24 protein-coding genes and 5 pseudogenes (1 of these 29 running past the window's edge) are annotated in these 57,671 nt (G+C 71.7%); 18 read left to right on the top strand and 11 right to left on the bottom strand.

Translation table 11 applies throughout. The features are described 5' to 3' along the window. Positions 1 to 1,582, top strand: the 3' portion of a protein-coding gene (locus tag AZE13_RS27325; protein ID WP_066937593.1) for an ATP-binding protein. It extends 443 nt beyond the left edge of the window; 1,582 of the gene's 2,025 nt are visible here — the last part of the coding sequence; the start codon falls outside the window, past its left edge; its stop codon occupies positions 1,580 to 1,582. Between the two features lie 193 nt (positions 1,583 to 1,775). After that, positions 1,776 to 5,732 (top strand): hypothetical protein, encoded by a 3,957-nt coding sequence (locus tag AZE13_RS39105; protein WP_066937590.1) that lies wholly within the window; start codon positions 1,776 to 1,778, stop codon positions 5,730 to 5,732. Between the two features lie 9 nt (positions 5,733 to 5,741). Here AZE13_RS39105 and AZE13_RS27315 read toward each other — a convergent pair whose 3' ends face one another. After that, positions 5,742 to 7,973 (bottom strand): NACHT domain-containing protein, encoded by a 2,232-nt coding sequence (locus AZE13_RS27315; RefSeq protein WP_066937588.1) that lies wholly within the window; start codon positions 7,971 to 7,973, stop codon positions 5,742 to 5,744. Positions 7,974 to 8,390: 417 nt separating this feature from the next. Here AZE13_RS27315 and AZE13_RS27310 point away from each other — a divergent pair, with 417 nt between their 5' ends. The 4 genes from AZE13_RS27310 to AZE13_RS27295 all read left to right on the top strand — a co-directional run bounded on the left by AZE13_RS27310 (position 8,391) and on the right by AZE13_RS27295 (position 12,399). Then, positions 8,391 to 9,509, top strand: a complete 1,119-nt coding sequence (locus AZE13_RS27310; protein WP_258528018.1) for a serine hydrolase domain-containing protein — start codon at positions 8,391 to 8,393, stop codon at positions 9,507 to 9,509. A gap of 343 nt (positions 9,510 to 9,852) precedes the next feature. Further along, entirely contained in the window at positions 9,853 to 11,568 is a 1,716-nt protein-coding gene (gene ctaD, locus AZE13_RS27305; protein WP_066937585.1) for a cytochrome c oxidase subunit I, read from the top strand. A 6-nt stretch (positions 11,569 to 11,574) separates the two neighbouring features. After that, positions 11,575 to 11,925 (top strand): hypothetical protein, encoded by a 351-nt coding sequence (locus AZE13_RS27300; RefSeq protein WP_066937582.1) that lies wholly within the window; start codon positions 11,575 to 11,577, stop codon positions 11,923 to 11,925. Positions 11,926 to 11,955: 30 nt separating this feature from the next. Continuing rightward, positions 11,956 to 12,399 carry a hypothetical protein gene (locus AZE13_RS27295; protein ID WP_181690459.1) on the top strand — a complete coding sequence of 148 codons (444 nt, stop codon included), beginning with the start codon at positions 11,956 to 11,958 and terminating at the stop codon, positions 12,397 to 12,399. A 15-nt stretch (positions 12,400 to 12,414) separates the two neighbouring features. Here AZE13_RS27295 and AZE13_RS34485 read toward each other — a convergent pair whose 3' ends face one another. The 4 genes and pseudogenes from AZE13_RS34485 to AZE13_RS27285 form a co-directional block, all read right to left on the bottom strand. Continuing rightward, on the bottom strand, positions 12,415 to 14,052 hold the full coding sequence (locus AZE13_RS34485; protein WP_181690458.1) for an SDR family NAD(P)-dependent oxidoreductase: 1,638 nt from the start codon (positions 14,050 to 14,052) through the stop codon (positions 12,415 to 12,417). 1,259 nt (positions 14,053 to 15,311) lie between these two features. After that, positions 15,312 to 19,196 (bottom strand): annotated as a pseudogene (locus AZE13_RS38425) (acyltransferase domain-containing protein); the annotation flags it as partial. A gap of 24 nt (positions 19,197 to 19,220) precedes the next feature. After that, positions 19,221 to 20,121: pseudogene (locus AZE13_RS38420) on the bottom strand (beta-ketoacyl synthase N-terminal-like domain-containing protein). A gap of 165 nt (positions 20,122 to 20,286) precedes the next feature. After that, on the bottom strand, positions 20,287 to 21,816 hold the full coding sequence (locus AZE13_RS27285; RefSeq protein ID WP_066937579.1) for an MFS transporter: 1,530 nt from the start codon (positions 21,814 to 21,816) through the stop codon (positions 20,287 to 20,289). A gap of 127 nt (positions 21,817 to 21,943) precedes the next feature. On the opposite strand from AZE13_RS27285, the gene AZE13_RS27280 reads away from it, so the two are divergent. From AZE13_RS27280 to AZE13_RS27275, 3 genes are all read left to right on the top strand, one after another. Continuing rightward, positions 21,944 to 22,897 carry an Lrp/AsnC family transcriptional regulator gene (locus AZE13_RS27280; protein WP_066937576.1) on the top strand — a complete coding sequence of 318 codons (954 nt, stop codon included), beginning with the start codon at positions 21,944 to 21,946 and terminating at the stop codon, positions 22,895 to 22,897. A 269-nt stretch (positions 22,898 to 23,166) separates the two neighbouring features. Next, positions 23,167 to 23,502 carry a transposase family protein gene (locus tag AZE13_RS39325; protein WP_220127606.1) on the top strand — a complete coding sequence of 112 codons (336 nt, stop codon included), beginning with the start codon at positions 23,167 to 23,169 and terminating at the stop codon, positions 23,500 to 23,502. A 622-nt stretch (positions 23,503 to 24,124) separates the two neighbouring features. After that, positions 24,125 to 25,333, top strand: coding sequence for an FAD-dependent oxidoreductase (locus AZE13_RS27275; protein ID WP_309302231.1), 1,209 nt, complete (start codon positions 24,125 to 24,127; stop codon positions 25,331 to 25,333). Between the two features lie 554 nt (positions 25,334 to 25,887). Here the strand turns inward: AZE13_RS27275 and AZE13_RS27270 are convergent. Further along, a pseudogene (locus tag AZE13_RS27270) lies at positions 25,888 to 26,576 on the bottom strand (SDR family NAD(P)-dependent oxidoreductase). On the opposite strand from AZE13_RS27270, the gene AZE13_RS34465 reads away from it, so the two are divergent. The 8 genes and pseudogenes from AZE13_RS34465 to AZE13_RS27235 all read left to right on the top strand — a co-directional run bounded on the left by AZE13_RS34465 (position 26,575) and on the right by AZE13_RS27235 (position 51,046). Then, positions 26,575 to 26,862, top strand: a complete 288-nt coding sequence (locus AZE13_RS34465) for a winged helix-turn-helix transcriptional regulator (protein ID WP_079124414.1) — start codon at positions 26,575 to 26,577, stop codon at positions 26,860 to 26,862. The pseudogene AZE13_RS27270 and the gene AZE13_RS34465 overlap by 2 nt on opposite strands. A gap of 117 nt (positions 26,863 to 26,979) precedes the next feature. Next, on the top strand, positions 26,980 to 27,528 hold the full coding sequence (locus tag AZE13_RS27265; RefSeq protein ID WP_066937573.1) for a DinB family protein: 549 nt from the start codon (positions 26,980 to 26,982) through the stop codon (positions 27,526 to 27,528). A 442-nt stretch (positions 27,529 to 27,970) separates the two neighbouring features. Further along, positions 27,971 to 29,173: a cytochrome P450 gene (locus AZE13_RS27260; RefSeq protein ID WP_066937571.1), complete on the top strand. Its 1,203-nt coding sequence runs from the start codon at positions 27,971 to 27,973 to the stop codon at positions 29,171 to 29,173. 384 nt (positions 29,174 to 29,557) lie between these two features. Next, positions 29,558 to 39,094, top strand: a pseudogene (locus AZE13_RS27255) (SDR family NAD(P)-dependent oxidoreductase); the annotation flags it as partial. Positions 39,095 to 39,097: 3 nt separating this feature from the next. After that, positions 39,098 to 40,360: a cytochrome P450 gene (locus AZE13_RS27250; RefSeq protein ID WP_066937564.1), complete on the top strand. Its 1,263-nt coding sequence runs from the start codon at positions 39,098 to 39,100 to the stop codon at positions 40,358 to 40,360. Between the two features lie 27 nt (positions 40,361 to 40,387). Continuing rightward, the gene (locus AZE13_RS27245; RefSeq protein WP_066937561.1) at positions 40,388 to 45,997 is read left to right on the top strand and encodes a type I polyketide synthase; all 5,610 of its coding nucleotides are present in this window, start codon (positions 40,388 to 40,390) and stop codon (positions 45,995 to 45,997) included. Positions 45,998 to 46,085: 88 nt separating this feature from the next. Then, positions 46,086 to 49,832, top strand: a pseudogene (locus tag AZE13_RS27240) (type I polyketide synthase); the annotation flags it as partial. After that, complete coding sequence (locus AZE13_RS27235) at positions 49,829 to 51,046, top strand: cytochrome P450 (protein ID WP_066937556.1); 1,218 nt, start codon at positions 49,829 to 49,831, stop codon at positions 51,044 to 51,046. The pseudogene AZE13_RS27240 and the gene AZE13_RS27235, both read left to right, overlap by 4 nt. A gap of 132 nt (positions 51,047 to 51,178) precedes the next feature. Here AZE13_RS27235 and AZE13_RS27230 read toward each other — a convergent pair whose 3' ends face one another. Next, the gene (locus AZE13_RS27230; protein WP_066937553.1) at positions 51,179 to 51,439 is read right to left on the bottom strand and encodes a hypothetical protein; all 261 of its coding nucleotides are present in this window, start codon (positions 51,437 to 51,439) and stop codon (positions 51,179 to 51,181) included. 502 nt (positions 51,440 to 51,941) lie between these two features. Here AZE13_RS27230 and AZE13_RS27225 point away from each other — a divergent pair. Beyond that, positions 51,942 to 52,898: an esterase/lipase family protein gene (locus tag AZE13_RS27225; protein WP_066937550.1), complete on the top strand. Its 957-nt coding sequence runs from the start codon at positions 51,942 to 51,944 to the stop codon at positions 52,896 to 52,898. On the opposite strand, the gene AZE13_RS27220 is transcribed toward AZE13_RS27225, so the two are convergent. The 4 genes from AZE13_RS27220 to AZE13_RS27210 all read right to left on the bottom strand — a co-directional run bounded on the left by AZE13_RS27220 (position 52,834) and on the right by AZE13_RS27210 (position 56,938). After that, positions 52,834 to 53,676 (bottom strand): YoaK family protein, encoded by an 843-nt coding sequence (locus tag AZE13_RS27220; protein ID WP_066937547.1) that lies wholly within the window; start codon positions 53,674 to 53,676, stop codon positions 52,834 to 52,836. The two genes, AZE13_RS27225 and AZE13_RS27220, sit on opposite strands and share 65 nt — an antisense overlap. A gap of 427 nt (positions 53,677 to 54,103) precedes the next feature. After that, the gene (locus tag AZE13_RS37130) at positions 54,104 to 54,241 is read right to left on the bottom strand and encodes a hypothetical protein (RefSeq protein WP_181690457.1); all 138 of its coding nucleotides are present in this window, start codon (positions 54,239 to 54,241) and stop codon (positions 54,104 to 54,106) included. Then, positions 54,238 to 56,235 carry a hypothetical protein gene (locus AZE13_RS27215; protein ID WP_066937544.1) on the bottom strand — a complete coding sequence of 666 codons (1,998 nt, stop codon included), beginning with the start codon at positions 56,233 to 56,235 and terminating at the stop codon, positions 54,238 to 54,240. Before AZE13_RS27215 ends, AZE13_RS37130 begins: the two co-directional genes overlap by 4 nt. Before the next feature lie 34 nt (positions 56,236 to 56,269). Beyond that, positions 56,270 to 56,938: a hypothetical protein gene (locus AZE13_RS27210; RefSeq protein WP_066937541.1), complete on the bottom strand. Its 669-nt coding sequence runs from the start codon at positions 56,936 to 56,938 to the stop codon at positions 56,270 to 56,272. Between the last annotated feature and the right edge of the window lie 733 nt (positions 56,939 to 57,671).

Below are 57,671 nucleotides of genomic sequence, written 5' to 3'. Positions count from 1 at the left end.
CCAGGGCGTCACCCGGGGACTGCTGCGTACCGGCGGTCCGCTGCTCGGTTCCGGCCTGGTGCGGTACGAGAATCCGGAGGCGCCGTACCCCGACCGGCTGCTGCGGGTACCCGACCGCCTGCTGGACTTCCTCGTCGGCGCCCCGCAGCCCGCCTCCGCCACCGGCGGCGGTCCGCTGCGGGTGCTGCCCGACGGCCCCGGCCTCGCCGCCGATGAGGACGTACAGCACCTCGCCGGACTGCTGAGCCGGAGCGGAACCGGAAGCCTGTACGTGCGCGACGATATCGACGGCAGGGCCCTGCCCGCCGCCTGCGCCGCACTGCGCGAACTCGGCCGGGTGCCGCTCCTGGTGGCCCCCGAGGACATCGAGGACGGCCCCGCGGACCTGCCCGCCGTGCTCGCCGAAGCCGTCCTGCAAGCACGGCTGCTGGGCGGCGGCGTGATCGTCCCGGTGTTCACCCCGCCGGACGGGCCCGCCGGGAGCGTACTGCGCGTGGTGCTGCGTACCCTCGAGCGTGCGCGGCTGCCGCTGCTGGTGTACGGCGATGAGGAGTGGGACGCCGAGGCATGGGGGACGGCACCGACGGTGTCGGGGGACGTGTCGGCGGCTTCCCGGGGGGAGTCGGCGGTTTCCCGGGGGGAGGGGAAGGCCGGGGCGCCCGGACGCGAGCCGCTGAACGCGGCCGCGGCCCCGCTCGTCGACCGGGCCAGGCGCACGGCCGCACTGCACGGCGGCACCTTCGGCCCCGACGAGGCCAGATCCCTCGCCCGGCACTGTGCCGCCCGGCACCTGGGCCGGCTGGCGCGGCGCATCCGGCCCCAGGTCGCCTGGGGCGACCTGGTGGTGCCCGAGGCGGTGCGCGAGCGCCTGGACATGCTGGCCTTTCGGATCCGGCACCGCGAACAGGTCCTGGGGGAGTGGCGGTTGCGGCGCGGCGGCGGACGGGGCTGGGGTGCCACGGCGCTGTTCGCGGGTGAGTCGGGCACGGGCAAGACCATGGCGGCCGAGGCTCTGGCCGGGGAATTGGGCGTGGACCTGTTCACCGTCAGCCTGCCGTCGGTCGTCTCGAAGTACATCGGCGAGACGGAGAAGAACCTGGAACGGATCTTCCGTGCGGCCGAGTCGCTGGGCGGCGTCATCCTCTTCGACGAGGCCGACGCGATGTTCGCCAAGCGCGGTGCGGTGCGCGACGCCAACGACCGGTACGCCAACCTGCAGAGCGGCTACCTGCTCCAGCGCCTGGAGGCCTTCGGCGGGCTGGCCGTCCTCACCACCAATCTCCGTTCCCACATGGACGGCGCCTTCACCCGCCGGTTCGACGAGGTCATCGAATTCGACAGCCCCGGACCGGACGTACGCGCCCGGCTGTGGCGGAAGTTCTTGGGGGACACCCTCGCCGACCGCTGTGACATCGACCGGATCGCGACGGAGTTCCCGATCGCCGGAGGCAGCATCCGGGCGAGCGTGGAGACCGCGGCCTTCGCGGCCGCGGCGGCCGGCCGGACGGTGTCGACGGAGGATCTGCTGCATGCCGTTGAGGTCGAGTACCGCAAACAGGGCCGGCTGTTCGACCGGCCCTGAGCCCGGCCGGAGCGGCGGCCGAGCACCGTCGCCGTGCCGCTCCGCACCCCGGGACCGCGGAAGCCGCCTGAAGGCCTGACCTCCCTGAACTCCCTGAACTCCCTGGCCTCCCTGGCCTTCCCGAACTCCCTGGCCTCCCTGACCTCCCCGACCTCCCTGATATCGCCGAGCATTTGTGAACTGAGGAATGCCCATGCTGTCCACCAGGACGTTGGTCAACCGCACCGCCGCCGACTTCATCCACAGACGCGGGGCGCGCATCTTTGCCGGTGCGCAGATGCCACAGCCGGCCGCCCCGATTCCCGCGCGGCCTGTCCCCGGCACCCCGGCAGCCTCGCGTCCGACGGCCTCGCCGGCCGCCGGTACGGATCTGACCGGAGCCCCGCGGATCTCCCTCAGCTCCGCGCTCACCACCGCCGGCCTGTTGCCCGCCCTGGCCGAGGCTCCCGCGGCGGTACCGTCGGCGGCGGGCCCGGACCCGCAGGCCGAGGCCGTCCGGGACCGCGCGCAGATCGCCATCGTGCGGCTGACCGCCCAGCTGGAGGCCCTCGCACAGCAGCGCGGAAACCTTCTGGAGCGGGACCTGGAGCTGGGCTACCGCCTCATGGAATCCACCCCGGACACCGAGACCGAACGGCTCCTGCGGTCCAAGGTCGACGGCATCAAGGGTGCCCTCGCCGAGAACGACACGCTGACCGGTGAGTACGAGTCCCGGCTCGACGACGCCCGGCGCATGTACCGCCTGGCCCTGGCCCGCGCTTGCGGAACGGGACAGGGCCGGGCCCAGGGCCCGGACGCGGCCCTGGCCGTGGTCGGCACGCTGCAGGCCGAGGCTGATATGTCCAGACTCCGCGACCGCAAAGGCGAGTTGACGCGGGAGCGGGCCGTACTCGAAGAGCACATCACGGGCGTGGCTCGGCGACTGGCCGCGGCTACCGGGGACGAAGCGGAAGCCCTGGCCCTGTCCCTGGAAACCGCCCAGTCCGCCCTGCGGGACAACGCGGCCGAATCCGACGTCATCGAATCCACCCTGGAGACCGCCACCCACCGGTACGAGGGCGCACTGCGCGGCACGCCCGGACTCATCGGTGACCCGGCCGCCCGGATCGACCTCGCGGGCCACACCTTCACCGCTCTCTCCTCACCTCTCGAAACCCATCTCACCCAGCTCACCGACCGGCCGGACCTCCGGCTCGCTCCGTCGGCCCGCACCCTCCAGGACGTACGGGAGCCGGAGGAGTTCGCCCCCCGGGCCCAGGCGTGGCTGACCCGGCAGGAGCTGAAGTCCGGCCGGCAGGCGGCCGATCTGCTCGGACCCGCCGCCCTGCGGGCGCTCGGTGACTACGGCGACCCCGTCCTGGAGCCCGTCGGTCTCGCTGCCGCCGCGCCCTCCCGCGAGCTCGTCCAGCAGCGCCTGGCCCGCACCCGTGCCCTGGACGGCGCCGCGGCAGGCGCGGCCCCGGACGCCCCGGCCCCGACGGCGGACACCGCCGGCCCGACGGCCGAGGCCACCGCCCTGCTGGAGGCCGGCGAGGCGTCCGGTCACCACCTCGTCGCCGGGGTCTCGCGGTTGCGCCCGCTGGCAGGACCGGTCTGGACGGTCACCACCGCACCCGGCAGCGTCGGACAGCCCGATCTGGCCCCCGCGGCCAAGGAACAGCGCGCGGACGGCGAGGAGTTCGTGCCGTGGTCCGCCACGGTGGCGTACGACTCCGCGTTCACGCGCTTCTACGCCGAATCCGAGCGGCACGCCGCACTGGCCGACTTCCACCGCATCATCGCCGGGCTGAATTTCGGCGCAGCGGGCACCGTGGTGGGCGGCGAACTCACCAAGGGCACACTCTCCGCGCTCTTCGGCCTGCTGACCGGGGGGATCGAGCGCTTCACCAGTTCGGCCATGAGCAGGCTGTGGAGCCTCTCGCTCGATCTCACGAGCATCACCCTGGCCGGTGGGGGACTGAAGAGCCGTACCGCCGGCGCGATCCTGGACGAGATCCGGGAAGCCCCGTTCGCCTCCTTGTACAAGGGAGTGCAGGAACTGGGCAACAACGTCTGCGCGGTTGCCGCCAAGGCGCAGGACAAGCTGGTGCACCTGCTGGAGAACGCCCCGGAGATCCAGCAGCAGGTCGCGGCGGCGACGGGAAAGCTCGGCCAGGGCTGGGACCGGATCTGCGCCCTCGCGACGAAGGCGCTCGGCATGATGAAGGGAGCACTGAGCGCCCTGAGCGGAAAGCTGACCGCCCTGTGGAACTCACTCCCCGCCCTCCAGGAGAAGCTCTCCGCCGCCTGGACCAGGCTGTCCGAACTGATAGCGAAATCCCCGCACTTCGAGCGGGTCGGGAAGTGGCTGAAGAAGGCCTTCGCCATCTTCCAGGAGAACATCGTCGATCTCCTGAGGAAGCTGCAGAATCTGCCGGATCTCATGCAGGCGCTGTCCGGTCTGGTGAACAGCATCGGCAAGGCGCTGCTGGAGGCCGTTCCGGCCCGGGCACTGAAGGAGGCCATCAAGCTGGCCGGCGAATGGACCGCCAAATGGGGTGGGCAGTTCGCCATGAAACTCACCGGTGGAAAGGAGGGATTCGACCGTACGCTGACGTCCTTCTCGCAGCACCTGGCCGACCTCAAGTCGAGCACGGTCGACTACGCGATGAGCCGCTCCCGCCACGAAGAGCACCGACCCGTCGTCGGACAGCGCCTGGAAACCCGGCGGCCGGTCCTCGCCTTCCGCGACCAGCAAGCCGCGTTCGACTACGCCGTCGACCGGGCCGCCACCGAGCCCGGAGACCGGCATATGGTGGTCACCCAGGTCCATCTCAACGACCGTTCCGGCCGGGACGTCGGTCCCCTGCTGTCCTACTCCCCGCACCACCGTGGCCAGGACGTCCTCCTGCTCCCCGGAGCACGGCTGGAAATCACCGGGACCAGCGTGCTCGACGTAGGCAAGGGCGCCGGCCGGATCGAACTCCTCGCCGCCAAGGAGACCGTCGGCCAAGGCGAGATCGTCGGTACGGACCGCAGGACCACGGGCCTGGAGAACCTCATGTGGCTCACCGCGGCACCCGCGCCGTCGCACGGCGGAGCGGTGCGCAACGCGCTGGAGATCGGCACCCGTGCCCATGCCTTCCATCAGATCGCCCGGTTCGTCATGCGTTACTACGGCGGGCGCGTGGAGAAGTGGGTGGCCGAGGTTCTAGGCGACATCGCCTCGCGGACCTGGCTCGCGGTACGCGACCGCTACGACAGCGAGGAACCCCCGCAGGGCCTGAACATCCTGCGCGGCCAGGCGGCGGCCTGGGCATTCCGCAAGGTCGGCCTCAGTGACGAACTCGCCGTCCTCGTGGAGAACCTGGCGTCCGGTGCCGGCCTCAAGGAATCCCTGGCCAAGGTCCGTGCGCACATGGAGGAACACGGCGCCGGTGACGCCACCCGCACCCAGGCCATCACCAAGGCCATCGCGCTGGCCGAGAAGGCCCTGGACGAATACGAGTACCGCAAGGACAAGGTCCAGCGGAAGAAGAAGGCGGAACGCGCCGCCCTCGTCATCGGGGCCGTGATGGGCGTGATCGAGACCATCCTCAAGCACGGCCCGCAGGCGATGGTGGACACGATGATGGCCGTCAAGGGCCCGGGAGGTGCCGCCCTGCGCGGATTCTTCGCCCACCGTTTCACCGATCAGGGATACGACTTCGTGAGCCGGACCGACGGATACACCGCGGCCGCATTCGGCAGCGCCGCGGCCCAGGGCGTGCGGTGGACACACCGGGCCGCCCGCGGCGTCCGGCAGCTCTACGCCAACCCGTACGTCGGTGGCGCCATGGCCCTGGCGCCCTACGTGGGCGGAGCCCTGACACTCACTCCCTGGTTGGCCCCTTACGCGGCCGACCTGCTCGGCCTGTCGCTCTCGGGCGCTCCGGTCTCGTCCCGCCTGGCCACCACAGCCGGTATCGCCGTCGCCGCCGCCAAGGGAATGCAGAAGCTGGGCAACACCCAGCCCATGCAGAGATTCGCCGGACTGGGAGACGACGCGGTGAAGGACCTGGCCGGCCTGGCTGGTGGCGCGGGCGCCGGAATCGGTGCCGGAGCGGTCGGCGTCCTGGAATGGCTCTCCGCATGGAACCACCCGCCGGCGACGGCGACAACGACGAACTGACGGCGCTCATCACCCCCGCGTGTGCCGGCGGGCCTGCCGCGGCCCGGTGGACCGGGCCAAGTGGTCCCGCAGGCGGGCGTGGCGGAACTGGTACACCCCACCGGCCTGGCGGAGCACACCGCGTCGGTGGGCATCGGCGAGGAACCTCATCAGCCGCCACGGCTGATGACCGTGCAGGGCCAGCCACATCCGGCTGAACACCAACGAGCCCCAGGCCCGGGACATCATGCTCTGCAGCCCCACCGAGAGTCCGAACAGGAGCCCCAGCACGACACCGAACCCGAGCCGGTGCATGGGCGGGAGCAGCACGCCGCCCGAGACGGTGCCCCCGACGAGGTAGGCCGGCACACCCACGCGCCCATAGGCGATCCCGCCCGCCACCGCGCCGGCGGCCGCGCCCGCGATGCCGTACGTGGGGGAGAAGGAGAGACCGAGGGCCAGTGGCACGGCGAACCCGGCCGCGAGGTCGTCGGCGAAGAAGGAGGCCCCGTACGCGAACCCCAGGGAGATCGCGTACGACAGCCCGAACGCGAGTGTCGCGGTACGGTCCTGCCGCAGTGCGACGGACGGGCTGGACACCCGGGCGGCGTCGGCCGGCGTGTTCAGCCATACGTGCAGTCCGAACGCGAGCCCGAAGGCGAGCTGACCCACGATCATCGCGCCGCCCTGGAAATCGAAGCCGAGGCCGAGTACCAGTCCGGTCGCGAGGCCGACGGTGAACCGGCGCAGGAAGGGCATCGCGGTCCCGCGGAACCGCAGCTCGACATGCGCCGGCCCGCGCTGCCGTCCCAGGCCGTAGGCGATGGCGACGGTGGTTCCGTACGCGATGCCATAGGCGAGCCCGGCGGCGGGACCGGCCGCGAGGTGCCCCACGAGCCCGCAGACGAGCCCGGCCAGGCATCCGGCCCACAGTCCCCGCGTCAGCCGGGGAACGCCCCGCGGCATCTGCCACCAGGCCAGGTCATGGGTGTCGAGCCGGACCAGGTGGCGGGCGAGCCACCCCAGCCAGGCCTGGGCTTGTTCCGGCGTACAGCGGAGCTGGGCCGGGCCCGGCGAGGAGTCGGAAGCAGCCCGTTGGTACGAGTACGAGTCCGAGTAGGGGGAGGAGAAGGTGGCGGGGACGAACGCGTCGAGCAGGTGCTCTTCCAGGGCGGCCGGGTCGGCGAACCTGCCGTCGAAGAGGTCGAGGGGATCGGCACGGGTGTCGCTGTAGGCGGCGCGGGCCAATGAGGTCATCAGCGGGGTGGAGAGCACCGTCATCACCGTGCGCGCGGCGGGTCGGTCCGGGTGCTCCCGCAGGTACTCAAGTGCCGGTTGCCACTTGGTCGTTGGTGCGCCTGTGCCCTGTCGGGGCATCCGGCGGGCGGTGCGCGGCAGGTAGTCCTCCAGATCGTCCAGACTCAGCCCCTGCAGCTCGACCACCGCCGCGGCGGTGAACACACCGGCCGCCCGCACGGTGTCCCGGTACTCGTCCGTGCGGCAGGTCAGCACCACGGGGGTGTCGCGGTCGAGGGCGGCGTTGAGGCGTCGCATCGCGTCGGCACGCAGCGGTTCGGCAATCTCGTCGAGTCCGTCGAGCACGGGCAGCAGGCGTCCCGCGCGCACCAGTTCCCAGGCCCAGGTGGAGCCGGACGGGGCGGGGGCGCCGAGGGCGGGGTAGTCGGTGGCGAGTCGTTCGGACATCCACGTGTGCAGGCTCTGCTGCCCCGGATGCCACGAGAGCAACGGAAAGATCGCCGGAACCGGGTCCTGCGGCTGACGGCTTCTGAGCAGGTCCAGCGTGAGGCGCAACGTCAGCACCGTCTTGCCCGCGCCGGGCTTGCCGAGCACCACCAGCCGCCCCGACGGAATCCGCCTGAAGACGTCGGCCACCTGCTCCAGCCGGCCATCGGGGTTCACCGTGGCCGCGGTGGCGGACCGCCCGCTCAGGCCGGCCCAGTGGTCGGCGACCGCCTCCTCCGCGGCGGTCCAGCGAACGGCGAGCGGGAACGGATCGTGCAGTCGGCGCAGCCTCTCCTCCTCACGCCACTGGCCTCGTACGGACAGCGCCAGATCCTCCGCCGCCTGGTCCAACTGCGGTGTGAGGCCCGGGGCGGGCCGTTGGGCACGGGGCGTGAGGCTGAGGAGCAGACTGATGAGAGCGACGAAGAAGCCCAGGACACTGGTCCACTTGACGACCTCGTCGAGATTCTTCATCAGCACGAAGAGCAGGGCCGTGCCCACCAGGACGGCACTCCACACGGCCTTCGTCCATCCTGGGGTCCACCGCAGCACAGACACCCCGCTTCACGTCGTCGTCAAGGCCACTGCCAAGGCCACCGGCTGCCTGTCGTGTGCCTGTCGTGGAAGATCGTGGCCGCCACGAAGGCCGTAGGTGAGCTTGTTGCAGCAGGACGCGGGGTGAGAGGCGTTCGCTGAACTGTCATGCTTTCCAGTGAAGTTGAGCATGTCGGCGCAGAGCGCGGGGCGGCACAGCAGTGCGGGGCGGCACAGCAGCGCGGGTGAGTGGTGGCCGGCGCTCAGGGCCCTGTCCCACAAGCGTCCGCCCAACAGGATTTCACCGGCGCTTCAACCCCCACGGCCACAGTTGGTGCGTCAGCCTCCATCCGACTGACTTCGTCCGTGCGGTCCATGCCGCGCAAACAGTGAGGAGAACCGGTGAAATCGACCCTCGACGGCCGGCGACTGACGGCCTTATGCGGCACGGCGATGGCGACTGTGGTGGCGCTCGCGGGCACGGCCCCGGCCCAGGCCGCATCGGCCGGCGATCACGCCGCCACCCAGAAGGCGCTCAACTCCTTCCAGGCGCAGACCGGTCCGGGAGCGGCGGTCTACGCCGGTGACCGCACCGGCTCATGGCACCTCGGCGCCGGCACCGGCACCGTCAACACCCACCAGCCCATCCAGCCCACCCAGCACTTCCGCGCCGGCAGCCAGACCAAGACGTTCACCGCGGCCGTGGTCCTGCAACTGGCCGAAGAGCAGAAGGTCTCCCTCGACGCGCCGATCGGGCGGTACCTGCCGGGGGTGGTCGACGGCAACGGCTACGACGGCAACAAGATCACCGTCCGGCAGCTCCTCCAGCACACCAGCGGCATCCCCACCAACCGCCGGCCACAGGCGAAGCCCGGCCCAGACGGCTCCTACACCCTGGCCGAGGTGGTACGCGACGGACTGCGCCTCGCCCCGGCCTCGGCACCCGGGGCCGCCTGGCACTACTCCAACACCAACTTCGAAATCCTCGGGATGCTCATCGAGCGGATCACCGGTATGCCGGTCGGTGAGGCGCTCACCCGCCGGATCATCGAGCCGCTCGGCCTGAAACAGACCACCTTCCCCAAGCCGGGCGACCGGTCGCTCCCCGCCCCGTACGTCCACGGCTACAAGGGCGGCCGCCTCGGCCCGGTCTTCCTCTGGGTCGACGCGAGTTCGGATCTGGAACCCTCCGTGTTCAGCAGCGCGGGGGCGATGATCTCGACACTCCAGGACCTCACCGCCTTCGACCAGGCGCTCCTCAGCGGCAAGATCGTCTCCCCGGAGAGTCTGGCCCTGATGCGGACCACCGTGCCGGTCGGCGAGCGCGACGGCTACGGCCTCGGCCTGAGCAGCCACACCCTGCCCTGCGGCGGTACGGCGTGGGGACACAGCGGCTCGGTGCCCGGCTACGTCTCGATGACACTGGTCACCCCCGACGGCCGTCACGCGTCGGTGCTGACCAACACGCAGATGGAGTCCCCGAAGCTGGTCGACGTGCTCGATTCGGCGCTGTGTGAGTAACCGTGCCGTGTGAGAACCAGGGCGGGGGTGAGCTTCTTCCGGACGCCTGGCGGCGAGGCCGTACGGCTCCTCGTGGCTGTCGCCGAGCCGCGCGTCCGTCGGGGCGGCGCGGGCGGCGGGCTCGTACCGGCCGTCCGGGGGCTCGCCGGGCCGGGCCCGTGGGCCGGGTGGGTGAACGGCCCGGCTCCCGCGCGCGTCTCCTTGTTCCGCCGCCGGGACGGGGCAAGGCTCACCGCGCGCATGCGCTGCGAGCGGCCGGGGCGCCGCTCCGGCGCGTCGCCGGGCGGGTGCAGGCCATGCCCGGCGGACGCAGCCCTGCCTGACGACGTCGACTGGAGCCCGCGTGGCAGCCCACCCCCCTCCTCCGCAGAGTGACGCCGCCGCACCGGAGTCGTATGACGCCGAAGTGCCGGCACACAGCAACAGACCCGGCAGCGTGGCGGTCAAGTGGCTGACCACCACCGACCACAAGACCATCGGCACGCTCTATCTGCTCACCTCGTTCGGGCTCTTCTGCGTCGGTGGTCTGATGGCACTGGTCATGCGGGCCGAGCTGGCCCGCCCCGGCATGCAGATCATGTCGATGGAGCAGTTCAACCAGGCGTTCACGATGCACGGCACGATCATGCTGCTGATGTTCGCGACGCCGCTGTTCGCCGGTTTCGCGAACTGGATCATGCCGCTGCAGATCGGCGCGCCGGATGTCGCCTTTCCCCGGCTGAATATGTTCGCCTACTGGCTGTACCTCTTCGGCTCGCTGATCGCGCTGGCCGGCTTCCTCACCCCGCAGGGCGCGGCCGACTTCGGCTGGTTCGCCTACTCCCCGCTGTCGGGCGCGGTCCGCTCCCCGGGCGTCGGTGCCGACCTGTGGATCATGGGTCTGGCCTTCTCCGGCTTCGGCACGATCCTCGGTTCGGTCAACTTCATCACCACCATCCTCTGCATGCGCACGCCCGGCATGACGATGTTCCGGATGCCGATCTTCTGCTGGACGGTCCTGCTGACCGGTGTACTGGTCCTGCTGGCCTTCCCGGTGCTGGCGGCCGCGCTCCTCGGCCTGGAGGCGGACCGCAAGTTCGGCGCGCACATCTTCGACGCGGCCAACGGCGGCGCACTCCTGTGGCAGCACCTCTTCTGGTTCTTCGGACACCCGGAGGTGTACATCATCGCCCTGCCGTTCTTCGGCATCATCTCCGAGGTGGTCCCGGTCTTCTGCCGGAAGCCGATGTTCGGCTACATCGGCCTGATCGCGGCGACGATTTCGATCGCCGGACTCTCGATCACCGTCTGGGCCCACCATATGTTCGTGACCGGGGCCGTTCTGCTGCCGTTCTTCTCCTTCATGACGTTCCTGATCGCCGTCCCGACCGGTGTGAAGTTCTTCAACTGGATCGGCACGATGTGGAAGGGCTCACTGTCCTTCGAGACGCCGATGCTGTGGGCCATCGGCTTCCTCGTGACGTTCCTCTTCGGCGGCCTGACCGGCATCATCCTGGCGTCGCCGCCGATGGACTTCCACGTCTCGGACTCGTACTTCGTCGTGGCCCACTTCCACTACGTGGTGTTCGGCACCGTCGTCTTCGCGATGTTCGCCGGCTTCCACTTCTGGTGGCCGAAGTTCACCGGCAGGATGCTCGACGAGCGGCTCGGGAAGATCACCTTCTGGTCGCTGTTCATCGGCTTCCACGGCACGTTCCTCGTCCAGCACTGGCTCGGCGCCGAGGGCATGCCGCGCCGTTACGCCGACTACCTCGCGTCCGACGGCTTCACCACCCTCAACACCGTCTCCACCATCGCGTCATTCGTGCTGGGCCTGTCCTTCCTGCCGTTCCTCTACAACGCCTGGAAGACCGCGAAGTACGGCGAGAAGGTCACCGTCGACGACCCGTGGGGCTACGGGCGCTCGCTGGAGTGGGCGACGTCCTGCCCGCCGCCGCGGCACAACTTCCTCACCATGCCGCGCATTCGCTCCGAATCCCCGGCGTTCGACCTGCACCACCCCGACATCGCCGCACTCGCCCCCGGCCACGCGCCGGTGTCCACCGAAACCGGGAGGTGAACGGCGGTGGTGGCCCGGGAGACCGAGGAGGGCCTGCGCCGGCTGGACGGCTACCTGTGCTGGCAGGCCGAACTGAGCGACGCGCGCCGGGAAGCCCAGACCTTCTGCCGCCAGTTCCCCTGGCTCACCGCCGGCGAACGGGAAGAACTGGAGTCCCGGTACGCGGCCGCACGCACCGAGGTGAGCGAGCGGATGATCCGGCGGATCGCGCGGCGGTGCGAGGAGGTGCGCACGGAGTACGAGGAGCGGTACCGCCTGCTGCGCCTGCGCCTGCGCGTGCTCGCCACCGCCGCGGCCGTGGTGTCGGCGGCCTGTCTGCTGCTCACCTGCCTGGCGTTCGGACTGCCCCGGCCCTGAGACCCGCTACCCGACGGAGGACTGATCACCGTGCCAGACCGCCCCGACCGCCCCGACCGCCCCGACCGCCCCGACCGCCCCGACCGCCCCGACCGGCCAGACCAACCAGACCGACCGGTCCGACCCGATACCGGCCCCCAGGTCTTCGCCTTCACCTGCGGCGACTGCGGCGCGACCTGGGAGGAGACCCTCCAAATCGCGGTGCGCGCCCAGGCTGCCGGGCCGTCCGGGCAGCGCACATGGGAGTACGTCGACGAGGAGGGGCGAGCGCTCGGCGTGCGGCTGGCCGACACGGTCTGCCCCAGGTGCGGCAGCCGGCGCACCCACGCCCTGGCGCCCGAACTCGCCGACCACGCGCGCGCCGCCGAACACACCGGACCGGCACACCACCCGCACCACCCCCACCACCCGCACATGCCGCACCTGCGCCACTCCGCACCGCCGGACGAACAGGGCGACTCCCGCTCCGGCTGAGGCGTGCGCCGGCCGTCACCGCGGTGGCCGGGTCAGGCGGTGGAGGCAGCGGCGGGCGAGGTCGCTCAGCGACGTGCTGTTGACGATCTCCAGCATGGGGAGGTCGCAGTGGAGCCGCTGCTGGAGGGCGCTCATGAGTTCCGCGCCCATCAGGGAGTCGAGTCCGAGCTGTGTCAGCGGCCGGTCCGGCGGTAGTCGGTCGGTGGTTGTCTGCAGGATGTTCGCGAGGGTGTGGGTGAGGGCGTCGGTGAGCAGGGCGATGGCGGTTTCGGGTGGGGTGGTGGCCAGTTGCCGGAGCAGTGTGTCGTCGGTCCTGCCGTCCGTGGCGTCCGGTGGCAGGAGGGGGGAGAAGCGAGGAGCCGAGAGGGCTGGGCCGAGGTGGCGGACGCGGCTCCAGTCGACTTCCGCCAGGGTGGCCACGTCTGCGCCGCTGGGCAGGAGGGAGCCGAGGAGGTGCAGGAGTTCGGCCGCGGGCAAGGGGGGAAGCCCGAGCGTGTGCAGGTAGGCGGCCATGTCGTGGCGTGCCACGTGGCCGGTGTCGGCCACGGGTCCCCAGCCGACGGCCAGCGCCGGGAGCCCTGCCCGCCGGCGGGCCCGCGTCAGGGCTTCCAGGAATACGTTGGCGGCCACGTAGTTGCTTTGGTGGAGGTTGCCGATCAGTCCGGTGACGGAGGAGTGCAGGAGGAACAGCGTCAGGTCGCGGTGGCGGGTCAGCTCGTCCAGGACGGCTGCGCCCGTCGCTTTGGGGGCCAGCACGCGCCGGAGGCGTTCGTCGGTGAGCTCCGCCAGGGGCACGTCGTCGAAGACCGCGGCCGCGTGGACGACGCCGCGCAGGGGGTGTTCCCGGGTTTCGACGGTGTCCAGGACCGCGCGCATGGCGGCCATGTCGGAGACGTCCGCGGCGTGGAGGGTGAAGTGCACGCCTGCGCTGCGGAGTTCGTCGAGGAGTGCCGGCGCCTCGGGGGTGTCCGCGCCGCGCCGGCCGACCAGTGCCAGGTGATGCGCTCCCCGCCGGGTGAGCCAGCGCGCGGTGGCCGCGCCGAATCCGCACAGTCTGCCGGTGACGAGGTACGTGGCCTGTGGATCCATGGCCATGGGCGTGGGGTGGTGCTCCAGGTGTGGTGGCGGGTCGAGGGAGATGACGACTTTGCCGATGTGGCGTGAGTGCTGAAGGGCTTCGCAGGCGTCGGTGATCCGGTCGGCGGGGTAGACGTGGTGCAGGATGGGCCGGTAGGTGCCGTCGTGTACCCGTTTGGTGAACTCGGGCCGTTGCTCGCTCGCGATCTCTGGGTGGTGGGTGGGGAGTTCATTGATGTCGCCCACTGCCGACATGGTGAGGTTGTTGAGAAAGGCACGGAGCAGGAGCCGGCTGTTGCCGTACAGGTCGCGCTTGCCCAGTTCGATGAACCGGCCGCCGCTGCGCAGCGCCTCCAGGCCGCGGCTGATGGCCTCACCCGCCAGGGAGTTGAGGACGACATCGACCCCCTGGCCGCCCGTGAGGCCCCTTACCTGGTGGGCGAATTCCAGGGAGTGCGAGTCCAGGACGTGCCGGACGCCGAGCAGCCGCAGCAGATCCCGTTTGGCGGGGGTGCCCGCGGTGGCGACGACGTGGGCGCCCGCGTGCGCGGCGTAGTGGAGCGCGGCCAGGCCCACGCCGTCGGCCGCTCCGTGGACCAGGACCGTTTCGCCGGGCGCGAGGCGGGCGAGCCGGTGCAGGCTGTGGTGGACGGTGAGATAGACGGCGGGCAGGGGCGTGGCCTGACGGAAGTCCATGCCGTCGGGGATGTGGCCGACCAGGGTGGCCTGGATGGTGGCGTGGGAGCGCAGTGTGCCGGAGCCGAAGCCGAATACCCGGTCTCCCACGGTGAACCCGGTGACCCGGGAGCCGACTTCGGCGACCACACCGGCGCACTCCAGGCCGAGGGCCCGGAGTCACCGTCCCGGCCTGCCGTGTCCTCCTCGCCGGTCACGGTGAGGTTCGGGGCGGTGAGCGGGATGAGGCCGAGGGCCTGGAGGACGTCACGGTAGTTGAGCGCTGCCGCGTGTACGGAGATGAGTACCTCGTCCGGCTCCGGGCGGGGGATCCCGGCCGGCACCCACGCCAGTCGGTAGGTGCGTCCGGGGTCGCGCAGGCGCAGGGCGAAGGAGGTTCCTTCCGATGCCTGCTCGGTGGTGGTGAGGGTGGGGCGTGCGTGGATCCGGGGTACGAAGCGGCCGCAGCGGGTGAGGAGGAATTCATCCTCGGTGGTGGGGTCGGTCAGTTCCGCGGCCAGTCGGGCGGCGTCCGTCTCGGGCTGGTCGCCGCGTTCCCACGAGATGCGCCGGACGGTGAGGTGGGGGTGTTCGGTGCCAAGGCACCGTCCCATGCCCCAGACTGTCGCGGCTTCGGGAGCCAGCGGGCGTTCGGGGGCCGGCAGCGCGCCGGTCGGGGGCGTGATCAGCCACAGGGTGATGTCGTCCGGTCCTTCGGCGGCGGTGGCCAGGGCGCGCAGTGTCATGAGGCGGTGGACGGTGCGGTCCATGTCCAGGCGGGGCTGGGCGTCCGTCTCCTCACCGAGCAGGAGAACGACTCCGAGCGGCCCGGGCCGTCGGCCGAGCAGGGCCGGCCACTCGATGGGGTCGGTGCCGAGCGCGGTACGGCACACCCGCGCGGCGTCCTCAGCGTCGCCCAGCTGCCGGGCGAGCACGTCCGCGAGCGGAGCGTGTGCGGGCTCCGCGGCGATGATCCAGGCACCCGCCGCCTCGTTCTCCTCGTCGGACGGGGATGCTGCCGCCCCGACCCGGTGCGTGGGCGATCGCCTGCGGTGCGGCCGCCGCGCCAGGAGCACGGAGGCTGCTCCTTCGGACTCCTGGGAGGGGGAACCGTCGGCGCCGGATCCGGCCTGCTCCAGGGCGACGATGTCGTCGTAGCCGGCCTGTGTCAGGGCGCGTGTCCACGCGTCGGCGGACAGCAGCGGTCCGTCGGGTCGCAGGCCGGTGTCGTGCTGCCGCCAGAAATCAGGCAGGAGTCCGGAGAGCAGGGCTGTCGTGGAGGGGTCGTGGGTCTCGGTGGCAAGGAGGTGCCCGCTGTCCGCGAGGAGCCGGGCGAGGTGGCCGAGGGTGTGGTCGAGGTCATCGGCGGTGTGCAGCGCGTGGTCGGCGACCACGATGTCGAACCCCGCCTCGGGCAGCCCCTGCGCCACGGGGTCCTGGTCGAGGTCCAGGGTGCGGTAGTCGACGAAGTCATAGGTACCAAAGCGCCGTCGGGCTCGCGGGAGGCAGGCGTCGGAGAGGCCGGTGTACAGGTAGTGCGTGCGCTCGGGTGGCAGGACGGGCAGGAGGAGTGCGGTGGTCCCGCCGCTTCCTGCACCGACCTCCAGGACCCGCAAGGGCCGGTCGGCGGGCCAGGCACGGACGAGGGCCGCCAGGGCGGTACGGGCCGCTCGGGCGCCGAACCAGAACATGCCGCCTTCCGCGTAGAGCTCCTCCAGCAGGGACCGGTTGGTCTCGGCGAGCAGCACATCAGCCGGATCGCGGGTGCCGCGCAGCACTTCGGGCAGCTGCCTGCCGCAGGTGCCGAGGAGGGTGAGTTCCACGGCGAGACCCGGATGGCGTCGGGTGAGTTCCTGAAATCTTGCCTGTGGTGCCGGGGCCCGTAGCAGCCGCCATCGGCGAGCGTCCCCGCACCCCTCCACCGTGGCGAGCCCGTGGCCTCGCGCCGCCTCCAGCAGCACCCCGAGCAGTTTCGTGTACGAGGGCAGCACACCCGCGCCGATCAGGTCCGCCACGGTGAAGGGTGCCGCCGAGGCAGCGGGCGCCATGCCGGCCAGGGCGGCCGCGCCGAAGTGGGCTGTCAGTTCCCGTGCCGCACCCATGACCTGGCCGCGGTCTGCCAGGTGCGCGGCCGAACGCAGCTTGTGCAGGGCCGGTTCGCACTCGCGGGCGACAGCGGTGGGATGGGGCAGGGGGCTGGGGCCGAGGTCCTGGCCGGGGCGGGGAGCGGCGCGCAGGACGGTGAGGTGGTGGAGCGCACCCGTCGTCCGGGGCCTGCCGACCCGCCGCAGCCGCACCCCTTCGAGCAGGAGGCATACCCGGCCGTCGGGGTCCAGGACGGCCAGGTCCAGCAGCGACTCCCGTCCGGAGCGGGCCCGCAGACGCGCGTGGAAGTGTCCGGTGCCGGGCAGTGACTGCCAGGCGCGCACCCGGTCGATGGACGCGGGGAGGTGCGGCACGCCCTGAGCGGTCAGGTCCTCCAGCAGGACGAGACCCGTCTGGACGGCCCCGTCCAGCAGGGCCGGGTGAGCCTCGTAGTCGGCGAGCCCGGTCCTGGTGGTGTAGTGCGCCAGGCACTGAGCGCGGCCGACCAGAAGATCTTCGCTCAGCACCAGGAAGTCCGGCCCGTAGCGGACACCCACGCGCTCGATACCGCGGTGGAAGTCCTGCGCGGCCACCCGCCCATTCAGCCCGGCCGCTGCCCGGTCGACGTCGAGGTGCTCGGGCCGGGGCCCGAGCAGCCTCCTGACCCGCCCTCGGGCGTGCTCCTGCCATGCCTCGGTGCCCTCGCCGCGGCTGGCGATCCGGACCAGGCCGTCCTCCGCCGACAGCGTGGTCTGGAGGTGGACCTCCCGGTCGTCGTCGAAGGGCAGCACCAGTGCGTGCGGGATCGTCAGGTCAGTGATCTCCACCGTGCTGTTTCCCACCCTGCGACCGGCGGCCAGCGCCATCTCCACGAACCCCGTGGCGGGCATGAGCACGGCATCAGCAATCCGGTGGCCTGCCAGCCAGGGCACGCGGACCGGGTCGAACACGCCATGCCAGGTGGGTTCGGCCACCGCCGCGCGTTCGCCGAGCAGAGGGTGGTCGACGGTGCCGTCGCCGCAGCGGCGCACCCAGGACCCGGGGCCACCGTTCCAGTGGCGCTCGCGCTCCCAGGGATACGCGGGCAGCCCCATCACGCGGCCGGGCCGGGGGAAGAAGACGTCCATGTCTGCCTGGGCGTTCGCAGCCAGCAGATGGCCCATCGCGGCACGGATCGCGGTCGGCCCGGGAACGTCCCGGTTCAGGGTGGGCACGACGGTGACCGGAGCGGAGCGCCGCTCACCGGATGCCAGCCGCCGCAGATAGCCGCTGAGTACCGGATGCGGTCCGACCTCGACGAAGATGTCGCAGTCCCGTTCGCGGCGCCGGCCGACGGCGCCGGCGAACAGAACGGGGTGACGCAGGTTGCGCCACCAGTACACGGCGTCCATTTCCCGCCCGGTCAGCACCGTCCCGGTGGTGGCCGACGCGTACGGCGTATGGGCCCGCTGCGGCTTCAGCCCGGCCAGCTCCTCCAGCAGGTCCTCCTTCAGACCGTCCATGGCGTGGCTGTGGAAGGCGTACTCCAGGCCCAGGTCCTGGAAGTGGACGCCGTGCTGCCGCAGGCTTCGGCCCAGCGTGGCAAGGGCGGCCCGGTCTCCGCTGACGGTCACATCCCGGGCGGTGTTCACCCCGGCGATCTCCAGCCGCCCCGCATACGGCTCCAGCAGCGACCGGGCCCTTTCCTCGGCCACGCCGACCGCCGCCATACCCCAGTCACCTGCCGTGGTCGCCTGTGACCGGGAGCGTGCCACCACCACCCGGGCCGCCGCGTCCAGTTCGAGTACGCCGGCGGCCCAGGCGGCCGCCATCTCGCCGCAGCTGTGCCCGGCCACCGCGGCCGGCCGCACGCCGTGCGCCCCCAGCGTCGCGGCCACGCCCACCTGTACGGCGAACAGCAGCGGCTGGGCGACATCGGTGGTCTGCGGCCGCCGAGATCCGGCGTCAGCAGCCAGTTCGTCCCGTACCGACCAGCCCAGCAGCGGGCGCAGCGCGTCGTCCGCGTCGGCCACCGCCGCCCGGAAGACGGGATCCGCCGCCAGCAGGTCCGCCCCCATCCCGGGCCACTGCGACCCATTGCCGGAGAAGACCAGCGCGACCCTCCCCCGCTCGGCGGCGACTACCGGCCCACCCGCTGCCTGCTGCTCTCCATCGGCCAGCCGGTGCAGGAGGGGTGACGCCTCGGCCGGACTGTCGGCCAGCACGGCCGCCCGGTGCTCGTGGTGGCCGCGTCGGCGGCAGGCGGTGTACGCCACGTCGTAGTAGTCCCGTGCCCCGCAGCCGGCCAGCCGCTCGGCCATCCGGCGGGCCGCGGTGGCCACCGCCCCGGGGGTACGGGCCGAGACGACGACGGGCAGCGGTCCCGCAACGCTAGGAGAAGCGGTGGGCCGGGCCTGTTCGGGGCCCGGGGCCAGGACGACGTGGGCGTTCGCACCGCCGAAGCCGAAGGAGTTCACACCGGCCACCGAGCGTCCGGCGGGTGGCACTTCCAGCGGACGGGCCTCGGTAACCGGCATGAGTCCCAGCTCATCGAAGTCGATCTGTGGGTTGAGCGGCAGCGCGTGGAGGTTCGCGGGCACCTGCCCGTGCCGGAGTACCAGCATCGCCTTGAACATCCCCGCCATGCCGGAGGCCGGTTCCAGGTGGCCCAGTTGGCTCTTGACCGAGCCCACGGGGAGCAACCGGCCGGATGCCCGCCGGGTGCCGAGGGCCTGCCCGACCGCGCGGCACTCGGTGGGATCCCCGGTCGGCGTCCCTGTTCCGTGCATCTCCAGGTAGGCCACTTCGTCGGCCTCGACGCCCGCCTCTTCGTACACCGTGCGCAGGAGCGCCTCCTGGGCCTGCGGACTGGGCTGAGCCAGTCCCGGCGTGCGCCCGTCGGTGTTGACGGCGCTGCCGAGGATGACCGCGTGGACGCGGTCGCCGTCGGTCAGTGCACGGGACAGCGGCTTGAGGATCACCAGCCCCCCCGCCCTCGGCCCGTACTAGCCGTCGGCCGCCGCGGAGAACGTATGGCAATACCCGGTGGGGGACGGCATGGACGCCTTGGCGAACCCGAGGAACTCGAAGGGGCTCAGCAGCAGATGCACACCGCCTGCCAGCGCCACCGCGCAGCGCCCCGTGCGCACCGCCTCGCAGGCGTGGTGCACCAGGGCGGAGGAGCAGGCGGTGTCGACCGCGAGGCTCGGTCCGTGGAGGTCCAGGAAGTACGAGACCCGGTTGGCGACGTTCGACGTGGCGCCGCCCGTCATCGTGTAGGCGTCGGTCGTCCGCTCCTCCAGTCCCTGCATCACTCCGTAGGACGGGCTGGAGACGCCCGCGTACACCGCCGTGTCGGAGCCGGCGAGGGATGCCGCCGCGATGCCCGCGTCGTCCAGGGCTTCGACCGCCATCTCCAGGAAGAGCCGCTGCTGCGGGTCCATGCCCCCGGCCTCGCGCGGAGATACCGAAGTACCCGGCGTCGAAGCCGTGGACGTCGTCGAGGAAGCCTCCCTTGACGGTATAGGTCTTCCCCGAGCGCCAGGGGGCTTCGGCGTCGAGCCAGCGGGCCGGGTCGAACCGCTCCGCCGGCACCTCGCCCACCAGATCCCGCCCCTCGACGAGCGCGGACCACAGCCCGTCCAGCGTGGTGATCCCGCCCGGTAGCCGACAGGGGCTCCCGGCCCCGAACCGTCCGGAGAGCACGCGCTCAGCACGCGCGGACTCCGCAGCCGGACTGCCGTAGCCCCCGATGGACAGGCGGTCGACCACACCCCAACCGAGGACACCACAGCACACAAGAAGAACGGCCCTCGCCGCGATCACCGCGCGACGATGACGCTGAATCCATGCGCTGTACCACCTGCCGAGAACTCCGGGACCCGGTCCGCCGCCCCATCGCCGCATACCGTCACACCTCGCCGCACCTCGCCACCGAACGGGTTCCGCCCCCAGCCCCCAGCGCCGAGAGGCCGTCGGTACTCTCCAGACTTTCCAGATCCCCAAGCCATGTTGCCGACTGCCCGAGGGCGCATTGCGCAAGAGATGGGCGTGCGTCACCCCCTGGCCGGCTTATCCGGCGAGGGCTTCCTCGGGGGGAGCGGATGCCGTGTCCGGGCCGGGCGCGGTGCGCCGGGTGCGGGTCAGGTACCGGACGAGGGCCGCGCCGAGCAGGGCGAGGGCGCCTGCGGTGAGGGCGAGGGTGTTGTGGCCGGCGGCGAAGGCCGCGTGCAGGGTGTGTTCCAGGCCGGGGCGTTGGCCGGCCGGTGCGTGTGTCACGAGCGTGTCGGCGCCGCCGCCGGTCAGGGTCTGGGCCGTCCCGCTCGCGTCGGCCACCTTGCCGTGCAGGGAGCCGGTCGTGGCGGAGACGGCCAGGGTGCCGAACACGGCGACGCCGAGGGCGTAGCCGAGCTGTTCGCAGGTGCTGTACGTGCCGCTGGCCATGCCCGCGCGCTCGGCGGGGACCGAGCCGAGGGCGAGCGAGGCCGCGACCTGGAAGACCAGGCCCATGCCGATCCCGCTTAGGATCAGGCCGCCAATCAGGGCCGGCCAGCCGGAGGCGGGGGTGAGGAACCCTTCGGCACCGACGCCCAGCCCGGACAGGACGAGGCCGAGTGTGGCACCCAGGCGCGGGGAGGGCTTGGGCATCAGTCTGCCGCTGGCCACCGCCACCAGGCCCGCGGCCACGGCGTGGGGGATGAGGACCAGGCCGGAGCCGATCGGGCTCAGATGCTGGACGGACTGCAGCCATAGAGAGGTGTAGGGCAGGATCCCGTACACCGCGCCCTCGCCGATGGCGATGGTGAGCATGGCCGCGGTGAACGCCGGGCGGCGGAACAGCGTCAGGTCCAACAGCGGATGCCTACCGCGCCGCTGCACCGGCACGAACACCGCGAGCGCGAGCACCGCGACGCCCAGCGGCACCAGCGTATGGGGGGACGTCCAGCCCTGGGCGTGTGCCTCGGTCACGGCGTAGACGAAACCGCCCGCACCGAGGGCGAACAGCACCAGGCCCGGCACGTCCAGCCGCCGCGAGGCATCCCGCCTCGGCGTGGAGCGGGGGATATGACGGAAGGTCAGGGCCAGTGCGAGGACGGTGAGAGGCACGTTGACGTAGAAGATCCACCGCCAGTCGAGGGCCTGGATGAGCAGGCCGCCCAGGACCGGAGCGAGCGCGGAGGCGCTGGCGGCGACCGCCGCCCAGGCCCCGAAGGCCGGCGCCAGGCGGCGCCCCGAGTACAGGGTGCCGATCAGCGACAGGGTGGTGGTGAACATCGCCGCCGCGCCCAGTCCCTGCACGATGCGGGCGACGATCAGCCAGCCCATGCCGGGCGAGAGCGCGCAGGCAACCGAGGCCAGGGCGAAGACGACCAGCCCACCCGCGTACATCCGCCGCCGGCCGTGCAGGTCGGCGAGCATTCCGGCGCCCAGCAGCGCCGCGGCCACCGCGAGCGCGTAGCCGTCGGCCGCCCATTGCAGCTGCGACAGCGACGCCCCCAGCGACCGAGACATCGACGGCAGCGCGACCAGCACGATGGTCACGTCGATCAGCAGCATGAACGTGCCCAGACAGATGGCGACCAAGGGTCCCCAGATACGCATGACGAGAACAGCTTTCGTAAGAGGGCCATCAGGAAGAAGGACCCGACCACCTTCAGCGCCCCCAGCCCACGACCCCAAGCCATACCCTGGAAAGCGGGAAGAACCCGCACCAAGCCAGGGAGCACGAGTGGAATCCCACACTCTCGACCGCATCGATGAGCAATTTCTGCGGATCCTCCAGCGGGACCCCAGGGCCCCGTTCGCCCGCATCGGCGAGCAGCTCGGGGTGTCGGAGACCACCGCCACCCGCCGCTACCAGCGCCTGCGCACCCTCGGCCTGCGCATCAGCGGGCAGCCCGTCCCCTCCCGCATCGGCCTGACCCGCTGGCTGCTGCGCCTGCACACCCAGCCGCACGCCGCCGCCACCATCGCGCAGGCCCTGGCGCGCAAACCGGACGCGACCTGGGTGTGCATCGCCTCGGGCGGCACCGAGATCTACTGCGCCCTCAACACCCGCACCCGCCATGAGCGGGACATCCTGCTGCTGGAGAAGCTGCCCCGCACCACACAGGTGACCGCGGTGAGCGCCCACTGCCTCCTGCACATCTTCACCGGCGCCGCCAGCACCTGGTACGCCACTCGCTGCGACGACTCCGTCACGCCCGACCGGATCGTCGCGGACCCCGACGTCGTCACCGAACCACTGTCCCTGGACGCCACCGACCAGGCGCTGTTGTCCGAGCTCGCCGCCGACGGACGGATGTCGGTGACCGGCCTCGCCGCCGCCACCGGACGGTCGACCTCCACCGTCCAGCGCCGCCTCGACCGCCTGTGTCGCGAGGGCGCGATCGGCTTCGCCGTCGACTTCGACCACGCACTCCTCGGCTACGACCTGAACGTCCACCTGTGGCTACGCGTAGCCCCCGCCCATCTACGCGTTGTCGGCAAGGCCTTGGCCACTCACCCCGAGGCCGGCTTCGCCGCCGCCACCACCGGCCCCTCCAACCTCATGGCCAGCTGCCTCTTCCGCTCCCCGCACGACCTGTACCGGTACCTGGACGAAAAGCTCGGCCCCCTGCCCATCGACGCCATCGAAACCGCACCCGTCCTGCGCGACGTCAAACGCCTCACCGCCACTTGACCACGGCCACCAGTACGGGACCACGGGACCACGTGACCCCACGGATGCGGGCACCTGATAGTCCGGACCGCCGGCACAGACGTTCAGGTACTTCCCGAACTCGCTCTCATCCGGGTACGGCACCGCGAAGGAAGCCGGCGTCAAGTTGATAGCTGAACAGATGTGTTGCGTGATCAGATACTTGACCTGCTCCTTCCACATCTGACGGGTGTACTCGTCCTGGACTACCGCAGGCAGGAGCGAAGCTGTGCACCACAGCCTGTAACGCTGTGGAGGAGGCGCACTGCCCGGACTGCGGAAGCAGAATGCGTCGAGTCCACGACCGCTACGGGTGGCGGATTGCCGATCTCGCCGTGGGCGGTCGACCAGTGACGATGGCCCTGACCGTGCGCCGGTGCCGCTGCGTGCGGGCCCTGCCCGCCGACCCACCGGACCAGAGCCCGCGGGTGTTGGGGGTGGACGACTTCGCCCTCACGTGCGGTCACGTCTACGGCACCGTGTTGACTGACATCGAAACCGGCCGACCGTCGACGTACTCTCCGACCGGACCGCCAAGACCTTCACCGCCTGGCTCCAACAGCACCAGGGCCGAGGTCGTCTGCTGAGACCGGGCCAGTGCCCACGCCGAGGCGGTGCGGGGGCTGCTGGCGGCGGGAGCCGACCCTGATGCCGTCGACGGGACCGCTCACGCAGCTCCTGGGCATCCTCCTTCGGGATCCCCAGGCTGATCATCTGCTCGTAGCGCACACCTCTGCTAAACGCAGGTTTCTTGCGTTGACCCCACGGTGCACAAGAACGTCACCAACGCAAGTTTCCTGGGATAGGGCGGATGGGTGCGGAGGGGAGGCAACGCGACACCCATGCCACAGTCCCAAGCACCCCAAGCAGCCAGCCCACGGACAAGGGCCGAAAGAAGGAGGTCCGGCCGCGGGCGCAGTCCTCACGCCTCCCTGTATTCGACAGGCCGGAAGGGGGTCACTCGGGCAATGGGGAACGGAGGCCGTACTGCTGTGCCATGGAAGGCAGAGCCCCCCGCCGGCACCAGGCGTTCGAGTTGCCTGCCGACGGGCGAGCGGTACAGTGGGGGTGAATAAGGACGCGCGAAAGACCTTGGTCCGGTATGGGTTAGGCCGGACGACGTGATCGCGTTCTCCCCGTGCCCGCGTCACCGCGGGCCCGCCTGGTGCGTCCCTCTCGAACCATTGTTGGTCCGGAAGGGACTTTATTGTGTCTGGAATCGCATTTTCCGGCAGCGAGCTGTCACTGTCCGACGAAGCCGTGCTCGTGATCGGCGCCGGCCTTGGCGGGCTGTGCCTGGCCCAAGGGCTGCGCAAGGCCGGCATTCCGTGCGCCGTCTTCGAGCGGGACTCCTCGCCGGAGTTCCGCCGCCAGGGCTACCGGCTGCACATCGACTCCCGTGGTGACGGAGCTCTGCGCGCCGTGCTCCCACCGCATCTGCACGAGCTGTTCCGCGCCACGTCGGGCCGTCCGCGGCCCGCGGCGGCGATCTACGACGACCAGCTCACCTCCCAGATGGACGTCGCCGAACCCGACCCGGTGAACCTCAACATCAACCGGTTCACGCTGCGGCAGATCCTGCTGGAAGGGTTCGACAACGTTCACTTCGGCAAGGAGTTCGTCGGCTACGAGCAGCAACACGGCTCGGTGCTCGCGCACTTCGCGGACGGCTCGACAGCCCGTGGCCGGATCCTCGTGGGTGCCGACGGCGTCAACTCGGCGGTGCGCCGCCAGTACTTGCCGCACGCGCGGATCATCGACACCGGTCTGCGCCAGCTCTACGGCAAGATCCCGCTCACACCGCAGACCAGGGAGCTGTTCGACCCCGAGATGCACGCGGTGTTCTGCATGTTCGGCGCACCCGACAAGACGGTGCTGGGGATCGCGCCGGTCGACTACCCCGAGCCGGTGGCCGAGGCGTGCGCGCGACTGGCGCCCACGCTGCGGCTGCGTGACCGCGAGCCCTACATGACCAACGCCCTGTTCACGCGTAAGGAGTTCCTGCCGCACTCCGACGCGGAGCTGCGGGGGCTGTCCGGGCCGGCGCTCGGGGAGCTGGTCCTGGACCGGATCAAGGGCTGGCACCCGCGCATCCGGGCGATGGTTCACAGCTGGGTCCCCGAAGCGACCTTCCCCGTGGTGATCCGCACCAGCGTGCCGATCGGCCCGTGGGAGGCAACGAACGTCACGCTGCTCGGGGACGCGATCCACGCGATGAGCCCGGCCGCCGCGGCGGGGGCGAACACCGCCATGAAGGACGGCGCCGAGCTCGCCGCGGCACTGGGCAGCGGGGAGGCGGACGCGATTGGCGCGTACGAGCACGAGATGCGGGACTACGGGTTCGCCGCGGTGCGAACGTCGGCGCAGATGGGCCACCAGTACTTCGGCCAGGATCCTCTGCCCACCGACGCGGCATGAGCACACCGTGGCCCTTCGCGGTGGCATCGCTGATCAGGCCGCTGCCGCGTTGGGCCACGCAGGCGCCGGGAGCGGCCGGGGGTGTGGTGAGGCGGTACATGGAGGTGGACAAGCCTTCGCGGCGGGACGCACCGGCCTGGTGATCCTTGCGTGACATCGCCGCCCGCCTCGTCCTCACCACCGGCATGAAGATGGGTCCGCCGCGGGAAGCGGACGGCCCGGATCAACCGCTGCTGGCGGCGCAGCTCCGGTCGGGGCGCTGCATCTGGAGCAGGTCCAGCAGGAACTGCGTGTAGGTCAGCTGTCGTGGCGGGCGGTGGTGGCCGGTTGGATGAGCCGGCCGCCGTCATCGCCGCGGTGCCGCACCACGGGGAAGGTCGCCCCAGCCGGCCCGGTCGCCGGCCAGCCGCGCCGCGAGGCCAGCGGAATCTCACCGAACGGGCGGGCGTGAGGTCAGCCGGCGGAACAGCTCGCGAAGGAGCGGGCGTTCACGGATGGTTCGGCCCGGCTTGTCGGAGAGGCATGGATATCGCTTCCCGGAGGCGCGCTTGCCACTACTGGGTTGCGTCGGCAGCGCCCGCGGTGTCCAGCGCCACTCCCACTCGCTGGTCGACGAGGGCTTGAAAGGCGCTCGGGTCGCCGATGATTTCCTCGGCACGGTCCCGCTGCTGGTACATGGTGTAGTACCGGGCTCCGATAGCGTCGGGGTCGGCCTCGCCACCACCAGCGACGATGCTGGCGGCGATGGTGACCGTGCCGACATAGATCCCTTCTGGCCCGAGCTCGGTGTGCAGAGCATGCGCCCAGTTCCGCAGGCCGGCCATGGCCATGCCGACGTTGGCCAGGAAGGGAGCCGGGATGGTCGAGGAGACGCCGGTGGCCAGGAGCAGGGTGCCATCGTGTCGGGCACGCATCTCCGGCAGCACATGCTGCACGGCGGCCACGGCCCCCAGTGCATGCAGCTCAAACTGTGCAGTGGCCGAGGCGACCGAGGTCTGGGCGGCCTGTGTGATCGGCCCGGTCGGGCTGGGGCTGAACTCCAGGACGTCGATCGGCCCAAGCGCGTTCTCAGCCGCAGTGAGAGCCGCGGCGAGGCCCCGTGGTCTCGGATATCGGCGGGGAAGGCAGAGGCAGTGATGCCCTCCCCGGCCAACTCGTCAACCAGGACATCCAGCTTCGCTTTGGCGCGCGAGATCAGCCCGACCCGGAAGCCGTGACGGCCGAACGCACGGGCCACCCCCATCCCCAGTCCTGGACCCGCACCGACAACAACCAGTGTCTTCGCCATCGAAAATCCTCCCCGGATTGGCGAACCCGACGAAGAGCGGCAGCTCGAACGCGACGGTCTGCTGACCCGCACCGTCTATGCCAGTGTTCCTCCCCGTGTGGAATACACCCTGACCGAACTCGGCTTGACACTGCTGGACGCCGCCACAGCCCTGGGCGACTGGGCTGCCACCCACCGAAAGGAAGTCGGAGACAATCGGCTTCGCTACGACGATACTCATCCGTTACAGAAGCGGCCCTGACCCGACGGGAACCCGTCATCGAGCCAACACGAGGACGGCCTGAGGAAGAGGTATGACGACTTCGGCCACTGCTGCTGCACCTGCACCTCCGCCCGACCTCGACCAGGAAGGCAGACGATGACCGGCACAGCCGCCCCCAAGAACTACGCACCCCGGTGGAACAACGACACCCGCCCGACCCCGCCCGCCGTCGGTGGCGAAAGGGAGACCCTGAGCACCGTCCTGGACTGGCACCGGGCAACCTTCGAGCTCAAGTGCGCCGGCCTGCCCCCGGAGCGGCTGTCGGAACGGGCGGTGCCGCCGTCCGGCCTGTCCCTGCACGGCATGGTGCGGCATCTGGCCGGCGTCGAACGCTGGTGGTTCCGCATCCAGTTCGCCGGCGAGAACGTTCCGATGCTCTACTACTCCGACGATGACCCCGACCAGGACTTCGACGGCCTGGACGGTGACGTGGACGAAGCCTTCGCCGTCTGGCGGGCGGAGTGCGAGCACTCCAGGCAGATCACGGCCGCTGCCGCATCGCTGGATGAAACAGGGATCCGCAAGAGGACCGGCGAGCCGATCTCACTGCGAAGGATCATGGTGGACATGATCGCCGAGTACGCACGGCACAACGGCCATGCCGATCTCCTGCGTGAATGCATCGACGGCTCCACCGGGATGTGACCCGGCAAGGGCAAGCCCTCCACCTGTGGGACTTGACGAGCACCCCGGCCTGCCGGCACCACACCGCGGTGCGGCATCGGCGCGGCGCCGTACGTAACGACTGTGCGCCCACGCACTCAGCGTGCCGCACCCAGTGCACCCGGCAGGTGGACGCGATCTCGTACGGGCGGAGGTCGCCACGACAGGACCAGAGACGTCGATCGACAGGGGAAGGCTGGGCAGGTTCAGTCATCCGCTCGTCCACGCCGGCCTCGGGTCGTGCCCGCGCGACATGCCTCCCGCCGCCCCCCCCCGAAGGATCAGCGTCGGCACAGTCACGGCTTCCCCGGGTGATACGGATGGACGACCGGCTGAGTTCTGAACTCAATGGGGCTCTAGGGAAATTCGGGATTCACCGGTCATACAGTCGTCCTTGATTGCCGAAAGAGTCGAGGTGGTGACCATGCACGACCAGAGCCCGCTGCGAGCCGAGACGTGGCCAATGCCTCGGACCTGCCCGTTCTCCCCGCCGCCGGACTACGTCGGCCTGCGCGAGCACCCCGGCCTGCCCAGGCTGACGGGCCCGAGCGGACGCACCGTGTTCGTTGCCGCACGCCATGAAGACGTCCGCGCGGTGCTCGGCGACGCCCGGTTCAGCTCCGACCGCTCGCACCCGGACTTCCCGTGGATGCGCGTCGGCGAGACCGTGTTCCCCGGCTTCAGGCCCTCGCTGGTCGAGATGGACCCACCCGAGCACGGCCCCGCCCGTCGTGCGGTCGCCGGCGAGCTCGCCCGCCGCGTGCGAGACCTGCGCCCCAAGGTTCAGCACATCGTCGACGGTCTGCTCGACGATGTGCTGGCCGGCGCCGTGCCCGCCGACCTGGTGTCCGCGCTGGCCGTGCCGATGTCCGGTCTGGTGCTGTGTGAGCTGCTCGGCATCCCGGCCAGTGACCGGCAGGAGTTCACCGCCAACACCACGGTGCTGACGGCCCACGACGCCGCTGACGCGGATCGCGCCGAGTCCTTCCGCTCTCTGATCGCGTATTTCGACGCGCTGTGCGCCACCAAGATGACCGAGCGGCCCGAGGACCTGCTGGGCGGGCTGGCGGGCCACCAGCTGTTCAGCGGTGGCGAGGGCCGCTGGGCCATGGTCGAACTGTGCATGCTCCTGGTCGTCGCGGGCCTGGAGACCACCGCCACGACGACCGCACTCGGGGTCCTGGCTCTCCTCGAGCACCCCGACCAGCTCGCCCTCCTCACCGCCGACCCGGGCCTGACCCCGGCGGCGGTGGAGGAACTGATGAGGTTCTTCTCCGTCGCCGAGCTGTCCCTGATTCGCCGCGCCACGGCGGACGTCGAGATCGGCGGCACTCTGGTACGGGCGGGTGAGGGCGTCGCCGCCCTGGCTGCCGCCGCCAACCGCGACCCCGCGGTCTTCGCCGACCCGGACACGTTCGATGTCACCAGGGACAATCGCAGGCACCTGGCCTTCGGCTGGGGACCGCACCAGTGCCTCGGCAAGAATCTGGCGCGGCTGGAGCTGCGCATCGTCCTCGACACTCTGTTCCGGCGCATCCCCACTCTCCGCCTCGCCACGCCACGCGACGAACTGCGCTACGTCAACGGCTCCGCGTTCTCGGTATCGGCACTCCCGGTCACTTGGTGACGGAGGACTGAGGACGGAAGAGGGGGACGGCGGCGGAAAGCGTCGGCCGTCGGCCATGCGTTTACCGAGTTGCGGGAGAGGCAGTTCATTTCGTGCCGGTCGGATTTGGGCAGGGGTTTGGACCGCACCGCTACGCGTCACGGTCGTGGCGGATATGCGTCACGGTCGCGGCAGAAATGCTTGACAGCAGGTCGAAGTTTCTAGGGAAAGCCCCAGATATTGGCCGGTGGAAGGTGTTGTGTGGAATGAGTCTGGGCGCTAACCATGGTGATGCACCTCGATTTATCGGCGTTTGGTTAGCTGGTCGCGAATTCGGTGAGTGATTCTGCGTCCGTGGTAGCCGACATAGTCCAAACTGCTCTGGGAGGGCGCCGGATGCCGGGCGAACCGATTGCGATTGTGGGAATGGCGTGCCGCTATCCGGGCGGAATAGCCGACCCGGAAGGGCTCTGGCAGGTGGCCAGGGGCGGGATCGACGCGATCGGCGACTTACCGGACGACCGGGGCTGGGATCTGGAGGCCCTCTACGATCCCGACCCGGACCGGGCCGGCACCTCCTATGTCCGGCACGGCGGCTTCCTCTACGACGCCGGCGATTTCGACGCCGAGTTCTTCGGGCTCTCCGCCCGCGAGGCGTTGACCACCGATCCGCAGCAGCGCCTCCTGCTCACGACGGCGTGGGAGGCCCTGGAGCACGCGGCCATCGACCCCACCTCGCTGCGGGGCAGCCGCACGGCCGTGTTCGCCGGTTCGATGATGCACGACTACGCGCCCCGGGTGCATACCGTCCCGGACGGGCTGGAGGGGTACCTGATCACCGGGAACACCTCCAGCGTGGTGTCCGGCCGAGTGGCCTACGTGCTCGGCCTCACCGGCCCCGCGGTCACGGTGGACACCGGCTGCTCCTCGTCGTTGGTGACCACTCATCTCGCGGTGCAGTCGCTGCGTCTCGGCGAGTGTGACCTGGCCCTGTCCGGCGGGGTGACGGTGATGGCGACCCCGGAGATGTTCGTGGAGTTCTCGCGGCTGCGGGGCCTCGCCCCGGACGGACGGTGCAAGCCGTTCTCCGTGACGGCGGACGGTACGGCCTGGTCCGAGGGCGTCGGAGTGCTGGTGCTGGAACGGCTCTCCGACGCCCTGCGCCGGGGGCACACCGTGCACGCGCTGGTGCGCGGCACCGCGGTCAACTCGGACGGGGCCTCCAACGGGCTCTCCGCACCCAGCGGGCCGGCTCAGGAACGGGTGCTGCGGGCGGCGTTGGCCGATGCCGGACTGTCCGAGGCGGACGTCGACGCGGTGGAGGCGCACGGCACGGGCACCACGCTCGGCGACCCGATCGAGGCCCGGGCGCTGCTGGCGGTGCACGGCCCGCAGCGGGCGCGCTCGCTGCGGGTGGGGTCGGTCAAGTCGAACATCGGGCACACGCAGGCCGCTGCCGGGGTGGCGGGCATCCTGAAGATGGTGCACGCCATGCGCGACGGCGTGCTGCCGCGCATCCTGCACCTGACCGAGCCCAGCCCGCACGTGGACTGGGAGTCCGGCAGGGTCACCCCGCTCGCGGAGGACACGCCGTGGCCGGAGACCGGACTCCCGCGCCGGGCCGGGGTGTCCTCGTTCGGCATCAGCGGCACCAATGCCCATGTGATCCTGGAACAGGCGCCGGAACCCGCGCCCGCCACGGCACCGCGACCGGCGTCCGCAGTGCCGCTGCTGCTGTCCGCACGGTCGGCGGAGGCGCTGCGGGAGCAGGCCGGCCGGCTGGCCGAGCGGCTCCGCCCGGACCGGGTCGGCCTGCTGGACGCCGGATTCACGCTGGCGACCGGCCGGGCCGGGTTCGAGCACCGGGCCGCCGTCCTCGGCCGGGACCGGGACTCGTTGGTGCACGGACTGGACGCGCTCGCCGAGGGCGGTTCGGCACCGGGCACGGTCGTCGGGTCACCCTGCCGGGACACCAGCCCGGTGCTGTTGTTCCCCGGCCAGGGCACGCAGTGGACCGGGATGGCCACGGAACTGCTGGAGTCCAGCCCGGTCTTCGCCGGGCACATGGCGGACTGTCAGGACGCCATGGCGCCGTACGTGGACTGGAACCTGGGCGACGTGCTCACCGACGCGGACGCGCTGCTCCGGGTGGACGCGGTGCAGCCCGCGCTGTGGGCGGTCATGGTGTCGCTGGCCGGACTCTGGCGGGCACACGGGGTGCGGCCGGCCGCGGTGGTGGGCCACTCCCAGGGCGAGATCGCGGCCGCGACCGTGGCCGGCGCGCTGTCCCTGGACGACGGGGCGCGGATCGTCACGCTGCGCAGCCGGGCATTGCGGGCGCTCTCCGGTACGGGCCGGATGCTGTCGGTGGGGCTGCCGAGAGCGGCGGTCGAGGAGTCGATGGCCCGCTGGGGCGAGGATCTCTCGGTGGCCGCGGTCAACGGGCCGCGCGCGACGGTGGTTTCGGGCGCCGTCCGGGCGGTCGAAGAGTTCGCCGCCGCACTGGTCGCCGAGGACCAACGGGCGAGACTGCTGCCGGTGGACTACGCCTCGCATTCGGCGCAGGTCGAACTGCTCCGTGCGGAGCTGCGCGAACTGCTGGCGCCGGTGACTCCGATGGCGGCCGAGGTTCCCTTCCACTCGACCGTGACCGGCGGTCCGGTGGATACCACCGGGCTGGACGCGGACTACTGGTACCGCAATCTGCGCGCCACGGTCGAGTTCGAGGCGACGGTGCGCGGGCTGGTCGCCGCCGGGCACACCACGTTCCTGGAGGCGAGCCCGCATCCGGTGCTCGCCGGCGGCGTGCGGCAGATCCTCAGGGACCACCAGAGGGACCACCAGGAGGACCACGACGGGGGCGGCGTGGTGCTGGAGACCCTGAATCGGGACGACGGTGGTGCCGACCGCTTCCTGCTGGCGGTGGCCGAGGCGGCCGTGCGCGGTGTGGACGTGCACTGGAACGGGCTGTTCGACGACGCCCGGAGGGTGGAGCTGCCGACCTACCCGTTCCGCCGGCAGCGGTACTGGATGCTGCCCAGCGCCGCCTCCGGGCCCGCCGCCGGGCATCCGATGCTGGACTCGGTGGTCCAGCTCGCCGGCGGTGGCCTGGTCGCCACCTGTCGGCTCTCCCTCACCCGGCACCCCTGGCTGGCCGAGCACGAGGTGCGCGGCACCGTGCTGCTGCCCGGGGCCGCGTTCGTCGAACTGGCGCTGCACGCGGGTGAGCGGGCGGGGCTGCCGCTGCTGGACGAGCTGGTGCTGGAGAGCCCGCTGGTGCTGCCCGAGCGGGGCGAGACCGAGTTGCAGATCGCGATCGGCGAGACGGATCCGGGCACGCTGGCGATGTACGCCCGGTCCGCGCCGGACGCGCCGTGGACCCGGTACGCGACGGGGACGCTCCGGGCCGCGGGGTCCGGCGGCGGCGCGACCCTGACGGAGTGGCCGCCGGCCGGTGCCGAGGAGATCGACCTCGACGGCGCGTACGCACAGCTCGACGAGCGAGGTTACGAGTACGGGCCGGCCTTCCAGGGGTTGCGGCGGGCCTGGCGGCGCGGTGCGGAGCGCTGGGCCGAGGTCGAGCTGCCGGTCGATCCCGGGCGGTTCGGCCTGCACCCGGCCCTGCTCGACGCCGCGTTGCACCCGCTGCTGCTGGATGCGGGGGACGCGCCGGTGAGGTTGCCGTTCTCCTGGAGCGGAGTCGCACTCCATGCGGTCGGGGCCACCGCATTGCGGGCGCGGCTGACGCCGCAGGGCAACGACTCGTTCGCGGTGGCGCTCGCCGACGCGGCGGGGGAAGCGGTGGCCACGATCGGCGCGCTCGCGCTCCGGCCCGTGGGCCCGGTGCGGCCGGGGACGGCGGGCGTGGACCGGGCGCTGCACCGGCTGGACTGGGTGCCGGTCGCGCGGCAGCCCACCCCGGCGATCGTGGACGCGCCGATCGTGGACGTGGCCGGGCCCGAGGAAGCACTGGCGCGGGTCCGCGAGTTCTTGGGCACCGACGACAAGAAGGCGGACGACGAGAAGGCGACGGACGGGCCCCTGATCGTGCGGACCCGCGGTGCGGTCGCGATCGCCCCGGAGGACGACCAGGACCCCGACGCCGCGGCGGTCTGGGGCCTGGTCCGCACGGCACGCACCGAACATCCCGGCCGGTTCGTGCTGGTCGACCTGGACCGCCCTGGCGACCCCGAGGACGCCGACGCCGCCCTGGAGTTGGCGTGGGGCACCGGTGAGCCGGAGATCGCCGTCCGGGGCGGGCAGGCATTCGCGCCGCGGCTGGCCCGGGTGACGCGGACGGGGGACCGGCCCGCCCTCGCCGGAGGCACGGTGTTGATCACCGGCGGGACCGGCGTACTCGGCCGGGAGCTGGCCCGGCACCTGGTCACCGAACACGGGGTGCGGCACCTGGTGTTGGCGGGGCGGCGGGGCGGCGAGGCGGCGCTCGAGTCCGGTCTCGAGGACCTGACCGGCACTGCCGAGATCACGGTCGTGGCATGCGACGTCGCCGACCGGACCGCCCTCGCCGAGCTGCTGGCGGCGATCCCCGCGCACGCCCCGCTGACCGCGGTGATCCACGCCGCCGGGGTGCTGGACGACGGCACAGTGCGCTCCCTCACCGCCGATCGGCTCGACGCGGTGCTGCGACCGAAAGTCGAGGGCGCGCGCAACCTGCACGAACTGACCGAACACCTCGACCTGGCCGCGTTCGTGCTGTTCTCCTCCGTAGCAGGTGTCCTCGGCACGCCGGGGCAGGCGAACTACGCGGCCGCCAACGCGTGGCTGGACGGACTGGCGCAGCACCGCCGCTCGCGGGGACTGCCCGCTTCGTCGATGGCGTGGGGACTTTGGGCGCAGGACACCGGCATGACCGGGCGGCTGGGCGACACCGACCGGGCCCGGCTGCGGCGCACCGGGCTCGTGCCGATGTCTCGCGAACACGGGCTCGCACTGTTCGACGCGGCGCTGGGCACCGACCTGGCATGCACCGTGCCCGCCCGTTTCGACCTGGCCAACGTGCGTGCGGCAGGCCCGGAGCGGGCTCCGGTGTGGGCCGGGCTGCTCGGCGTCCGGCGGAGCGCGGCCCGGCCGGCCGCCGTGGCCGCGGCGCCCGTGTTCGTCTCCGGTGGCGAGCGGTCGGTGCTCGATCTCGTGCTGGCCACGGTGGGCTCCGTGCTCGGCGTGGAGCGCCGGGTGGACCCGGCGCGGGCGTTCCGCGACATCGGCTTCGACTCGCTGTCCGGGGTGGAGCTGCGCAACCGGCTCAGCGCCGCGACCGGGGTGCGGCTCCCGGCGACCGCGGTGTTCGACCACCCCACCCCCGCGGCCCTGGCCGGGTACCTGTCCGGGCAGCTCCCCGGCGCGGTACCCGGCGGCCGGACACCGGTCGCCGGGCCCGGCCCGTACGACATGGACGACCCGGTGGTGCTGGTCGGTGCGAGCTGCCGCTTTCCCGGCGGGGTGTCCACCATGGACGAGCTGTGGGAGCTGCTGGCCGACGGGCGGGACGCGATCACCGAGTTCCCGGCGGACCGCGGCTGGAACCTGGACGAGGTCTACCACCCGGAGCCGGGCCGTGGCGGGCGCAGCTACGTGCGGCACGGCGGCTTCCTGGACGGGATCGCCGAGTTCGACAACGGCTTCTTCGGCGTCGCCCCGGCCGAGGCGGTCTCGATGGACCCGCAGCAGCGCATCCTGCTGGAACTGGCCTGGCACGCGCTGGAAGACGCCGGGATCGACCCGACCGCGTTGCGGGGCACCCGCACCGGTGTCTACCTCGGGCTGATGGGCAACGACTATGCGCGCCGCGCGCACCGGACGCCCGAGGACCTCACCGGCGACGTGTCGATCGGCAACGCGGGCAGCGTCGCGTCGGGGCGGCTGGCCTACACGTTCGGCTTCCACGGCCCGGCGGTCACGGTGGACACGGCGTGTTCCTCCGCGCTGGTGGCGATGCATCAGGCAGCGCAGGCGCTGCGGGCCGGTGAGTGCACGGTCGCGCTGGCGGGTGGCATCACGGTGCTCACCACGCCGACGTTGTTCGTGGAGTTCTCCCAGGTGGGGGTGCTCGCCCCGGATGGCCGGTGCAAACCGTTCGACGCGGCCGCGGAGGGCACCGCGTGGAGCGAGGGCGCCGGCCTGCTGGTGATGGAGCGGCTCTCCACCGCGCGCGAACGGGGCCACCGGGTGCTCGCCGTGCTGCGCGGCTCGGCACTCAACTCCGACGGCGCGTCCAACGGGCTGACCGCGCCGAACGGATCGGCCCAACAGCGGGTGATCCGGGACGCGTTGTCCGTCGCGGGCCTGGCGCCCGGCGAGGTGGACGCGGTGGAGGCGCACGGCACCGGCACCCCGCTCGGCGACCCGATCGAGGCCACCGCGCTGCTGGCGACCTACGGGCAGGACCGGGCGCGGCCCGTGCTGGTCGGGTCCGCGAAGTCCAACCTCGGGCACACCCAGGCCGCGGCGGGCCTGGCGGGTGTGCTCAAGATGGTGCTGGCCATGCGGCACGGCCAGTTGCCCCCGACCCTGCACTTGAATGTCCCGAGCCCGCACGTGAACTGGGACGACGGCGCGGTGCGGTTGCTGGACGAGCCGATGGACTGGCCGCGCGTGGACCGTCCGCGCCGGGCGGCGGTGTCCTCGTTCAGCCTCAGCGGCACCAACGCGCACGTGATCCTGGAGGAACCCGAACCCGAACCCGTGCCCGAACCGGAGCCGGCGACCGCCGCGGCTCCGCCGCTGATCCCGTGGGTGCTCTCCGCGGCCACCCCGGAGGCGCTGCCCGCGCAGGCCGAGGCCCTGCTCCGCCGACTGGCCGACGAGGACCGGAACGGCTCGCCGTCCGCGCTGGACGTGGCGTACTCGCTGGCCACCACGCGGGCCCGGCTGCGTGCCCGCACCGTCGTGCTCGGCACGAACACCGGCGAGCTGACCGCCGCGCTGCGAGCCGGGACCGGCAGTACCGGAGTGGTGGCCGACGGCGCGACCGCGTTCCTGTTCCCCGGCCAGGGCGTGCAGTACGCGGGCCTGGCCACGTCGCTCCGGGACCGGGTACCGGTGTTCGCGGCGGCCCTCCAGGAGATCGCCGCCGAGCTGGACCCGCTGCTGGACCGGCCGCTCGCCGAGATCCTCCGGGACGGGCCCGGTGAACGCACCGACCATGCGCAGGCCGCGGTGTTCGCGGTCCAGGTGGCGGTGTTCCGGCTGCTCACCACGATGGGGGTGCGGCCGGACGCGGTGGCCGGGCACTCGGTCGGCGAACTCGCCGCAGCGCACGCCGCGGGCGTGTTCTCGCTGGCCGACGCCTGCGCACTGGTGGCCGCGCGCGGGCGGCTGATGCGCGAACTCGGTGGCGAGGGCGCGATGGTGGCGGTCCAGGTACCGGAAGCCGACGTGCCGGAACTGCTCCGCGGCCGTGAGGACCGGGTGGCCCTGGCCGCGGTGAACGGGCCCGCCTCGGTGGTGCTCGCCGGGGACGCGGACGCGGTGCGGGAGATCTCGCAGCGGGTGGCCCACGTGCACCGCCTGGCGGTGCGGCACGCGTTTCACTCCCACCACATGGACCCGGTCCTGGACCCCTTCCGGGAGGTGCTGGCCGGACTGGACTTCCGGACACCGGTGATTCCGGTCGTGTCCTCGGTGACCGGCGCACGGGTCACCGAAGAGCTGTGTGACCCGGAGTACTGGGTCCGGCATGCGCGGGAACCGGTGCGCTTCCACGACTGCCTGCGCGCTCTGGACGCGGCGGGCACCAGCACCTACCTGGAGCTGGGACCGGGCGCGACGCTCAGCGCGCTCGGCCAGGAGGCGCTGGGCGGGGACGGTTTCCTGCCGGTGCTCCAGCAGGACACCGACGAGGTGCACGGCCTGCTGACGGCGTTGGCGACCGCGCACACCCGGGGGACCGACGTGGACTGGGCGGCCTGGTGCGCGGGCGGGCGGGCGGTGCCACTGCCCGGCTACGCGTTCACCCGGCAGCGGTTCTGGCTGCCCGACGACGACGGGGCCCCCGCCGACCCTCTGCTGCACGGCGTCGAGTGGCTGCCGCTGCCCGTCCCCGGCCCGGTCGCCGACGCGCCGGGGCCGTGGCTGGTGGTGGCCCCGCCGGGCGCGGACTGGGACCGGCTCACCGAGGACGTGGCGGGCGTGCTGGGCGAAGGGACCCGCACCGTGCGCGGCGACGCCGTCGACGGCGAGCACTGGGACCGGCTGCTGCCCGACCTGCCGGGCGGCGGCATCGTGTCTCTCCTGGCGATGGCCGAGGGCCCGGACACGCCGCGGGTGCCGACCGGCCTGGCCGCCACCCTGGCGCTGCTGCGGGCGCTGCTGTCCCGAGGCGCGGATACCCCCCTGTGGTCGATCACCAGCGGCGCCGTGCGGGCCGACACCGCGGACACCGTGCCGCATCCGGAGCAGGCCGCCGTGTGCGGGCTGGTCCGGGTCGCGGGCATGGAAGCGCCCCGGCTGCACGGCGGCCTGGTGGACCTGCCGCTGCGACCGGCCGTGGGGGACCTGGCCGCGCTGCCCGCCGCGCTGGCCGCCGGAGACGAGATCGCGATCCGGGACGGGCTGCTGTACGCCAGGCGGCTGGTCCCGGTGCCCCGCACCGAACCCGCCACGACGGAGCCGCTCGGCACCGTGCTGATCACCGGGGGGCTGGGCGGCATCGGCGCGCACGTCGCCCGCCGGCTGGCGGCCCGGGGCGCGGACCGCCTGCTGCTCGTGGGCCGCCGGGGCGTGGACACCCCTGGCGCGACGGAACTGCGCGCCGAACTCACCGCGCTGGGTACCGAGGTCGACATCGCCGGCTGCGATGTGGCGGACCGCGAGGCGCTGGCCGGGCTGCTCGCCGGGCGGTCGCTCACCGGTGTGGTGCACGCCGCCGGGGTGCTCGACGACGGGGTGCTGGAGGCGCTGTCCGAGGACCGGCTGGCGCGGGTGTTCGCGGCGAAGGCGGACGGCGCGCGGTTCCTGCACGAGCTGACCGCCGGCCATCCGCTGCGCTTCTTCGTGCTGTGCTCCTCGCTGGCCGGCACCGCGGGCTCGCCGGGGCAGGGCAACTACGCCGCGGCCAACGCCGTCGTGGAAGCGCTGGCAGCCCATCGACAGGCCGGCGGCCTGCCCGCGACGAGCCTGGCCTGGGGCCCCTGGCTGGACACCGGGATGACGACGTCCTGGCCCGCCGGCTCGCGGTCGGACAGCGGCGCCACGCCGATGCCCGCCGACCGGGCGCTGGACGCGCTGGAGCGGGCACTGTCCGGCGGTGCGGCGCAGTACGTGGCCGGTGCCGTGGACTGGCCGCGGTTCGCCGCCGCACGGCCGGGGCGCCTGTGCTCCGGACTGCCGGGTGTGGGCGCGGACACCGGGCCCGATCCCGCGAGCGCGCTGCGGGAACGGCTGGCGGCCACCGCGCCGCAGCAGCGGTCATCGGTACTGCTGGAGCTGGTCACCGCCCGGGTCGCCGTCGTCTCGGGCCGGCCGGCCGGAGACCTGGACGCGCACCGGCCGTTCCAGGAGCTGGGCCTGGACTCGCTGGCCGGGGTCCGGCTGCGCAACCTGCTCGGCGCGGACACCGGAGTCCCGCTGGCGGCCTCCGCGGTCTACGACCATCCCACCGCCGCCGCGCTGGCCCGGTACCTCGGCGACGCGCTCGGTGTCGACGAGGGCGACCCGGCCGAGCGGGTCGTGCTGGACCGCCTGAGGGAGCTGGAGGAAGCCCTGCTCCGGTGGCGTCCGTCCGTGCCCGTCCCCGAGGTGATCACTACGACACTGCGGCGACTGCTGCGCAGCCAGGAAGACGGCACCGCCGATGAACGGGCCGCGGTGCCCGACCTGAGCGGCGCCACGGACGACGAGATCTTCACGCTGATCGACGGAGTGCTCGACGACGCGCAATCGGACACCGGTCGCACTGCCGGCCGTGCCACGGAGAGGAGCTAGCCCATGTCAGTGCCGAGCCGCGCACCGGCCACCGTGCTCGACAACCCGCTGCACGCCCTGCTCGACCGGGAGGTGCTCGCGAACCCCTACCCGTTGTTCGAGCGGTGGCGAGCGCAAGGTCCGATGTGGACGTCGGACGGTTCCCTGCTGCTGAGCGATCACGACGACTGCATGGCGGTGCTCAAGCGCCACACGACCATGGGCAGTGACACGTTCAACGCGCCGGGGATGCGGGAACTCTTCGGCGACCGCGGCGACGAGCCGGTGCTCAACTCGATCTTCTTCATGGACGATCCCGCACACGGGCGGCAGCGGAACCTGGTCAGCAAGGCGTTCACGCCGCGGATCACCGCGCGCTTCGAGCCGTGGATTCGCGAGATCGTGGACGAACTGCTCCGCGACTGCCTGGCCGACGGCGAGTTCGACGGCGTGCAGGACCTGGCCGCGGTGCTCTCGCTGCGGGTCATCGCGACTCTCCTGGGCATCCCTCGCGAGGACATCCCGATGCTGCGGGAGTGGTCCAGCGACATGGCGCTGTCCACGGAGCTGCCCACGCTGGTGGCCAGCTTCCGCTCCGCCGCGATGTTCGACCCCGAGGAACTCGTCCGCATCATCCGCACCACCACCGAACTGCACGGCTACTTCGCGAACCTCATCCACAAGCGCCGCCGCAACCCCGGCGAGGACCTCATCTCCAGCCTCCTCTCCACGCAGGAGGACGGGCGCGGGCTGAGCCGACGTGAGGTGACGAACGTCGTGGTGACCGTGTTCACCGCGGCCCACGAGTCCACCACGAACCTGATCACCAACGGCCTGCTCGCGCTGTCGCGCCACCCGGAGCAGTTCCAGCTGCTCCGGCAGAACCCGGCGATCGTCGGCGACGTGGTCAGCGAGGCGCTGCGCTACGACTGCCCGATCATGCTGACCGGCCGGGTCGCGCTGCGGTCCGACCGGATCAACGGCCTCGACATCCCCGAGGGCTCGGTGGTCACCCTCGTCCTTGCGTCCGGCAACCGGGACGAGCGGGTGCACCCGAGGGCGGGTCAGTTCATCGCGGACCGGAAGCCGGCCGCGATGAACCTCGCCTTCGGCGCCGGCGCGCACTACTGCCTCGGCAGCAGCCTGGCCCGGCTGGAGGCGGAGATCGTGTTCGGTGAGCTGGCTCGCCGGCTGCGCGGCTTCCACGTGCACGAGGACTCACTGAGCTACCGCAGGCACGTGGTCGTCCGCGGCCTCGACACCGAACGGATCACCTTCCCACTCTGACCGGCCACCCGTCGCAGGGAGTCATTCATGCCCGATGAAGTCAGCACGCTCCGGCAATATCTGAAAAGAGCCACCACCGATCTGTTACGCACCCGCGAGCAGTTGCGCGACGCGACCGAGCGGTCCACCGAGCCGATCGCGGTGATCGGCATGTCGTGCCGGCTGCCCGGCGACGTGGCCTCGCCCGCCCAGCTGTGGGACCTGGTGGCTGCGGGCACCGACGCCATCTCGGCTTTCCCCGAGGACCGGCACTGGCCGATCGAGGAGCTCTACGACGCCGATCCGGAGTCCCAGCAGGCGCGGCGGTCCTACGTGCGCGAGGGCGGCTTCCTCAGCGGTGCGGGCGATTTCGACCCCGCGTTCTTCGGGATCTCCCCGCGTGAGGCGCTGGTGATGGACCCGCAGCAGCGGTTGGTGCTGGAGCTGGCCTGGGAGGCATTGGAGTCCGCGGGCATCCTGCCGGACTCGCTGGTGGGGGAGCGGGCCGGGGTTTTCGTCGGCGCGTCCAGCAACGACTACGAGATGCTCTGGCAAGGCACCGACCAGTTCTCCCAGTACGGCATCACCGGCAACACCATGAGCGTGATCTCGGGCCGGATCAGCTACGCCCTGGGCTTCCACGGCCCGGCCCTCACCGTGGACACCGCCTGCTCGTCCTCCCTGGTCGCCGCCCACCTCGCGATGCGGGCGCTGCGCGCCGGCGAGTGCCCGATCGCGCTGGCGGGCGGTGTGACGGTGCTGAGCACTCCGGAGACGTTCGTCGAGTTCTGCGGCCAGGGCGTCACCTCCCGGGACGCTCGGATCAAAGCGTTCGCGGCCGGGGCGAACGGCTCGATCTGGGCCGAGGGGGCGGGTCTGCTGGTACTGGAGCGGCTGTCCGACGCGCGGCGGCACGGCCATCAGGTGCTCGCGGTGCTGCGCGGCTCGGCGGTCAACTCCGACGGCACCAGCAACGGGCTCTCCGCACCCAACGGCACCGCCCAGCAGGAGGTGATCCGTACCGCGCTCGCCGACGCCGGACTGTCCACCCAGGACGTCGACGTGGTCGAGGCGCACGGCACCGGCACCCCGCTCGGCGACCCGGTGGAGGGCACCGCGCTGGTAGCGACCTATGGCCGGAACCGGCCGCCCGGCCGGCCGCTGCTGCTGGGCTCGCTGAAGTCCAACATCGGGCATACCCAGGCCGCGGCCGGCGTGGCCGGCATCATCAAGATGATTATGGCGATGCGGCACGGTCTCGCGCCGAAGACGCTGCACGTGGACAGCCCCACCCCGAAGGTGGACTGGGGAGTGGACGGGGTCAGCGTGCTCGCCGATGCGATGCCCTGGCCGGAGACCGGTCGGGCGCGCCGCGCCGCCGTCTCCTCCTTCGGGATCAGTGGCACCAACGCCCATGTCGTGCTGGAACAGCACGTCGAGCCGGAGGCGCCGGAGCCCGGCGTGCCGTCCGCCGGTCTGGTGTGGACGGTGTCGGGCCGGACCGAGGACGCGCTGCGCGACCAGGCGACCCGGCTGCTGGCCTTCGCCGAGTCCGGCGATGCTCCCTCCGCCGAGGGGCTGGCGCACGCACTGGCCACCCGCCGCACCCACTTCCGCCACCGGCTGGCAGTGCCCGGCCGGGACCGGGCCGAACTCACCTCCGCGCTGCGCGGCCACCTCGACACCGGCCTGGTCCCCGATGTGGCGGTGGGCGCTGCGGCCGGCGGCGGGATGTGCGTGCTGTTCACCGGCCAAGGCGCGCAGTGGCCCGGCATGGGGCGGCAACTCGCCGCCTCCTTCCCTGCGTTCGCCGAGGCGTTCGACGAGGTGTGCGAGCTGTTCGACCGGGAGCTGACGATTCCGCTGCGGACCGTGCTCGAGGACGAACCGGACCTGCTCGACCGCACCGACTACGCCCAGGCCGCCCTGTTCGCGGTGGAGGTCGCGCTGTTCCGGCTGATGCGTTCCTGGGGCGTGCGCCCGGACCTGCTGCTGGGACATTCGATCGGGGAGATCAGCGCGGCGCACGTGGCCGGGGTGTGGTCGCTGCCGGACGCGGTCCGGCTGGTGGCCGCCAGAGGCCGCCTGATGGCCGCGCTGCCCGAGGGCGGCGCGATGCTGTCCGTGCAGGGCACCGAGCAGGACCTGGCCCCCTGGCTGGCGGGGCGCGCGGGGCGGGTGTCCGTCGCGGCGGTGAACGCTTCGGACACGGTGGTCGTTTCCGGTGTGGACGACGACATCACGGAACTTGAGGCCGACTGGGCGGGCCGGGGACGGCGGACCCGGCGGCTGAGGGTCAGTCACGCGTTCCACTCGCCGCTGATGGAGCCGATGCTGGCCGAGTTCGGCACGGTTCTGGCCGGGTTGACGGCGCACGATCCGGAAATCCCGGTGATCTCCAACCTCACCGGCGAGCCGGCCACGGCGGAGCAGTTGCGCTCGCCGGCGTACTGGACCGCGCACGTCCGGCAGGCGGTGCGGTTCCATGACGGGCTGCGCACCGCACGCGAGGCCGGTGCCCGCGTCCTGCTCGAACTGGGACCGGGCGCGGTGCTGTCCGCGCTGGCCGGGCGGGATGCCGGGCCGGACGAGGCGAGGGTGCCCACCCTGCGCGGGGCCGATCGTGACGAGACCAAGGACGTGCTGCTCGCCCTCGGCGCGCTGCACACGCAGGGCGTGGAGGTGGACTGGCCCGCCGTGCTGCCCGCCGCGCCCGCCAGGACGGCGGACCTGCCCGCCTACGCGTTCCAGCACGAGAGGTACTGGCTGGTGCCGGACGGGAACGGGCTGAACCTGCGTTCCACCGGGCTGCTCCCGGTCGGCCACCCGCTGCTGGGTGCCATGGTGTCCGCGGCCGAGGGCGACGGCGTGCTGCTCACCGGCAGGCTGTCCCTCCAGTCGCACTCCTGGCTGGGGGGCCACCGGGTGCGCGGCATCCCCCTGCTGGCCGGCACCGGCTTCGTGGAACTGGCGCTGGCCGCGGGCGAGCACGCCGGCTGCGACCTGCTCGAACAGCTCACCGTCGAGGCACCGCTGGTCCTGCCGGAGCAGGGCGGGGTATCGGTGCAGGTGGTGGTGGGCAACACCGAGGAGACCGGCCGCCGCCCGGTGCGGGTGTACTCCCGGCCGGAGGGCGTGGGCCGGGCCGAGCCGGGCCCCTGGCGGTCGCACGCCTTCGGCTACCTGGGTATCCGCACCGCGACGCCGGACACCGCCCTCGCGCACTGGCCGCCGCGGGATGTGCGGGAGATCCCGGTCGCGGACGTCTATGACGAGGTGGTGGAGGGCAGGCACTTCCGCTACGAGGGCGCGTTCCGAGGTCTGCGGACCCTCTGGCAACGCGACCACCCCGACGGGAGCTCGGAGATGTTCGCCGAGATCGCCCTGCCCGCCGAAGCGGCGGGCGACGCGAAGCGCTACAGCCTGCATCCGGCGCTGCTGGACGCGGCACTGCACGCGGTCGGTCTCGGCCCGCAGCTGGACGGGATCGACGAGGGCAGCGGCTCGATGCCGTTCTCGTGGTCGGGGCTGTCGCTGTTCCGGGCCGGAGCCTCGATGGTGCGGGTGCACGCCACCGGCGGGAACGGTGACGTGGCGATCACGCTGGCGGACGAGACCGGTGCCACCGTGGCCACGGTGGACTCCCTGGTGTTCCGGCCGCTGCCCGCCGATGAGTCCTACCTGCTGGGACCGGCCGAGGACGGCGCGGAACTGCTCGCACAGGACTGGGTGCCCGTGCGCCGGCCGTCCACCGTGGACGCTTCCGGTGGGTGGCACGACCCTGGGACCGGTGGGCTCGACCTCGCGGCGCTGGCCGACGCGGAGGACCCGGTGCCGCCGGTGGTGGTGCTGCGCCCGGCCCGTCCCGCCGGGGACGACGTCACCGCACGGGTGCGCGCCGCGCTCACCGAGCTGACCGGGCATCTGCGCATGTGGCTCACCGACCAGCGGTTCGCCGGTTCGCTGCTGGTGGTCTGCACCGAGCGCGCGCTCGGCGTGCGTGCGGGCGACGAACCCGACCTGGCACTCTCCGCGGCCCACGGGCTGGCCCGCTCGGCCCAGAGCGAGTACCCGGGTCGCCTCCTGCTGGTCGACGTCGACGAGCCGACCGACACCGCGGTGCGCGACGCGGTCGCCGTCGCGTCCGCGGCCCGTGAGCCCCAGGTGGCGCTGCGCGCGGGCGAGTTGCTGGTGCCCCGGCTGCACCGCGACGACGGTCCGGCGGAGAGCGACGACGGTCCGGCGGAGAGCGACGGCGGTCCGGTGGAGAGCGACGGCGGCTCGGCCGCCCGCACGCCCGATCCCGACGGCACCGTGCTGATCACCGGTGGACTCGGGTCGCTGGGCCGCACGCTGGCCCGGCATCTGGCAAGCCGGGGCGCCCGCAGGCTGCTGCTCCTGTCGCGCCGTGGCGCGGAGAGCCCCGGCGCCGCGGAACTGGTCGCCGAACTCGGCCGGCTCGGCGCGCACGCCGAGCTGGCGCGCGGCGACGTCGCCCGGCGGGACGACGTGGCCCGGGTGCTGGCCGAGGTGCCCGCGGCACACCCGCTCACCGCCGTGGTCCATGCGGCCGGTGTGCTGGACGACGGCCTGGTGGAGTCGCTGACCGATGAGCAAGTGGAGAACGTGCTGGCGCCGAAGGTCGACGGAGCCTGGCACCTGCATGAGTTGACCCGGGAGCTCGATCTCGTCGGGTTCACGTGTTTCTCCTCCGCCGCCGGCGTGTTCGGCACTGCGGGCCAGGGGGCCTACGCCGCGGCGAACGCCTTCCTGGACGCGCTCATGAACCAGCGGGCCGCCGCCGGGCTCCCGGCCCGCTCGCTGGGCTGGGGCCTGTGGGCGCCGGACAGCGGGACCGGCACGACCGACGGGATGGGAGGCGGGCTGGCCGCCGCGGACCGGGCCCGCATGGACCGCACCGGCATCCGCGCACTGACCGTCGCGCAGGGCCTGGCCCTCTGGGACACCGCGACCGGCTCGGACAGGGTCCACCTGGTGCCCATCGGGCTGGATCTGGCCACCGTGGCCGGTCTGGGAGAGGAGGGAATTCCGCCGTTGCTGCGCGACCTGGTCCGCCCGGCCCGCCGCCGGCGCTCCACGCGGTCCGCCGCGCCCGCCGAGTCCCCGGCGGACCTGGCCCGCAGGCTGGGCGGGCTGAGCCCCGCCGAACGGGACCGGCAGCTCCTCAACCTGGTGCTCGGTCACATCGCGGCCGTACTCGGCTACCCGTCCGCGGACGGGGTGCCCGCGGACGGTCCGTTCGGAGACCTCGGATTCGACTCACTGAGCTCGGTCGAGCTGCGCAACCGGCTCAACACCGCCACGGGTCTGACCCTGCCCGCCACCTTGGTGTTCGACCACCCCACCCCGGCCATCCTCGCGGCGCACCTCGGTACGGAGGTCGCGCCGGATGCCGCCGGCGCGGCGGAACCGGCGGACGGCCCCGCCGAGCGCGGCCCGGATCAGCTCTCCGGGCTCGCGCAGGCGGTCGAGGAGGCGCTGGCCGGCGAGCACGCGCAGCGCGACGCGCTGCGCGGACAACTGCGGGCGGCGCTGCGCGCGCTGGACGGCGAGCCGGGGCTCGGCGTGGACGAGCTGAGCTCGGCCTCCGTGGAACAGCTCTACGCCTTCGTGGACCGGGAACTCGGCGATGCGTGAACCAGCAGCCGGGGCCGCCCGGCCGACCGGAGAGGAATTGAAAGCTGTGGGCGAGGATCCGAAGCTCGTCAAGTACTTCCAGCGGGTCACCGCGGAACTCCAGCGCACCCGGGAGCGGTTGCGGGAGCTGGAGAACCCCGTCGACGACCCGGTGGCCGTGGTCGGCATGGGCTGCCGGTTCGGCGGTGGGGTCGGCTCGCCGGAGGAGCTGTGGGAACTGCTCGCCGCGGAGCGGGACGTGATCACCGGGTTCCCGGCCGGCCGCGGCTGGACCGAGGACCAGATCTACCACCCGGAACCGGGCACACCGGGCCGCTCCTACGTCCGGCACGGAGCCTTCCTCGACGACGCGGCCGACTTCGATCCCGAGTTCTTCGGCATTTCGCCGCGCGAGGCGCTCAGCATGGACCCGCAGCAGCGGATCGCGCTGGAGGTCACCTGGCAGGCGCTGGAGTCCGCCGGTATCGATCCGGCCGGGCTGCGCGGCAGCCGCACCGGCGTGTTCCTCGGACTGTCCAACGCGGACTACGCCACGGCGGTCCGCGAGATGCCCGAGGACATGCTGGGCCAGCTCTCCATCGGCAACGCGGGCAGCGTGACCTCCGGCCGGCTGGCCTATGTGTTCGGCCTGCAGGGGCCCGTGCTCACGGTGGACACCGCCTGTTCCTCGTCCCTGGTCGGGATCCACCTGGCCGTGCAGTCGCTGCGCGCGGGGGAGTGCACCCTGGCGCTCGCGGGCGGGGTGACCATCCTGTCCAGCCCGCTGCTGTTCATCGACTACGCCCGGCATCGCGCCTTGGCGCCGGACGGGCGGTGCAAGCCCTTCTCCTCGGCCGCCGACGGCACCGCGTGGGGCGAGGGTGCCGGGATGCTGGTGCTGGAGAAGCTCTCCGACGCACGCCGCAACCACCACCCGGTGCTCGCGCTGCTGCGCGGATCGGCGATCAACTCCGATGGCACCTCCTCCGGGCTGACCGCCCCGAACGGAACCGCGCAGCAGCAGGTGATCGCCGACGCGCTCGCCTCGGCCGGCCTGTCGCCCGCGGACGTCGACGCGGTGGAGGCGCACGGCGCGGGTACCGCGCTCGGCGACCCGATCGAGGCGCAGGCGCTGTTGGCCGGGTACGGCCGCCACCGCGGCGACCGGCCGCCGCTGCTGGTCGGCGCGGTGAAGTCGAACCTCGCCCACACCCAGGCCGCGGCCGGAGTCGCCGGCGTGGTGAAGATGGTGCTGGCCATGCGGCACAGCACGCTGCCCAGGACCCTGCACATCGGCACGGCGACCCCCCGGGTCGACTGGGCGCAGGGCGGGGTCGAACTGCTCACCGGCGCAGTCCCGTGGCCGCGCGACGGGCGTCCCCGGCGGGCGGGCGTATCCGCGTTCGGAGTCGGCGGTACCAATGCGCATGTGATCCTGGAGGACCCGGGGCCCGACCCGGACACCGGGCCCGGCGACCGGGCCGTCCCGCCGCTGCTGGCCTGGACCCTGTCGGGCAGGACCGAACAGGCGCTGTCCGCGCAGGCGGCCGCGCTGCACGAGTACCTCGACCGGGCGCGCCCGGATCTGCTGGACCTGTCGTGGTCGCTGGCCACCACCCGGGCGCACCTGCCGCACCGCGCGGTGGTGTTCGGCTCCCGCCCGGCCGACCTCGCCGCGGGCCTGACCGCGCTGAGCACGGGCCAAAACGAGACCGGGAGCGCCACGGCGGTGGTCTCCGGCACCGCCGTGCGGAACGGCACCACCGCGTTCGTGTACCCACATGAGTGCCCCCCGGCCGTGGTGCGCGCGCTGGCCACGCAGTACGCCCAGACCGAGGGCTTCGCCGAGCACCTCTCCGCATGTGCGGCCACGCTGGCCGGGCTGGTCGGCTGGTCTCTGGCGGACGTGCTGCGCGGCGACCCGGACGCGCCACCACTGGACCGGCCGGATGTGCTGGCCCCGGCCACGCTGGCCGTGCTGACCGGCGTGACACGGATGTGGTGCGCGTCCGGGGTGCGCCCGGCGGCGTTGGCGGCACACGGATCCGGCCGGCTGGCCGCGTCCTGGGCGGTCGGATGGCTGTCCCTGTCCTCGGCGCTGCGGATCGCGGCCGGGTGTCCCGCGGGCGTGGAACCCGACGTCGTGGATGTCCCGCCCCCCGCGCCCGGTGTGCCGGTGCTGTGCGGGGACACCGGCCGTTGGCTGCGCGACCGTCCGGCCGAGGACGATTACCGCATGGTGCCGGCTGCTGCCGTATCCGACGCGGTCGCCCGCGAGCTGCGGGCCGACGGTCATCGACTGCTGCTCGTGTTCGGTGGGGACACCGCGGGCCTGGCCGCCGCGATGTCCGACGGTGCCGCCGTGCTGGCCGTGCCGGAGGAGACGGAGAGCGCGGGGACCGGTCCGGCGGCAATCGTGCGCGCACTGGGCCGCGCGTACGTGAGGGGCGCGACGGTGGACTGGCGTGCCGTCCTGGCCGACGCCGGTGCCCGGCGTATCCCGCTGCCCGGCTACGCCTTCCAGCGCAGCCGCTACTGGATCGAGCGCGAGTGGACCATGCCGGTGCTGACCTCCGACGCCCCGGGGACGCACGAGGCCGATCGCCGCTCGCCCGCGGCTCTGCTGTGGGCACTGCCCGAGCAGGAGCGCAACGGTCACGTCGAGACGCTGGTCCGTCAGTGCCTGGACCGGGCGATGGGCTACGGACCGGAGGACGAGGTCGACGCCGAGGAGACGTTCCGCGACCTCGGGATGGACTCGCTGAGCGCGCAGGATCTGCGCAATCGCCTCACCAACGGCGCCGGTGTGGAGATCGAACTCGCCGACGTGCTGAACTATCCCACGGTGGTCGATCTCACCGAGCGCGTGCTGGAAAAGCTGGCCGCCCGCGCCGAGGAGGGCACGCTCGACGAGATCGTGGGGACCACCCGGTCCGGGGACGAGACCCGGGAACCCGGCACCGGGCCGGTGGACCCGGCGCCCGAGAACACCGACGAAAGCGACGGCAGCCTGGCCTCGTTCTACATCCGGGCGATCCGCACCGGCCGGATCGACGTCGCCCTCCGCCTGGCCCGCACGGCCTCCGAGACCCGCGACACGTTCGATCAGGACGATCCGCGCGACCTCGCCGAACTGCGCCAGGTGGGGGCGGGCGCGGGCGGCCCCACGATCGTCGGCCTCACCCCGCCGATCTTCCCCAACCTGGACCTGCCCTACTCCTACCTGCACACCGGGCTGGACCCCGCGTCCGATGTGTGGTCGCTGTGGTCGCCCGGATTCGCGGGTGAGGCTCCGCTGCCCGCCGACCGTGCCGCCCTGATGCGGATGCTGGCGAAACCGCTGCGCCGTGAGCTGGCCGGCACCCCGTTGATCATCGCGGGCTACTCCTCGGGCGGCTGGCTGGCGCACGACCTGGCCGCGCACCTGGAGCAGACCGGCGTCCCCGTCACCGCGCTGCTGCTGTTGGACTCGTACCTGCCGGAGGAGGAGATGGACCAGACCGAGACTCGCAGCGAGTTCATGCGCGAGCAGATCCGACGGCGTGACCTCATGGGCATGTCGCTCGACCGTCCGGACCGGACCGTGACCACCAGCGGCCAGATCGCGGCGATGGGCGGCTACAGCAGGATCTTCAGCGGTTGGCGGCCCGGCCCGCTGGAGGCGCCGGTCCTGCACCTGCTCGCCAGCGAGGTCGTCGCGGGTATGCCCACCAGTTCGGAGGACCACCCGTTCCCGGCCGAACTGGCGCACCGCGTGCGCAGGCTGCCCGGCGATCACTTCACCATTCTGTCCCAGCACGCCGACCTGATCTCGACGAACCTGCACGACTGGCTGACGGAGGTGCAGCCCGTATGACGACCGTTCCCGATCTTCCCGTCACCACAGAGGCACTGGAGCACTTCCCCTTCGACGACGGCCGCGGCATCGAGGTCAACGAGCGGTTCCGGGAACTGCGGCAGCGCAAGGGGTTGCTCCGGGTGCGGCTCGCCTACGGTGAACCCACCTGGCTGGTCACCCGCTACGCGGACGCCCGGCTGGTGCTGGGCGATGCGCGGTTCAGCCGCGCGATGTCCGTCGGCCGGGACTACCCGCGCCAGGACGAGGCGACGGACCTGGCCGGGCTGATCACCCTGGATGCCCCCGAACACACCCGGCTGCGCACGCTGTTGCTCAAAGCCCTCAGCAAATCCCGTATCGACGAGCAGCGCCCGACGGTCCACGCGGCGGCGGACGATCTGCTGTCGTCGGCGATGAACGCCGGGCCGGGCATGGACATCGTGGCGGACTACGCGCAGCAGATCATCGTGTTGTCCCTCTGCGACCTGCTCGGCGTGCCGGCCTCGGACCGGGAGGCGTTCGAGTCGGCCAGCGCGGCGCTGCTCCCCGGCAGCGCCGTCGGCCCCGAGGACATGATGCGGCGGTTCGGTGCCCTGCGCACCTGCACCGAGCAGCTCATCGCCGAGCGTCGGGCCCGCCCCCGCGACGACCTGCTGTCGGCGATGATCCAGGCCCGGGACGAGGAGGACCGGCTTACCGACACCGAGCTGATCGACCTGGTCGTCGGCCTGCTGCTGGCCGGGTTCGAGGCGGTCACCACCCAGATTCCGAACTGCGTCTACGTTCTCACGCGGGGCGACCGTGTGCTCTGGAACCGGCTCCGTGCGCACCCGGCCGAGCTGCCGGCGGCGGTTGAGGAGCTGCTGCGCTACAACGCCTCCGCCGGTGCCGGCCTGTTCGTCCGCTATGCGCGGGAGGATGTCAACGTCGGCGGCACGCTGGTACGCGCGGGCGAAGCCCTCACCGTCGCCAACGAGTCGGCCAACCACGACCCGGCCCGATTCGAGGACCCCGACGCGATCGACTTCACCCGGCCACCCGGTGGACACCTCAGCTTCGGTCATGGCGCGCACTACTGCGTCGGCGCCCAGCTCGGGCGCATCGACCTCCAGGAGGGACTGCGGGTGCTGCTCACCAGGACCCCGGAGCTGACCGTCCGCGACATCACATGGAAGGAACGACCGCACGTCCGGGGACCGGAGGCGATGCACGTGACCTGGCAGGGCGCCTGACGGCGCGGAGCAGCGGGACGCCGTCGCGACCGGCCATTCTCCGCAGAAAGGACTGCCGGCAGCGGTTGACGTCGTCGGTGACGGTCACGGCCTGCTCGGTTCCCCAGACGGCGGGACCGGGCCGCCGGCCTCCTAGTCGGAGAGGACAGCCCCCTCAACGAAGTAGTGCAGCCCTGGCTTGAACTCCAGCCGAGGGATAGCGGTCAGCACCTGGGGTTGCAGGTCAAGGGTCACTTCGTAGGCCGCGCAGGCAAGCCACTCGTCCTTACCTGCCGGGGGTAGGCGGCGGTCGAAGAGGTCGCGGATGCGCACGATCTCTTCCCGGCTGAGCTCGGTGACGTGAGCTGGGCGTTCATCGGCATCCCACCCGGTCAGTTCCCAGATGTGAGGCATTCCGTCTGATGCGAACGGCGAGTCTGCGGCGGGATTAGGGGGATCCGAGTGGTCAGGGTGGCCGCCGGCCAGGTCGGCGAAACGCTCGAAGTCACATGCGTGACCTGCGACTCTATGAACGCTCCAGGCCGTACTCGGCGGGCTGGCTATCAAGTGGCTTCGCATGATCGCTCGGCTCGGAGCTCGTAACGCGATCTTGTAGAGATGTGATGGTCGGGTGTGACCGGTGTGATGATTCGGCCGTTCGGGGGGTGTGAGTGCGCGCCTGTTGTTTTCCTCCCTTCAGAGCCTCCCGCCTCGGCGTGCGCACTGAGGGCCCGGGAGGCCATGCCGGGGACACGCGGCCGACGGTCCGGGCTCCTCGGGCGGTACCAGGGCCGGAGGCCTGACGGTGCGTCATCCGGTGGGGACGTCGGAGGAGGTCACCCGAGGCTTCCTCCTCGGTCAGCACTCATGAGAGACATCGCGCGTGGTCCGAGTTCCGCACTTCTCAGGAGCCGTCTTGCACATACTCAGATACGTCACCGCCGTCTGTGCCGCCGCCGCGACGGTCTTGGCCACCTCCACCTCCACGTCCGCGGCCGCGAGGACCGGCCCTGAGCAGGACAATTTCCTTCCCGCACTCGGCTATTCCATCCTCCACCTCGACATCGATCCGCCGGGCGCCAACGACTGGAACTGCCGTCCCAGCGCCGCCCACCCGCGTCCGGTCGTCCTGGTACACGGGACCTATGAGAACCGCTACAACAACTGGGCCCGGGTGTCCCCCGAGTTGAAGGCCCAGGGCTACTGCGTCTACGCCCTCGACTACGGCGACACCGACGACGCCGGAGTCGGTGTCGCTCCCACCGTCAAGGGTTACGGAGACATCAGGAAGTCCTCCGAGGAGCTGGCCGCCTTCGTGGACAAGGTGCTCGCTGCCAGCGGCTCCGGCCAGGTAGACCTTGTCGGCCACTCCCAGGGCGGGATTCTGGCCCGCTGGTATCTCAAGGCCGACGGAGGCGCGAACACGACCGACCCCTCGAAGAACAAGGTCAAGAAGGTTGTCCAACTCGCCGCGACCAACCACGGCACCACCCTCAGCGGCATCGAGACTCTCGCCGACAAGCTCCACATACTGGAATCCGGGGAGAAGTACTTCGGGAAGGCGGGCATCCAGCAGTACGAGAATTCCGACTTCATCAAGGAACTCAACGCCGACGGCGACACCGTTCCCGGGGTCGAGTACACCGTGATCGGCACGAAGTACGACGAGGTCAGCACCCCCTGGCAGAACACGTTCATGACGGCGGGCCCCGGAGCAACGGTGCAGAACATCACCTTGCAGGAGGGCTGCTTCGTCGACTTCTCCGCCCATCTGAGCATGTCCTACAGCCCGCGTGCGGTCGGACTGGTCAAACGGGCCCTGGACCCCTCAGCCCCGGCCGCTCCCTGTGTGCCGAGGGCGCCCGCCTTCTGATTCCGGCCCGAAGGTCCGCCTTGGCCGATCTCGATCGTGCCACCGGGTCCACGAACGGCGCACCGGTCACTGTCTGGTGCTCCCCGGCTCGTGCGCCGCTCGTGAGGGCCGGGTGCCAGCGCACGACCGCCGTGATGGCCGTCACCAGGATCGCGACGGCGAGCAGGGACCAGCGGAGCCCTGTGTGTTGCATGAGTACCGCTCCGGCGGCGGCGCCGAGCGTCAGGGCGAGGATCACGCAAAGTCTCCTGACGGCCTGTCGGCCGCGCCACTTCGTCCGGTTCGCGTCCTGTATCAGGGCGATGAGGGCTCCCGTCAGGGCGAAGGTGACCACGAGGTCGGGTACCGCGAGTCTGCGGACGGTGGCGCATCGTACGCCCATCGCGGTGGCGAGGGTGCCGGTGATGATGTCGTGGATCGGCGGGTTCTGCGGGGCCAGCCAGGCGAGTGTGGTGGCGGCGTACAGGAAGGCCGTTTCGAAGAGCAGTGCGCGGGGGAACCAACGGCGGGGCTCGCTCCGGGATGTTCGTCGTTCCCCGCGACCGGCGAGTACGATGCCGGCGACGAAGCCCAGGATGGCGACCAGCGGGCCGGGTTCGGAGAAGCCGGGAACCCCGCCGAGGGCGAATCCCAGGACGACGACGTTGCCGGTCATCATCCCGATGAAGACCTTTCCCAGGCCCAGGAAGCTGATGGCGTCCATCATGCCGCTCACCGTCGTCAGCGCCAGGATGACCGAGGGCAGGGGGTCGTCGCCGAGCGTCGTACGCCGTGCCATGTCGTGAACTTCGCCTCCTTCTCCAGTGCCGGCCGGGTTCGGTGGCCGGCCCGCTTCCTGCCTATCAGCACCGCTGCGGGGGAGTGAGAAGGCGAGGAGTTTCACGCCAGCGCAGACCGAACAATCCCAGACCCATTCGCCAAGTGACCTTGACATCGCAGATGTAGCGGCGGAAGGGGTTCTGATTTGAAAGCAAGTCGCCGACGTATGGGAACTGGCCACCGCCGCGTCGATGGAATGGCACGGCATCCGTCCGAACTTGATCCCCGTGAGTGGCATCGGGCAGGGCGAGCCCGGCGGCAACGGCGAGGCAGCAGGCCGGCGCCGGGGCCGGGGCCGGAGTCAGGCCGGCGCCGGGGCCTGATTCCTATGACGGAAGATGATGGGGATGACGGAAGGTGATGGAATCAGGCCCCTCGCTCCGTGCTCAGTGCGGGAGTTGGCGGTATGCGTTGACGTAGTTGCGCAACACGGCTTCGTGCGTGCCGTTGACGATGCGGCCGAGTGAGGGCTCGGAATCGGTGCGGAGAGGGCCGTCGAGCTTCTTCGCCTTGACTCTCTTCAAGAGCTCCGACTTCCTTTCTCCGGTGAGGTATTCGTCGAATGACGCCGAGTCCATTCCGGCGAGCTCTGCCAGCCTGGTGTCGTCCGGCACTTCGAAGACGAGATCCGACAGCCCCATTGCCGTGTCAGGCGCCACCCGGTAGAAGTCGAGGACGCGCTTCCGCCACTCTTCACGGCGCGCGTGGCTCTGGGTGTAGGACTGGCGGAGCGCGAGGACGCGTGAGCTGACGAGGCCTGTTGGGGCGTGGCCAGGATGGCCTTGATGAGCCTGCCGCCGTCGGTGACGACGGAGCAGTCAGGGGCGAACACCCTGTTGTTCCTGTCCTCGCCGCGGACCTTCCCGAGAGACTTCGCCAGGGCCTCTCCTTCCTGGTCGCCCAGACCGAAGGTGACGCCGTTCTCCAGTCCGGTGAGGCCGTCCAGGAGCTTGATGAACGTGTTGGGTTCCGGGAAATAGACGGTCCTGGGGTCGACATCCGCCATCGCGACGCGGACGTCCCGGTCCATCGCGGTGGCGATGTCCACGCGCGGGTCGTCGCCGGTGTGGAAGTAGATCCGCTCGTATCCCTTGCCGTCGGCGTACAGCGCCTTCGCGAACTCCTGGACGTGGTCGCTTCCGGCGATGGTCTGCCGTATGGCGCCGTAGGGGATGGTCTTCTGATCGCTGAGGCCTTTACTGTCGTGCGGCGCGCGCCAGAGGAAGGAAAGAACCGCGACCGGGAAGCCGGGTTTCTCCTTCTGCCACGCGTCGGCGAAGTCCTTGATGATCTTCTTCTGCCGCTTGACGCGGTCCTTGCGCCCGGCCTCGCTCTCGCGGTAGGGGTAGCCCTCGTTGAGGCCGATGACGAGCGCGCACCCCTGCTTCGTCGCGGTCGCCTCGTCGCGGTAACGGCGCGCCAGGGTGAGCAGATCCTGATAACCGTCGACCTTGGCCGGGACCATGGCGACGAAACCCACCTCCCCCTTGTGCGGCTCGGCGCGGCCGACCGCCTGCCCCGGGGTCACATCGGTGATCGTCTCCAAGGGCGACTTACCGGAGGCCGAGGTCCCGGACCGGGCCCGGTTGACGAGCACCCTCGCTTGCTTCCGCAACTCCTCGGGCACGCTGTCGGGGCTCACCCAGTGGGGCCGCGAGGTCTCGGCCGGCCGGCCCGGGCTGCGATGGCAGGCACGCTGCTCGACCAGGTAGCCCTGTTCCAGACGGGCGTCGCCGATCTTGTCCCGGTGATCCCACACCTGGAACGCGGCGGCCCGGTCGACGGTACTCAGGAACGCCGCCGGCGCGTTCAGGGAGGAGATGTCGCACCTGTAGACGAAACTGCTCGCACCGGCGAAGAGATGGTGGGGGATGCGCTTGCGGGGCACGGCCAGGTGGTGCACGCGCTCCACCCTCGTCAGCGCGACGTAGGCGATACGGTGCCGGAATCCCAGGTCGCGCGCGATGGCGACCTCGGTGACCCCGCGTACGCGCCTGCGCTGCTGCCAGGTGGTGGCGGCGCTGCGCAGGGCGGTGAGGGCGTCGGCGTCCCGTCCGCCGGCGCGGACGACCGCGCGCGCGTGGTGGTCGAAGGCCACCCGCTCGGCCCGTACCTCGGCCGGGGAGGGCGAGATCCGGCGGCCGTTCTGCCGCAGCACCAGGCCGTCGATCCATTCCAGGGCCACTGCCCCGCCGTCCGCGTCGGGCAGCGGCTGGGCCTGGCCCAGGAACTCGACGAGGCGCTTGCCCGCTTCGGGGGACTCGATCCGCCGGAGCAGGAAGTCGATCTGCGCTACGTAGTCCTCGGCGTCCAGTTCGAGGCCGGGCTCGGGGTTGGAGGTGGCTTCGCGTATGTCGAGGACGTCCGGGTCGGGGCACACGGCGATGCCGGGCCGGACCACGGTGAGCGGGAGCGGCTTGCCGTCGCGCCAGGCGATCTCGACGTGGGACTCCGCGGCCGCCTGGACCGGCTGCGGTGGTGTCAGACGGGCAGGGTCGAGCCCTGTGAGGCGACGCATGACGGGGTTTTCCTTTCGGGGGGCTGCGGGGAGTTCAGTCCGTGACGACCAGGACGGCCTGTGCCTGCCGGGTGTCGGTGGTCAGGACCAGGGAGGCGGCGTCGGCCGCCGTCGGCGAGGTGTACCGCAGCGAGATCTTCTCGACGGCGGGGAGCAGGTTCGGCAGTCCTGCTGTCGGTGCGGCCGTCGTGGGCAGCAGCGGGGCGAGCGCCTCGCCGAGCGTGATGCCTTCCTGGGCGGCCCGGGTCGCGGTCCAGCTCGTCGACTCCGGGTTGCGGTCCGCCACGAGGTCCAGCTCCATCAGCGACGACTCCGGGCCGTTGAGGAGGAGGGAATCGGCGGCCTCGACGCCGGGCGTGCTGTCCCCGGTGGTGATCTGTGTGGTGAGGCGGGCGCAGGCCCGGCGGGCAGTGGGAACTCGGCGGACCCGGCCGCGGTGAACAGCCGCCCGGAGGGGGTGGGGACGACCTCGAAGCAGAGCTCCTGCAACGTCAGCTCGGCCAGGGACGCCGGCGATCTCCAGGGGCTTCAGGAGCGCTCCCGCGACCACGAAGGCGCCTTCCCAGAGGTCGCACAGGAAGGAGAGCCGTCCCGTGCCGTTCTTGCCGAGGCCGGGTTCGGCGTGCTCGAAGAGGCCGCTGCCGTCGGTGAGTTCACCGTGCGCCGTCAGGGCGGGCAGCTCGACCGTGACGGCGCTCTCCAATACGCCGGTCTGCCCGGTCTGCCCGGTCCGCCCACGGACAGGTGTCCGCTCAGCTCGACCGACAGCCCTCCCCGGCCGCTCCGGCGGGCGGCGGAGTCCAGGGCGATCCGCGCCCGGACCTGGCCGAGCGTCACGCCCGCCGGCAGCGGCCCAATGTTCAAGGATCAACCGGCTCGCTTTTTTTCAATGGTTGACTGAAATACCGGCGACCGGACACGCGCAAAGCGGGCGACGGGGCAACATCTAAAATCTCTGCACACACCTGATGCGCAAGCGAACTGACGGTGTGTGATGTGTTTAAACACTCCCTCGTCAGCCCTGCTCCAGGAGTCGTTCGGTGCCCCGCGCGACCGTCGGCAAGATGTCACCGAAATTTTCACTACGGGATTTCTGAGCTATTGTCAGCATCAATAAGGCCCGGTGAGTCGTAAGCCGTAACCCGTGGCTGCCTCCCACCCGATCTTTCCGTCGGTCTCATTTCCGCGGATCCGGAAGCGCTGGCGGGCCTTCCGCAATCGAATCCCCGACTTCGTCGCCTCGGGCCGCACCGCCTCCCGGGCGCGAAGGGCCTAACTGATCGTTTCAGAATGAGGTTCGCAAGCGACCCTTCCATGTCGGCACCTGGCCTGGAGCAGGGCCCCAGGGGCGGGGTGCGTTGATTAATGCGTTGACAGCCCCGGAAGGCGCCCTGTTAGCCTGAACGAGTCGTTCTGATTCGTTCTGGGCCTGTGTG

This window comes from Streptomyces sp. NBRC 110611 (genome assembly GCF_001590865.1).
Lineage (GTDB): Bacteria > Actinomycetota > Actinomycetes > Streptomycetales > Streptomycetaceae > Streptomyces.
This window is presented reverse-complemented; position numbering and strand designations above follow the sequence as displayed.

Excerpts from the sequence above, each read along its gene's own strand:
- AZE13_RS27235 (WP_066937556.1), top strand. The coding sequence starts at position 49,829 with ATGACGACCGTTCCCGATCTTCCCGTCACCACAGAGGCACTGGAGCAC.
- AZE13_RS27285 (WP_066937579.1), bottom strand. The coding sequence starts at position 21,816 with ATGCGTATCTGGGGACCCTTGGTCGCCATCTGTCTGGGCACGTTCATG.
- AZE13_RS27250 (WP_066937564.1), top strand. The coding sequence starts at position 39,098 with ATGTCAGTGCCGAGCCGCGCACCGGCCACCGTGCTCGACAACCCGCTG.
- AZE13_RS27230 (WP_066937553.1), bottom strand. The coding sequence starts at position 51,439 with ATGCCTCACATCTGGGAACTGACCGGGTGGGATGCCGATGAACGCCCA.
- AZE13_RS27265 (WP_066937573.1), top strand. The coding sequence starts at position 26,980 with ATGACCGGCACAGCCGCCCCCAAGAACTACGCACCCCGGTGGAACAAC.
- AZE13_RS27215 (WP_066937544.1), bottom strand. The coding sequence starts at position 56,235 with ATGCGTCGCCTCACAGGGCTCGACCCTGCCCGTCTGACACCACCGCAG.
- AZE13_RS27220 (WP_066937547.1), bottom strand. The coding sequence starts at position 53,676 with ATGGCACGGCGTACGACGCTCGGCGACGACCCCCTGCCCTCGGTCATC.
- AZE13_RS27245 (WP_066937561.1), top strand. The coding sequence starts at position 40,388 with ATGCCCGATGAAGTCAGCACGCTCCGGCAATATCTGAAAAGAGCCACC.
- AZE13_RS39105 (WP_066937590.1), top strand. The coding sequence starts at position 1,776 with ATGCTGTCCACCAGGACGTTGGTCAACCGCACCGCCGCCGACTTCATC.
- AZE13_RS27260 (WP_066937571.1), top strand. The coding sequence starts at position 27,971 with ATGCACGACCAGAGCCCGCTGCGAGCCGAGACGTGGCCAATGCCTCGG.